Below are 57,671 nucleotides of genomic sequence, written 5' to 3' on the forward strand. Positions count from 1 at the left end.
GCGCACCAACTCCTGATCGTCGACGACCAGCACGGTGACCGTGTCCTCCGCCACGGCCGGCGTCTGCCCCGGGATCACATGCCCTCCTGACGTTTTCGTGTCATCGACGCGATGGCCTCGCGCACCGCCCGCAACGGGTCCTCCTGCCCGGTGAGCAGGCAGACCAGACCGGATCGGGGGGTGTCGATCGGGATGTGCGCGCGCACCCACCAGCGGTCGTCCTCCGGTCCGGCGGACAGCGTGCCGCCGATCACCGCGGCGCGGTGCGACATTCCCGAGATGCCCATGCCCCGGCCCCGCCGCGCGGGCAGACCCTCGGGCAGGGTGTTGGACACCGTCACCCGCGCGTCGCCCGGGGTGATCTCGATCCGCAGCGTCACCTCGGCGCCGGGCGCGTGCTTGGCGACATTGGCCAGCGATTCCTGCACGATCCGGAACAACGCCAAACCCGTTGTCGCCGAGATGGTTTCGGTGTCACCGGTGAGCCGGAAGTCGATCGCCAGCCCGGCGCGCACGAAATCGTCCACCAGATCGGCGAAGTCGCCCAACCCCGGTTCCGGCCGAATGTTGGCGGGCCCCTGATCGAGCAGCCCGACCGTGCGCCGGATATCGGCCATGGCCTGCCGCCCGAGCCGCTCGGCGTCGCTGAGCGCGTCCACGGCCTCGTCGACGTCGCGGTCGGTCTGCAAGGCGTGCCGCGCGGCGGTCAGATGCAGCAGTGTGATGCTCAGCGAATGCGCGATGACGTCGTGCACCTCGCGCGCGATCCGGCGGCGCTCCTCGCTGGCGGCCTGCGTCGCGCGGATCTCCTGGTTCTCCCGCTCCTGGTACAGCGACCGGCGCTGCTGCTGCAACATCAGCCCCGCCATCCAGCCGAGCACGATGGCCGTGAGGTACATCGGCAGCCCGCGGTCGACGTCGCCGATGAGGTTGAACACCAACACCTCTCCGAGGCAGACCAGCGTGTACCCGAAACTCACCAGCCGGCGCGGAATGATCGCCGCCAGCTCGCCCGCCGACACCGTCAACACCAGCGACGAACAGTCGGGATACACCGGCTGCGCGAGGAACAGACCCGTCCCCGCGAGTGCGACCGTCGCGAAGATGGCCGGGGTCGGCTTCACGTCGAACAGGAAGAACACCGGATACACGATCACCAGCAGCACCACCGCCAGGATCGGCAGCACCGACGGGAAGTACTCGTGCCGCAGCGCCGCCGCCGCGATCGCCGTGAACACCACCGCAATATCGGCGACCACGATGACCGAGGGCGGATAGTCGTACCCCTGTTGTTCGACCGCGCGGCGGAACGCCCCCACCGGATCGCTGAAGAACTCCGCGACGCGATCGCGAATGCGTCCGGGGCGCCCGGTCGACACGGCGCTGGTCTCCATCGCCCCAGGTTAGCCGCCGCGCCGAGCCCGCGACATCGTTCCGCGAGCGGGCGCGTCCTCCTACTCCGGTAGGAGCTCGAGTCTCGTCCCCGGCACGACGTATCCGCCCCGGGACCTCCGTAGCGTGAACGGTGACAGTGCCCGGCACCGGACCCGGGCACCCGACGGAGGAGCTGGGGCGATGTCGTGGACCGATCTGCACGCTCGAACCGAAATCCTGCACGAGGTACTCGCCCGGGCGACCGCTGATCCGGCGCATCCGGGACTGTTCCACGATCTACCCGACCGCGACCGCCTCTTCGGCGGTCCGGAGGGCGTACTGGCCGCGCTGCAATATCAGTGGGACAACCACCTGCGCGCCAAGCTCGACCAGGACATGACCGTACCCGAGGCGTACCTGGAGCTCGCCGCCGAACAACCGGTGCTGCGCGCGCTGCTCGACTCCCAGGACGTCCGGCGCTGGCAGGACAGCCGCGTGCTCGCGCGCTGACATTCGAGGAGAGGGGTGGGGACCGGGTGCTGGAACTGCGCGGCGTCGTCCGGGAGTACCGGGTCGGCGGACAACGGGTACGGGCCCTGGACGGGATCGACCTGAGCATCGAGGCGGGGGAGTTCACCGCGATCGTCGGGCCGTCCGGGTCCGGCAAGAGCACACTGCTGCATCTGCTCGGCGCGCTGGACTCGCCGGATTCGGGCTCGATCACCTTCCGGGGTGAGGAGATCGGCGGTCTCGACGACGACCGCCAATCCGAATTCCGAAGGCATCGGGTGGGTTTCGTCTTCCAGTTCTTCAATCTGCTGCCGACGCTGTCGGCGTGGGAGAACGTGGCGATCCCGAAACTGTTGGACGGCAAGAGTTTACGCGCCGCCAAACCCCGCGCGCTGGAGCTGCTGCGGCTGGTCGGGCTCGCCGAGCGCGCCGAGCACCGGCCCGCGGAGCTGTCCGGTGGGCAGATGCAGCGGGTCGCGGTCGCGCGGGCGCTGATCATGGATCCGCCGCTGATCCTGGCCGACGAACCCACCGGCAACCTCGACTCCAAGACCGGAGCGGCGATCCTCGCGCTGCTCGGGGAGATCACCGCGGCAGGCAACTCGGTCGTCATGGTCACCCACGACATGGGCGCCGCGCAATACTGCGACCGGGTGATCACATTGCGGGACGGGCGAATCGGATCGATCATCGCCGGGGAGCACGCCCGCGCGGCGGCGGTGCGCGGGTGATCGCCGCATGGGATCGGTTGCGGTTGTTCAACATCGGTGAGCTGCTGGCTCATCGCGGCCGTACGCTGTTGTCGCTGGCCGTCATGGCCGTATCGGCGGGGCTGCTGGTGTCGACGCTGAGCATCTCCGCATCCGTCACCGGTTCGGTGGACCGGCTCACCCGGGGGCTCGGCGGGAAGGCGACCCTCGAGGTCACCGGCATCACCGACGCGGGCTTCGATCAGTCTCTGCTGCAATCGATTCGGTCGGTTCCCGGCGTGGCGGCGGCGGTGCCGATGCTGCGGGTGCGCATCGGCGCGGACGCGGACCGGGCGCTGCTGGTGGGGGCGGACGCGTCGGTCTCGGCGCTGGGCGGCGTCCTGGACGGGCCGCTGCGCGACCAGGCCGCCAAGCTGCTGACCACGCCGCACGGCGTGCTGGTGGGCGCGGCCACGGGACATCATGCGGGCGAACGGTTCCGGATCGGGGCGAGCACGGTCACCGTCGCGGCGGTGCTCGACGACGCCGTGTCCGCGCGGCTGAACCAGGGGCACATCGTGATCGCGCCGCTGCCGGTGGCGCAGGAGATCGCCGGGCGCGCCGGGCAACTCGACTCGATCGAGATCGTGCCCGCCGCCGACGCCGACGCGGCGCGGTTGCGTGCGGCGCTCACCGCCGTCGTGGACGGGCGCGCCGTCGTCGCCGATCCGAGCCTGCGCACCGCGCAGGCGGGCGGCGCGGTGGAGCTGGTGCGGTATTCGACGATCATGGCCTCGGCCGCGGCGCTGATCGTGTCGGGGTTTCTGATCTACAACGCGATGAGTATGGCCGTGGCGCAACGCCGTCCGGTGCTGTCGTTGCTGCGCGCGATCGGCGGCCGCCGCCGGGCCATGGTGCGGGATCTGATCCTCGAGGCGGCGCTGCTCGGACTGCTCGGCGGGCTCGCCGGGGCGGTGGTCGGAATGCTGCTGGGGCGCAATGCGATCGGGGCGCTGCCGTCGGCGATCGTGCAGTCGGTGGACGCGCGGCCGGAATATCTCGTGCCCGGTTACGCGATTCCGGTGGCCGTGGCCGCCTGCGTCGCGGCCAGCGTGGGGGCCGCGGCCGTGGCCGCGCGGCAGGTATACCGGGTCGCGCCCATCGAAGCGCTTGCGCCCGTGGGGGTTTCGCGAGCCGACGCGGCGAGTCCGGTGCTGCGGTGGGTCGCGGTGGTGCTGGGGCTCGGGTTGACGGCGGTCTCGATCGTGTTGGCGCGGGCCGATATCGGGCGGTACTCCCTCGCGTCCATCTCGCTGTCCATCACCGCCTCGGTGCTGTTGTGCTTCGCGCTGACCACGCCCGTCGTGCGGGCGGTGGCGGCGGTGTCGCGCCGGTTCGGCGCGCCCGGCGTGTTGGGGGCCACCACGGTCGAACGCGCGCCGCGGCGAGTGTGGGCGACGACCATGACGGTCATGATCGGCATCACCGCGGTCGTCGCCATGGGCACCGCGTCGAAGAACCTCGCCGATTCCGCCGGGGCCAGCTTCGAAAACCTCGGCCGCACCGATGTTTTCGTGCGGGCGACGTCCTGGAACGAATTCCCGACCGGGCCGATCCTGCCCGCCGACGTGCGCGACCGGGTCGCCGCCGTGCCGGGCGTGGCGGGGGTGAGCGGCGCGCAGATGGCCTTCGCCACGCTCGGCGGCGGGCGGGTCTTGTTGCAGGGCTATCCCGACGAGGAGCGGGCGTATCCCGTGGCGCTGGACGCGCGGGTACGGGAGCGGCTGGTGAATGGTACGGGCGTGGTGATCTCGCGCGACATCGCCCGGGCCCGGGCCGTGCGCGTGGGCGACTCACTGGAGCTGCCCACTCCCACGGGTGTTCGGAAAGTCGAAGTGCTGCAAGTCATTCCATATTTCTCGGCGATCGCCGGGGTGGTGCTGTTGAATCTCGACGTCATGCGGCAGTGGTACCAGCGGCCGGGGGAGACCGTGCTGTCGGTCGATCTCGCGCCCGGCGCGGACTCGGGCGCGGTGCTGGCCGCGATCCGCGCGGTCGTGCCGCCGGAGACGCACGTCGACCGGGGGAGCGACGCGGTGGCCGCGGTGTCGGGCGGCGTGCGGCAGGGCACGGCGTTGAGCGGGTCGATCCTGTGGATCGTGGTGCTGGTGTCGACCGTGGCGCTGCTCAACACCCTCATGCTGTCGGTGCTCGAACGCCGCCGCGAGCTCGGCGTGCTGCGCGCGATGGGGACCAGCAGGCGCTTCCTGTTGCGGACCGTGCTCGCCGAGGTGACCGGGATCGGCGTGGTCGGCGCGGCGCTCGGGCTCGGCGTCGGCGCGGCCGTGCACTATCTGGCGACCGTCGCGCTCGGGCACGCCACGAGCATCGACGTCGCCTACCACGCCGGACCGATGCTGCTCGGGTACGCCGCGGCCGCCCTCGTGCTGGCATTACTGGGTTCGATACCGCCCGCGCTCCGGGCCGCGCGGCTGCCGATCGTGGAGGCGATCGCCGCGGACTGACCGGAGGCGACTATCGTTCACCCATGGCCGATTTCGCGATCCGTGATCTGCCCGTGGATGTCGTCGACACCATGCGCAAGCGAGCCCGTGCCGCCGAGCTCTCGCTCGACGACTACCTCCGCCAGGAGCTGATCACCTCCTCCTACCGCAACTCCTACCTCGACGTCATCCTGGCGTTCCAGGAAGCGCAGGAACGCAATCCGGACCACGAGGTGGACAAGAAGGCGGTGGTGGAGGCGGCCCGGTTCGCGCGCGGGGACTAGGGGACCGCCTCGCCGGGCGGGACCGTGCGCCGGGACGTCGGTGCGGACTCATAGACTATCCGCTATGAGCGCGCCCACCGTGGACTTGATGGACTATGCCGATGTCGTCGACCGGTTCGAGCCGGTGCTGGGCATGGAGGTGCACGTCGAACTCGGCACGCGGACGAAGATGTTCTGCGGCTGTCCCACCGCGTTCGGCGCCGAACCCAACACCCAGGTCTGCCCGGTCTGCCTGGGCCTGCCCGGTTCGCTGCCGGTGGTGAACCGGCAGGCCGTCGAGTCGGCCGTGCGCATCGGGCTCGCGCTCAACTGCTCGATCACCCCGTGGGGCCGGTTCGCGCGCAAGAACTACTTCTACCCCGACCAGCCGAAGAACTACCAGATCAGCCAGTACGACGAGCCGATCGCCCACGACGGTCACCTCGATGTGCTGCTCGACGACGGCAGCACCTTCCGCGTCGAGATCGAGCGCGCCCACATGGAGGAGGACACGGGCAAGTCCACCCACGTCGGCGGTTCCACCGGCCGCATCCACGGCGCCAGCCACTCGCTGCTCGACTACAACCGCGCGGGCGTGCCGCTCATCGAGATCGTCACCAAACCCATCACCGGCGCGGGCGAGCGCGCCCCCGAGGTGGCCCGCGCCTACGTCACCGCCCTGCGCGATCTGCTGAAGTCCCTCGACGTCTCCGACGTCAAGATGGAACAGGGCTCGCTGCGCTGCGACGCCAACGTCTCGCTGATGCCCAAGGGCGCCAAGGAGTTCGGCACCCGCACCGAGACCAAGAACGTCAACTCCCTGCGCAGCGTCGAGGTCGCGGTCCGCTACGAGATGCGCCGCCAGGCCGCGGTCCTCGCCACCGGCGGCACCGTCGTCCAGGAGACCCGCCACTTCCACGAGTCCGACGGCAGCACCTCCCCCGGCCGCCGCAAGGAGACCGCCGAGGACTACCGCTACTTCCCCGAACCGGACCTCGAGCCCATCGCCCCCGACCCCGCCTGGGTCGACGAACTGCGCGGCACGATCCCCGAATACCCCTGGCTCCGCCGCGCCCGCATCCAAGCCGAGTGGGCCCTGTCCGACGAGGTCTTCCGCGACCTCGTCAACGCGGGCGCCCTCGACCTCATCATCGCCACGGTCGACGCGGGCACCTCGGTCGACGCCGCCCGCTCCTGGTGGGTCAACTACCTCACCGAGAAGGCAAAGGAACGCGAGGTCCCCCTCGACGAACTCCCCATCACCCCCACCCAGGTGGCCGAGGTGGTCGCCCTGGTCGACGCCAAAACCATCAACAGCAAGGTGGCCCGCCAGGTCGTCGACCACGTCCTCGCCGGCGAAGGCGACCCGGCCGAAATCGTCGAATCCAAGGGCCTCGGCATGGTCTCCGACGACTCCGCCCTCCAATCCGAGGTGGACAAGGCCCTGGCCGCCAACCCCGACATCGCCGAGAAGATCCGCTCCGGAAAGGTCCAGGCCGCAGGCAAAATCGTGGGTGATGTCATGAAAGCCACCCGCGGCCAAGCGGATGCCGCCCGGGTCCGAGAGCTGGTCCTGGCCGCCTGCAACGCCTGACTCCCGGCCCACCGCCTCCAGATAGCCGACAACCTCCAGGCAAGGCAACCCCCAGGTACGGCAACCCAGCCGCACCCTTTATTTGAATTCGCACCCTTTGTAGGGCTATGCAAGGGGTGCGGATCCGAATAAAGGGTGCGGCTGGGTCCGTTGGCCTGGGGTTGGGTTGGCGACCGAGGGCTTCGGTCTTGGATCTGGGACTGGTTGTGGCTCAGGAAGTTTCGGGGGACGGCCCCGGTGGGGATTCGCCGGGGCCGTCTGGCGGCGGCCGTTAATCCGGGCCGCCGCCCGCGCCGCCCTTCGGGGGCGGGATGCGGACCACTCGGTCGTCGAAGGGGCCCGGCTGGCCGGATTTGTTGGTGGTGCCGACCCAGACGAAGCCGTCGGGGCTGAGGGAGGCGCCGTTGAGGGCGCCGTACTTGTCCTGGACGGCCATTGCGGGGTTGGTGGTGACCGCGTGGGTGTTGGGGTCGGCGTCGGCGAAGGCGAGGGCCTTGGCGTTGTTCATGGCGATGGCCACGCCGTCGACGGCGGCCGCGCAGCCCGCGACGCCGGGGTGGTCGGGCCAGGTCCAGGCGGTGGTCACGGTGCCGTCGGCGGCCACGCGTTGTAGGCGGTCCTCGGTGGCCGTGCGGTCGGTGAACCAGATGCTGTCCTTGTGGTCGGGGCAGACCCCGCCCGCCGTGCCGACTCCGGTCGCGAGCACCTGCGGGTTCGCGTTGCCCGGGGCCGGATTATCGATGCGGAGCAGCTTGCCCGCCAGGGAACCGCGGTCCGCCGCCGAGCCAGGATTCCCGGCGTCACCGGTCAGCACGACCATCTGGGTCGGCGAGACGAATTCGATCGCGCCGTGATTTCCGTTGGGGCCCTTGGGAATTCCGGTGAGGATCGGCTTCGGCGCACCGCCCTGTCCGATCCGCACCACCCGGTTGTCGCTGGGCGTGGTGAGGTAGGCGTAGATCAGCCCGTCCTCCTGATACGTCGGCGACAGCACGACATCGCTGAGCCCGCCGTCGCCCGACGCGTCCACGTCCACCCGGGCCACCTCGACCGGTTCCGGCGGCGCCTGATCGGGGGGCACGACCGTCACCTTGAGGATGCGGCCCGTCACGCGCTCGGTGACCAGACCCTGCTGACCGTCCGGCAACACCGTCAGCCCGCCCGTCGTGTCCAGGCACGAGACCACCACGGCCGGATCGGGATCGATGCACGGCCCCTCGGGCCGTTTGGCCGTCGGCGGCGGGGTCTTCGGCGCGCTGGTCGGGCCCATGCCCTCGGGATGCACGGTCGGCGCGGGACTGAACGGCTTGGACGGGGAGTCGTCCAAGCGAGCACAGCCGGTGAGCAGCCCACCGGTGACGGCCACGACCGACGCGATACGGCCCGCGACAACCCAACTCATGGCTCAGACGTTACCGCCCGCGCCGACCGCCGTGGACACGCCGCCGCTTCGGGGCGCGATCCCGCCCGCCGCGCCCTACGCTGACCTCGTGACCGACAAGCCGAACGAAACACCGGAATCGACACCGGCTCACCCTGCCGCCAGCTCCGGTCAGACGGCCGCCAGCCCCTATGACAACCCCACCGGCGAACTGCCGATCCAGGGCCAGCGGACCGAGCACCACGTGCCGCGCACCGACGACGAACTCGGCCTCGATCCGCAGGTGCCGCCCGCGGGCCAACCACGGCCCGAGTCCGGGACCGCACCGAACTACGCCTTCGCCACCATTCCGCCCGCACCCCCGGCCGGAGCCGAGACCACCCGGCTGCGCCGCCGCGGCGAATATAAGCGCGGCACACTGGATCTCGGCCTGCTGGGCCTGCGGCTGGTGCTCGGTCTCACGTTCCTCTACCACGGCATGCAGAAGCTGACGGGCTGGTTCCACGGCCCCGGCCTGGATGGCACCCGCTCGATGCTCGAGCACGGCGGCTGGAAGTACATCGACCTGTCCGCGGCCATGCTGACCGTCTCCGAGGTCGGCGGCGGCGCGCTCATCGTCCTCGGCCTGGCCACCCCGTTGGCCGCCGGCGCGGTCCTCGCCTCGATCCTCGACGCCTGGCTCTGGAAACAGAGCATGGCCCCCGGATTCCAGTACAAGACGGTCGAACTGGAGTCCATCCTCGTCGGCCTCGCCGCCGTCCTGATCCTCACCGGCCCCGGCCGCCTCTCCCTCGACCGAGCCCGAGGCTGGGCCACCCGCCCCGCCTGGGGCTCCTTCGCCATCCTCATCCTCGCCGTCCTGGCCGCCGCGGGCGCCTACGCAGTCCTCCACGGCGGCAACCCCTTCCAGTGACCGGCAACCCAGCCGCACCCCTTATCCAAATCCGCACCCATTGCAAGGCCCTGCAAAGGGTGCGGATCCCAATAAAGGGTGCGGCTGGGTTGCCGAGCCTGGGGGTTGGCGGCCACCTCTGGGGTAGTACACCTCAAAGCCGAAGCAGCCCAGCCGCACTCCTTATTGGGATCCGCACCCCTTGTGGAGCCCTGCAAGGGGTGCGGATTCGAATAAAGGGTGCGGCTGGGTTGGTGTACCTGGGGGTTGTGGGGCATGGAAACCGCGGAGGCCGGAACTCGACGAGTTCCGGCCTCTGGGGGGTCAGGGGACCCGGCGGACGGCTCCCTTGTCGGCGGAGGTGGCCAATGCCGCGTACGCGCGCAATGCCGTGGTCACCGGACGATCCCGATGCGCGGGCTGCCACGGACGCTCCGAAGCCTCCATCTTGGCTCGGCGCTCGGCCAGCACCTCGTCGGGGACCAGCAGTTCCAAAGCGCGGGTGTGCACATCGACGCGGATCCGGTCGCCGTTCTCGACCAGGCCGATGACACCGCCGCTGGCCGCCTCGGGGGAGATGTGACCGATCGACAGGCCGGACGTGCCGCCCGAGAACCGCCCATCGGTGATCAGCGCGCACACCTTGCCCAGACCCGCGCCCTTCAGAAATGCCGTGGGGTGCAACATCTCCTGCATACCCGGCCCGCCCGACGGGCCCTCGTACCGGACCACGATCACATCCCCGGGCTTGATCTGCTTGCCGAGGATCTTCGAGACCGCCTCCTCCTGGGACTCGACCACCACGGCCGGGCCCTCGAAGGTGAACAGATCCTCATCGATCCCCGCGGTCTTCAGGATCGCGCCGTCGGGCGCGATATTGCCGCGCAGCACGCACAGCCCGCCCTCGACGGTGTAGGCGTGCTCGAGGTCGCGGATGCAGCCGCCCGCCGCGTCGGTGTCCAGCGACGACCACCGGTTCTCCGTCGAGAACGGTTCGGTGGTGCGCACCCCGCCGGGCGCGGCGTGGAACAGCTCGAGCGCCTCCTCGGAGGCCTTGCCGGAGCGGATGTCCCAGGTGTCGAGCCACTCGTCGAAATCGCGCGTGTGCACGGTCGACACATCGCTCTCCAGCAGACCGGCGCGGCGCAACTCGCCGAGGATGGCGGGGATGCCGCCCGCCCGGTGCACGTCCTCCATGTGGTAGTCGGAGTTCGGCGACACCTTCGACAGGCACGGCACCCGACGCGAGATCTCGTCGATGGTCTCGAGGGAGAAGTCGACCTCGCCCTCCTGCGCGGCGGCGAGGGTGTGCAGCACGGTGTTGGTGGAACCGCCCATCGCCACGTCCAACGCCATCGCGTTGCGGAAGGCCTTCTCGTTGGCGATGTTTCGCGGCAGCACCGAGGCGTCGTCCTCGCGGTACCAGCGGTTGGCGATGTCGACGACCGTGCTGCCCGCCTTCTGGAACAGCGCCCGGCGCGCGGCGTGGGTGGCCAGCGTGGAGCCGTTGCCCGGCAGCGCCAGGCCCAGCGCCTCGGTGAGGCAGTTCATCGAGTTCGCGGTGAACATGCCCGAACACGACCCGCACGTCGGGCACGCGCTGCGCTCGACCTCGGTCAGGCCGTCGTCGGTGACCTCGCTCGACGCGCTCGCGGAGATCGCGGTGATCAGATCGGTCGGCGCCTGCGCGACACCGCCGACCACGACCGCCTTACCGGCCTCCATCGGGCCGCCGGAGACGAACACGGTCGGGATGTTGAGCCGCATGGCGGCGTTCAACATGCCGGGGGTGATCTTGTCGCAGTTGGAGATGCACACCAGCGCGTCGGCGGTGTGCGCGTTGACCATGTACTCCACCGAATCGGCGATGATCTCGCGGCTGGGCAGCGAGTAGAGCATGCCGCCGTGGCCCATCGCGATGCCGTCGTCGACGGCGATGGTGTGGAACTCGCGCGGCACGCCGCCCGCGGCCCGCACGGCCTCGGCCACGATCTCGCCGACGTTCTTCAGATGCACGTGCCCCGGAACGAACTGCGTATACGAATTCGCAATGGCGACAATCGGTTTGCCGAAGTCGGAGTCGGTGAGGCCGGTGGCTCGCCAGAGCGCGCGGGCGCCCGCGGCGTTGCGTCCGGCGGTCGTGGTGCGGGAACGAAGCGGTGGCATGGGTATTGGTCCTCGTGTGGTCGGCTCGGGCCGTCGGCTCGCTGCGCGTCGTCGGGGCTGTTCGGCGACCGGAACGCAGGATCGCGGCGGCTACTCAACGTTACTCCCGCTGAGAACGGCGAATGCGCCTGGTGGGCGCGGCGGGCCGGAGCGGAAGCGGACTCGCGGTGACAAGGTCAGCACCGAGACCGCCGTATTTGTTCCCGACGGGGTGCGCACTTTCGAGGCTACCGCGCGGCGTCGCCCTCCGCGGCCTCGCCTTCCCCGGCATCACCCTGCGCAACCTCGCCCCGGTCCCGCGCATCCTTCTCGTCCGCCGCGGCCTCCGCCGCCCCGAACAGATCCGGAATCCGCCCACCCGACGCCTCGATCAACGTCCGCAACCGGTCGTACCCCACCGCGGGCAGCGCCACCTCGGAGTCGTCCACCAGATGCGCCCGCACGAATCCGCGCTTGGGGATGCGGAACCCCTTGATCTGCTCCCAGTCCACGTGCCGCGACCCGAACACGGTCCGCAGATCGAGCCCGTCGGCCGACACCGTCGTGCGCGTGCGCTCGACCCAGATCGCCGCCGCGAGCGGAATCACGAACAGCACCCACAGCACCTGAGGCCATCCGAAGAACGCGAACGCGACACAGAACAGCAGGACGAACACCCCGAGATGCGCGAGCCGGGGGATCCTGATCACCCGACCCAGGTCCGATCCCGTCGCGGCGGTATGGGACGATCGAGCAGGTGGCACGGACCGATGCGGCGATGGCATACATCCATCCTCGCATCACGGTAGACAGACCAAGGTAACCGCCCCGTCTCACATGATGGGACCTGAATGTCAAAATATTTGACGAATCGGTTCACGCGCGCTTACCGTCGTCGGCGTGAATCGAATCGGGCTTCTCGTAATCGGCCGGCGCGTCCAGCGCTGAGCCTGACGACTCCAGTCGACTACGTCAAGCTCGCAGCTGCGACGCGCCACCCTCGATCAGCCACCGGCTGTCGGGGGCTTTTTTGTGTTCAGGCAAGTTCTCACGAACTGGAACGACAAGCAGTAAGGAAAAGACGGTGAGCGCACCTACCGCCCGGCCCGGGCCCTCGGCCCGCAGGCCTGCGCCTTCGGCCAACCAGCCGGCATCCCCGGCTGCCGCCGCGTCCCCGAACCGCCGCCAGGTCCCGCCCGAGCGGGTCACCGGCGCGCAGTCGGTCGTCCGGTCCCTCGAGGAGCTGGGCGTGGATACGGTCTTCGGCATTCCGGGCGGTGCGATCCTTCCCGTCTACGATCCGCTCTTCGACTCGACCAAGGTGCGTCACGTCCTCGTCCGGCACGAGCAGGGCGGCGGGCACGCCGCCACCGGCTACGCCCAGGCAACCGGCCGCGTCGGTGTGTGCATGGCCACCTCCGGCCCGGGCGCGACCAATCTGGTGACCCCGATCGCCGACGCCCAGATGGATTCGGTGCCGCTGGTGGCCATCACCGGACAGGTCGGTCGCGGCCTGATCGGCACCGACGCCTTCCAGGAGGCGGACATCTCGGGCATCACCATGCCGGTCACCAAGCACAACTTCCTGGTCAACGACGCCCTCGACATCCCACGCGTGATCGCCGAGGCGTTCCACCTGGCCGCCACCGGACGTCCGGGCGCGGTGCTGGTCGACATCCCCAAGGACGTCTTACAGGCCCAGACCACCTTCAGCTGGCCCCCGGAGCTGCGCCTGCCCGGCTACCGTCCCGTGACCAAGCCGCACGGCAAGCAGGTGCGCGAGGCCGCCCGCATGATCCTCGAATCGAAGTCGCCGGTGCTCTACGTCGGCGGCGGCGTCATCAAGGCCGAGGCGTCCGCGGAACTGCTGGAACTGGCCGAGCTGACCGGCATCCCGGTCGTCACCACCCTGATGGCCCGCGGCGCGTTCCCCGACAGCCACCCGCTCAACATGGGCATGCCTGGTATGCACGGCACCGTGGGAGCCGTTGCGGCACTGCAACGTTCGGATCTGCTGATCACCCTGGGCGCCCGGTTCGACGACCGGGTGACCGGCAAGCTGGAGTCCTTCGCCCCCAACGCCAAGGTCATCCACGCCGACATCGACCCGGCCGAGATCGGCAAGAACCGCCACGCCGACGTGCCGATCGTGGGCGACTGCCGCGAGGTCATCAGCGAGCTGACCGAGACGCTGAAGAACGACCCGGCAGCGAAAGGCACACCCCTGCTGGACCTTTCGAAGTGGTGGGCCTATCTCGAGGACGTCCGCGAGCGTTACCCGCTGGGCTGGACCCCGTCGAGCGACGGCTCGCTGTCCCCGGAGTTCGTCATCGAGAAGCTGGGCCAGCTCGCCGGACCCGACGCGATCTACTGCGCGGGCGTGGGCCAGCACCAGATGTGGGCGGCGCAGTTCATCAAGTACGAGAAGCCGCGCACCTGGCTGAACTCCGGCGGTCTGGGCACCATGGGCTACGCCGTCCCGGCGGCCATGGGCGCCAAGATGGGCGCGCCCGACAAAGAGGTGTGGGCCATCGACGGCGACGGCTGCTTCCAGATGACCAACCAGGAGCTGGCCACCTGCGCGGTGGAGGGCGTGCCGATCAAGGTCGCGCTGATCAACAACGGCAACCTCGGCATGGTCCGGCAGTGGCAGACCCTGTTCTACGAGGAGCGCTACTCCAACACCGACCTCGGCACGCACACCCTGCGCATCCCCGACTTCGTGAAACTCGCGGAAGCGTTGGGCTGCCACGGGATTCGCGTGGAGAAGGAGGAGGAGGTCGAGGCCGCGATCCGCGAGGCGCAGTCGATCACCGACCGGCCCGTGGTGATCGATTTCATCGTCGGCAAGGACGCGCAGGTGTGGCCGATGGTCGCCGCCGGCACCTCGAACGACGAGATCATGGCCGCCCGCGGCATCCGCCCGCTGTTCGACGACGACGAATCGGCCGCCGAGCCCGCGGTCATCCACGAGGCCATGGCGCACGAGCGTTCGCAGAAGGGGATCGACGCAGAATGAGCACCACCCACACCCTGAGCGTGCTCGTGGAGGACAAGCCCGGCGTGCTCGCGCGCGTGGCGAGCCTGTTCTCCCGGCGGGGCTTCAACATCGAATCGCTCGCGGTCGGCGGCACCGAGGTCAAGGACATCTCCCGCATGACCATCGTCGTGACCGTCGAGGACCTGCCGCTCGAGCAGGTCACCAAGCAGCTGAACAAGCTGGTCAACGTCATCAAGATCGTCGAGCAGGACGCCGACAGCTCGGTGGCCCGCGAACTGATCCTGGTGAAGGTGCGCGCCGACGCCAGCGTGCGCACCCAGGTGATCGAAACGGTGAACCTGTTCCGGGCCAAGGTCATCGACGTCTCGCCCGACGCGCTCACCATCGAGGCGACCGGCACCCGGTCCAAGCTCGACGCGCTGCTGCGGATGCTGGAGCCCTACGGGATCCGGGAGATCGTGCAGTCGGGTGTCGTGGCCGTCGGCCGAGGCCCCAAATCGATCACGGCGACGCGATAGATTGGACGCGATCGACGGTCGGCATCGGACGCTCCCCGCTCGCGCGGGGCTCCGATGGATATCGAATTGAACCGCGCAGCAGCGCATTTCATTTCCCCGCAGCAACGGGGATGATCCTGAAGGGACACAACAACAGTGGCAGTCGAGATGTTCTACGACGACGACGCCGACCTGTCGATCATCCAAGGTCGCAAGGTCGCCGTCATCGGGTACGGCTCCCAGGGGCACGCGCACTCGCTGAGCCTGCGTGACTCGGGCGTCGAGGTCCGCATCGGCCTCAAGGAGGGCTCGAAGTCGCGGGAGAAGGCCGAGGAGGCCGGTCTGACCGTGGGCACCCCGGCCGAGGTCTCGGCCTGGGCCGACGTCATCATGCTGCTCGCGCCCGACACCGCGCAGGCCGGGATCTTCACCGCCGACATCGAGCCCAACCTCTCCGACGGCGACGCGCTGTTCTTCGGCCACGGCCTCAACATCCACTTCGGCCTGATCAAGCCCCCCGCCAACGTCACCATCGGCATGGTCGCCCCCAAGGGCCCCGGCCACCTGGTGCGCCGCCAGTTCGTCGACGGCAAGGGCGTTCCCGCGCTCATCGCCGTCGAGCAGGACCCCAAGGGCGAGGGCCAGGCCCTGGCGCTGTCCTACGCCAAGGGCATCGGCGGCACCCGCGCGGGCGTCATCAAGACCACGTTCAAGGAGGAGACCGAGACCGACCTGTTCGGCGAGCAGGCCGTCCTCTGCGGCGGCACCGAGGAACTGGTCAAGACCGGTTTCGAGGTCATGGTCGAGGCGGGCTACGCCCCCGAGATGGCCTACTTCGAGGTCCTGCACGAGCTCAAGCTCATCGTCGACCTCATGTACGAGGGCGGCATCGCCCGCATGAACTACTCGGTCTCCGACACCGCCGAATTCGGCGGCTACCTCTCCGGCCCTCGAGTCATCGACGCCGACACCAAGAAGCGCATGCAGGACATCCTCCGCGACATCCAGGACGGCACCTTCGTCAAGCGCCTCGTCGCCAACGTCGAGGGCGGCAACAAGGAACTGGAATCGCTGCGCAAGCAGAACGCGGAGCATCCGATCGAGGTTACGGGGAAGAAGCTGCGTGGGTTGATGAGCTGGGTGGATCGGCCCATCACCGAGACGGCGTAAACCCCTGCGTCCCAAGGACGTTGACGGCCCGGCATCCTCTGGACGCCGGGCCGTCCCGCTCATTGAGACGATTTGATCTCATTCCTTTCTTCCACCCGGGCATATGACCAGTTGTGCGTTTAAGCTACGGCGCATGATCCGCAAGTCTCTCGCTATCGCGGCGTTGGCCGGGGCCGCCGTGGTGCCCGGAACCGCGCACGCCGACGTCTCGCCCGCCGAATCCGCCGCGCGCGCCTACATCGACGCGCTGTTGTCGCACAACTCGTCCAACGTTCCGTTCGCGCCCTTCACTCGGCGGGTGGAGAACGGTGTGCCTACCGGTTTCACCGCCCTGGATCTACACCTTCAGCTGGATTACGGCCCGCAGTATCGGATCATCACGGCCATCCGCGACCTCACCGTCACCGCGAACGGCGACCATGTCGACGCGCACTACAACCTGGACACCGGCCTGTTCGGCGTGCCGCTGACGTCGGTGCACGTGGACGAGAGCTTCGAGGTCCCCAACGGGCAGATCACCGAGATCAACGCCAACTTCGGCTGATTCCGGACAGCACGACGGCCCGATGCCGGCTCGGTGGCATCGGGCCGTCGTGCTGTCCGGAATCGGCACTGATGCCGCTGCAAGCATTTCGCGCGCGGAGAGGGGGTGGTGCACGCGAGCCGGAATCATCGAATCCCCGAAACACACGGGTGCGGCCGAGCGATAGGGCCGGCATAGACGGAATGCATGTAGAGCGAGGCGAAGGCCGAGACTGACCGGTTCGATACGAGGCGGCGTGCGCCTCTTTTCTCGTTCTGTCCGCGTTTGACATGATTGTGTGTAGCTTCGGCTGAAGCTGTGGGATTTGGGGAGTTTTTCCTGATCTCGGATCTTGCCGAGATGGGGACTCAGGAGGACAGATGGACGATCGGGCTGACAACGCGTACGAGACCTTCGAGATGCTGCTGAATCGTGACACGCCCGAGGGAGCGATCAAGCGACTGCAGCAACTCGGCGTATCGGACGCTATCGTCCAGGGTGTTCGGAAACGACACGAGGATCGATTGCTGGCCATCCGTGAGATGGAGGAGCCGCAGTCGGTCGTGCTGGGTAATCGGTACACCTGGTACACCGGTCCGCAGGACGGCGACAAGTTCTGGCCTGCCCTCGCGCGTATTCTTGCACGTCAGGGCTTGTCGACGAGTTCGATTGAGGATTTGGATCGGTCGTCTACGCGCATCGTGTCGCTGCTCAATCATCCTCTCGAAGCGCGGTTTTCGGCGCGCGGTTTGGTGGTCGGCTACGTGCAGTCCGGCAAGACGACAAATTTTACCGCTGTCGCGGCGAAGGCGGCCGACCGTGGTTACAAACTCTTCATCGTTCTAGCCGGCATTCACAACGGCCTACGGCGACAAACCCAGGCCCGTCTCGTTCAGCAGCTGGTGCAGCCGAACTCGTCTTCCTGGATGCAGATCACCAATCTTGATCACGACTTCGTTCCGCCCGCGAACCCGGCGGGTTTCTTCGGATCCGCGAATCGGACTCAGCTCCTGTGCGTCGTCAAGAAGAACGCGACGGTGCTTCGGAAGCTTGTGCAGTGGCTGCGGGCTGCCCGGGAGTATCTGGGGGACACCCCCACTCTCATCATCGATGACGAGGCAGATCAGGCGACCGTAGCCACCAACACGATCAATCCCCTCATTCTGGATATGCTTGGCACGCTGCCGAAAGCGGCGTATATCGGCTATACGGCATCCCCGTTCGCCAACCTGCTTATCAACCCGGCCGATGACAATGACCTCTACCCGCGCGATTTCATCGTGAATCTGCCGAAACCGGCCGATCACTTCGGGACGGAGGTGCTTTTCGGTCGGCTCGTCCTCGACGGTGAGGATCCCACCGAAGTCTTCGACGGTTACAACATGATTCGTACAGTGCCCGACGAGGACGTTTCATTGGTTCGGCCGAAGACCAGGGCCGAGGCGGAGGACTTCGTACCTGTGCTTACCGACTCGCTGCGGCGAGCGGTCCGCTACTTCTGGATGGCCACGGCTGCGAGACGGGTTCGCGGTACCGGAAAACCGCATTCGACGATGCTCGTGCACACCAGCGTGCGGACCTCCGTACACAACAGCTTTCGAGCCCCGCTCGAAGCGTTCCGCGAGCGAACCGTGCGGGGTTTGAGCGATGCCAAGGTTCGGTCGGAGATGCGGGCGATTTGGGAGGAGGAGACAGCATGCGTGTCGGCTGCGGAGTTCGGTGAGGGCAAGGTCGACTTCGACGAACTCGCTGCGCATCTGCCCGGAGTACTCGAAGATTGCCGAATCATTATGGACAACTCGAGCAGCGTCGACCGACTGGATTACGAGAACGGGCCGGTGGTTGCAATCGCCGTGGGTGGCAACACCTTGTCCCGCGGTCTTACCCTGGAAGGACTGATCGTCAGTTATTTCGTCCGCGCTGTTACGGTGTACGACACGTTGCTCCAGATGGGCCGCTGGTTCGGATATCGGCACGGTTACGAGGATCTCCCGCGGATCTGGATGACCAAGGAGCTCCAGGATTGGTTTCGGCATTTGGCAACGGTCGAGGCCGAAATGCGACGTGACATCGATATCTATATGACCGAGACCAAGGACCCGATGACCTTCGCCGTCCGCCTTCGAACGCATCCTGCCCTGCGTGTGACAGCGGCCGCCAAGATGCAGGATGCGGTGACCGCGTCCGCTGGGTACGGTGGCCAGCGGGTCCAAACCCGGTACTTTCGTAAGGATCGAGAGTGGTTGCTCGGCAACCAGGAAGCGGCGCGCAAGCTGATTACAGCGGCTGCGTCGGCCCGGATCTCGATGGAACGGTCTTCGGAAGAGGGTCGCTTCATTTTCCGTGGTGTTCCGAGCGACTACGTATTGGAGTTCTTGCAGAACTATCGTTTCCATGAACGTTCGGAGGAGTGCAATGGCACAATGATGTCGCAGTACATCAAGGCGCGGATCCGTAACGGCAGTGCGTTGGGTCGATGGAACATCGTTGTCGCGGGCAATCCAGTGAAGGGCGATAATGTCTTCGAGTTCGCCGAGGGTGTAGCTGTCGGACGAGTCGTTCGGTCCGCGATTACGAGTGAACCCGATTTTATCGATATCAAAACGTTGATGAGCCGCAAGGATGCAGCTCTCGATCTCTCCGGACCCATTCAGACATGGTCGGAAAAGGAGATCCGAAAGCAGCGGGTGGCGCAACTCCCCGACGTCGGTCTGCTGGTCCTGTATCCCATTGATTCCGTGTCGAATCCGACTCGGAACCAGGCTGATCGCAAGCCCTTGAATGCTTTCGAGCATGTCATAGGTGTGGGCCTCGTGTTTCCGGAGCCTCGAAACTCCGACTCGACCGTGCCGTGGGAAGCGAACTACATCTCGGCTGATCTGTCCGCCGTTCCGGGTGGCGCCGAGATCGAAGACGAGGACCTCAGCGCGTTGGTCGACGAGGACCTGGCATGAAATCCGACTATAGGCAGACCATCGAAGATCAGTGGATGATGCTCTCCTCCACCCCCTTGCGCTCCCCGTCGGCGATGCGCGTTTCGGATCTCCCGGTGAAAACCAGCAATGGTCGCGTAGCGGCATGCGTCGACCCGAATAATTTTCGTCATCTGCTCGTCCCGATCAAGTCTCACCAGGTGATCCGGGAGGGCATCGATGGTCCGGTCCTGAACCTGTCGCGCCGACCGCTCGAGACCGAAAGCACCTATCAGGTGTATGCGGACCTTGCTTGTTTGGCACCCGATTTCAATGGTATTTTCGCCACCTTCTGCGCAGCCGCTCTGGAGGAGATCGAAGTATTCGAGCACTCACCGCTCAAAGGCTTGTACCGTGCCTTGGACAAGTGGCGAATGCTCTTTCAACGTTCGGGCGCTCCGCTCGGTCCGGAGCAGGTGGCGGGTCTGTTCGGAGAACTTTCGGTTCTCTGCTTCCTATTGGAAACAAATCCGAGCGCCCACCACTGGTGGCGCGGCCCATTGGGAAATTGCCACGATTTCTCGACCGGCGGCTCGGCGATCGAGGTCAAGACCTCCTTGGTGCCGAAGGGTCGTCGAGTGCGGATTCACGGCCTCGATCAATTGGATCCGCCGGCGGGTGGTGAGCTCCTGTTGACCAGCCTGCGGGTGGAACCGGCCGTCGACGGCCCCTCTCTCGAAACGATGATCGATCGGGCACTCGAACGCGCCGACGACGAGAGCGCTGTGCTCGGCCTGCTGGCGCTGGCCGGTTACCACCGTGCCGACGCGGACCACTACAGAGACAAGCGATTTCGAGTGGTCGAGCAGCGTTGGTACCGGGTCGAGGGCACGTTTCCCCGTCTGACCGAGACCATGCTCGAAGCGGCGTCGATTCCTGTCGTGGTCCATGACGTCGAATACACGATCGATCTGTCCGGGGAGACCCCCGCACCCTTGGAAGACGACGAAGTGGCCCGGTACGTGCATCGGATGGCGGAGGAGCCGGAGTGACTACCCCGATGTGGTACTCGCAGCCCTTCCCGCCCGAAGGGGCCAGCGCAGCGGAAGGCATCCGGAACCAGCTGGGTAAACCAGAACTCGACTATTTGACCATCCTGGTTCGCGAGTCGGCGCAAAATAGCTGGGACGCCCGCGCCGAGGAGGATGGCACGGTCCGCTTTCGCATGGACTTGCAAACGGTGGGTGCCGCGAACGCCCCGGCCTGGCGACAACATCTGCTTCGTGGGGCGCCGTCGGATGCGCACCTGCCGGTGCGAAAGGCATTGCAGCAGCCGCTGATTCGTGTCCTGTCGATATCGGATCGCGGCACGCAGGGACTGGGTGGACCAACCCGTGCAGACGATGTGGGCGATGACTGCGATCGCGACTTCGTTTCCTTTCTTCGGAACATCGGAGAACCCAGAGACAAGATGCTGGGGGGTGGAACCTACGGGTTCGGCAAGGGAATCCTCTATCTGGTGTCCAAGCCAGGTGTTGTCCTGGTTCACACCCGGTGCCGCTACGAAGGGCGCTACGAGACTCGGCTCATGGGCGCGGCGCTGTGGAAGAGCTACATCGGTTCGACTCCCGAGGGGGAGCGGCGTTTTACCGGAAGACATTGGTGGGGCGACACTTCGAAAGACGTGATCGAGCCGCTCGTAGGGTCCGACGCCGAACGCATCGCCCAGCAACTCGGCTTGGCCACGTTCGAAGAACACGAGACCGGCACGACGATCACAATCCTCGATCCCGATCTCGACGACCGCGAACCTTCCGAAGCGGCCGCATACCTGGCCGAAACCATTGCCTGGCAGTTGTGGCCGAAGATGTTGCCCCGCAAGGAGGTTGCTGGGTCGGCACCCATGGACTTCGTTGTCACCTGTGACGGCATCGACTATCCAGTTCCGGCGCCCGGGGGACGGGGTCACCCGCTGCGGTTATTCGTGTCCGCGTACCAGGAGATGGCCGGGACCGAAGGGCGGGAGTTGCGGTCTCGGCGTCCGAAGAAGTTGCTGGGTCGGTTCGGGATCGACAGGCGGGTGGCCCCGCCTTTCGAAGTAACGGCGGCCGCCGCGGCCGCCGGTATGGACGGCCATCTGCACCACGTATGTTTGATGCGGCCTGCCGAACTGGTGGTGACCTACTGGGCAGGGCCGACGCCGCCGAGCGAAATGGTCTGTTACGCAGGTGTTTTTCGCGTTGATCCCGCGATGGATGCGGTCTTCGCGGCGGCCGAACCGCCTACGCACGATGGATGGAATTTCCAGACGCTCGAGGATCGTGACCATCGGACCTTTGTCCGGACCACCTTCGCACGCCTGAAGGAGGAGACCGAAGCCATCCTTGGTATGCCGGTGGGTGATCGCACCGCGATCGCTGACGTCTCGTTGGGCGCCGCGAGCAATCGGTTCTCGCCGTTGATCGGCGGCGTTTGGGGTGTGGGCGGGGCAACTGATTATGGACGACCGGGCGAAACCCAGTTTCCGATCGGCAACCCGAGCGAGATCGATGAGTTCGAAGATGAGTTCGTCGACGCCGGGAACCGCCCAGGGGCGAGCGCTGACGGGATCGCGTCGAACCGGCAGCCGTCGCGGGATGGCGGCTCGTCAGAAGGGGGAATCAATCCGTCGCGACCAGGCGTATCGCGACGGGCCCGGGTCGAGTACGTGGGTCGGCCCTATGTGGACGAGCATGATGGAATCGTCGTGGTCGTCCAGGAATTTCGCCTTCCGGCACCGTTGCATCATCGCGTGACGGCCGAGCTTGCCGTTGCGCTGACTACCGACGGCGGCCGAGAAACCGAGCCGCCCGCGGGCGCCGCGCAACCCGCCCTGATCGGTTGGCAGGACGACAGCGGTGTGTTGCGCCAAGAGCCGCGCTTCGCGGTGACAGGCGGCGACGGCCGAATCTGGAAGGCCATCGTCAAACCGGCCCCTGACACCATGACTGAGATCAGGATTCGAGTCTCCGGGGTGGGTGTCTGATGCGGATCCTGCCCTACCGAGTTCCGACGGAGACGGTGGTCGCGCCCGAACCGTGGAGGTTGGTCCTCGAAGGAGAAGAATTCCCGCTGCCAGAGGCATACCCGGACTGGGATTACCAGACCGCTGTGACGCTTCGGCGTACGGTGACAATTGATCTGGAGACGACCCGACGTGAGTCGGGGCTCACGACCGACACTCCTCTGGCATTGGCGGTCGTGTGGACCTCGACGGGATCGAAGCTCAGAGGAACGGCCGCGCGACACATGCTGTCGGAAACGGGCCCGGTCGATCTGCACGTGCAGTTGCCAGGTACCGATCTCGGCGGAGTGCTTTTGCTCGACACTGCCCTGATCCTCGCCCGGCGCAGGACGGGTGACGAGAGGCCCACGGCCGCGCGACGCGGTGGCTCCGTACTCTGGAGCGATCGAAGTGAATTGCGATTGCAGGGCGATGCGCCCCAATTTCCCATGGCTGTCATCGATTTCGAAAAGACTATCTATCCTGTGTCTGCCGCCTGGCATCTGGAACTCGACTCACTCGAGACGGCCACTATGGGTTCGCTGCTGCTGCTCGTCAACGAGAAGAAATCGGTGGTTGCCGACGCGCTGACGAATGCGGCTCGGCCGCGACCACAGGATCGTATTGTTCTCGCCATTCTGTACGCGGACATCGCCAGGACAATGGTCGAACACGCCTTGCACAACAGCGATTTCGATGACGATTCGACCTATGCCGACGGTTCCTTGGGTGCCACTATCCAGTCGCTCTTCCATCGTCTCTTCCCGCAACGGTCGGTACGTGATGTTCGGGCGCAGGTCCAGCGTTCGCCCAGTTGGTTGTCCACCGAGGTGCAAGCCTCGCTGAATCTGTTCGAGGGAATCGCGTGAGCCTGTTGTACCCGCGACTCCTGCGGGCGCGGGCGAAGGAGTTGGCCGAGGAGTACCGAACTCTCGACCTGGCGAGTCTCACAGCGCGGTGGTCGGCGTACGACGACTCGGCCGTCTACGTGGCGACCGGTGGGGCGCGAGTTCAACCGGACCAATTGACCGAATTGCGGCAGACCGTCCTGGACCTGGCCGAGCGCTCGGGTTATCCGAATCCGCCCACACAGGACCAGAAGACGACCTTCGACCTGACTCTGGCCGAGACTCTGCATCGCAACATGCAGCTGGCTCCGGCCGAGGCGGCTGCGGGCGATGTTTGGGCATTTCTGGCGTTGATTCTCCTGCCCGACGTCGCGCACTGGCGTTATCCGAAGCCGCCGGGTGATCGAGTCCGTGGTAGTGACCTCACCAGGCATGTCTTCGGACGATTGTGGTGGCGTGCCCAGTTGGTCCACGCACCCGAAGACGCGAGCCCCTACGGGGCCCTGAAGGTCCTGGGAGAGTCGGCGTTCGATCAGATCTATGCCCGGCGTTCCGCTCTGGGCGGCAGTTCGCATCTCATCAAATCCATTCTGCGCGTGTGGAACAACCTCGACTTGGCTGGATTGACCGAGCGCAACGTTCTCCGTGAGTTCCTCAAACGCCTTCTGCGACTTGCACCCTTCGTGTTGTTCGACGGGTTGGACGACGACGCACTCGACGAAGAACTCACCGCGGTCGCGTACGAGACGATCGCCGGAATCCTGAGCAATGCGGGAGCCACCGACCGCGAGGCCGCCGAACGGGCGCGAAAGGCGACTGCTCGCTGCGCCCCGGGCTCTTTGTCGACGCCGGCGGAGCCCGCTGGCTCGGCATTCGGTGAATGGCTTGTCGACGCATTGATCCGCACCGGGGTAACGCGGGAACGTCTGGCCACCAAGCTGGGTGTCACGCCCGCGGCCGTCTCGGCGTGGCTCAACGGTCGCTCGAACCCTCGGGAGCCGTTGAAGCGGGATATCGCCGTGGTGCTCGGAATGGCTCCGCCGAGCGAAAGTCGTTCAGAATAGGCGCAGTTTCGGTGACAGACCGTCCACGCCGTTCATAGTGGCGAACCAGCTCCCGTTGACGGCGTCGTCGAGCGCTGCCGAGTCCACCGGGGAGTCCAACGCTGCCGCGAGAACGTGCACGGCCAAGCGTGGCGGGATTGCGTTGCCGATCTGCTGCGCGGTGTTGCGGTCGGACCAGGGGTAGTCTCGTGGAAAGGTTTGCAGTTGACCAGCCTCGGCGTTCGTGAACCGCGGGAGGTCTTGCCCAGTGATGGTGCTCTGAAGGCGGTTCCGGGAAATCTTTCCTGTCACCGTGGCCGACGGCTCATCCCAGTTGCGGTTTCCGCGAGCCTTCGGGTCGCCACCTGTTCCGTAATTCGAAATCACTTTGAAGTCGCGGCGATCGAGTGCGTCACCCATGGACTTCCACGGCAGCAGAACCATTCCACAATCGTGCTGTTTCATGCCTTTTCGGTAACGCTCGTGAGTTGGGGACGGCATGCGTGGACGACTCGTGCGGCGCGCCATGAGAATTGCGCGCCGCCGCGTCTGGGGCACACCGTACTCCTCTGCGTGGAGTACGCCCGCTTCGGCGAAATAGCCGATCTTCTCGAGCGCATGGGCGATCCTTTTCCATACGGGTAGGACGGCGGGGACCTGTTCGAGGACGATGACGTCGTAGGCCTCCCCTTCTTTGTAAGCCTCGAGCGCCCAGCGCAACGGCTCGAGCACCAAGCCGGTACGCTCATCTCCGGTCTGCTTGTGCAGCTCTTGGAGAGCTTCCGTGACATTTTCGCCGTCGATCATGAGGTCGATCATCTCGATAACGTGATTCAGGGCCTGCCGACCTGCACCGTTACCCGCGACGGTGTAGGTCTGGCATGGCGGCCCACCGGCCAGGATGGTCATGTCAGGTCTGGAGCCCGGTGCCGCCTGATCACCGGCCCGGTCCCGGCGGAAGTTTCGCGGTTCGAAGCGACGGACGTCCCCCAGCTCTGTCCGCAGCTTCGCCTGTTCCCGAGTCGCCACCGCGTCGGGATCCCACTCGATCCCATGTGCCTCGATACCCAGCCAATGTGCCGCGACATCGAGACCGCCGGGTCCGGCAAAGAGATCGACCATGTGGATCGATGAACTGCTCGCTGGTGGTTGTTCGGCCGGCACGGTTGCGAATCCTATAGCCCGACAAGCATTCAGCGGGCATCCGAAGTCTGAGTGAGCGCGTCACGGATGGAGTTCCCGAGTGCGCGGCCCACCGGAGGTGGTGTCGCATGCCCGATCTGGCGGTACTGCGAGGTCTTTCGGCCCGCGAACTGCCAGCTCGTCGGAAAGCTCTGCAGGAGCGCCGTCTGTGGGACCGTGAGGCGAACCATCCCCGCGCGGCCGCGAGTGGGATCCCAGTGGAATTCCTCCGTTGGTGGTTCGTTCGCAAGGCTCCCCCCGAAGACGCCCATGCGGGCCCAGGCGCGCTTCGTACCCGATGGACCGAGGTCGGGACCGCCGCGATCCATGGAACCGCCAACCAGGGTAGGAGCGAGCTGGTCGGCTTGGTCGGCCCACGCCGCTGCGCCACGCCAGCCACGCGAGGCCATTGACGGATACAGAACTCGTCCGACTGTCGTTCGTTCTTCGGGCGGGACGGGATTCGGGATTCGAAATCGAGTGATGCCGTCGCCCTGGAAGGCGACCAAGATGCCCTGCTTGCGTTCCTGTGGGACCCCGAAGTCAGCGGCATCGATCACGAACCACTGATGCCCGTAGCCCAGGTGGTCGAGTTCCTCTTCCATGTACGACCGGATGGATTCGTAAGTCGGCTTCGTGACGAGATCTGCGAGATTCTCGACAAGCAGACATCTCGGTCGGATGGCGTGCACGAGCAGGACCGTCGCTTGGAGCAACTGCAGTTCCGCATCGCTACCGCGGACGCGGCCGACGGTTGCGCTGGCCTTCACGCGAGGCAGACCCGCCGACAGCAGGTCGACATCGTAGGTGTCAGTGTAGTCAGCCGGATCGAATGTGAGTAGATCGTCCTTCAGGACTTTCCAGTTCGGACGATTGAGACGCAAGGTATCGCACGCAAGATCCCACCGGTCGAGCAGGAGGATCGGCCGGAATCCGGCCTGTTCCAAGCCGAGAGCGAGACCCCCGGCACCGGAGCAAACGTCGACCAGCGTCAACGCCGAATTCTCCTGTGTGGCAGTCGGCATCCGTATCTCCCCGGTCTCTGCGTTGTCAGACGGCCGACGGTACGCGGTCGCTTACGTTACGTAGTCAACCTATCGTCTGCGGCCGGAAGAATCGCCAGACGTCGGTGGGGCCGGTTTCACCATGTTCGGATTTCGTGAGAACGCCAACTTCGGCTGATTCCGGACAGCACGACGGCCCGATGCCGGCTCGGAGGCATCGGGCCGTCGGCGTTTCGCCGGTTCAGCTGCTGCCGAACCAGCCCGGCGGGACCACGCGATGCCACCCCAGACCCGGATGGTGGTGGCGGCGATCGGACGGATCGCACTCGTCGTCCCAACGGTTGTCGCGGTTCCAGTCCCAGAGTCCTGAGTGATCCCAGGGGTTGTTGTGGTTCGGGCGCGCGACCTCGGTGGTCGCCGGGGGCTCCTCGGCGTGAGCCGAAACCGCAAGTCCCGCAACGGGAGCCGCCGCGACCGCCCCGGTCACCGCCAACCGCAACACCGTCCGTCTGGTATTCGAGAACACGGTTCGTCCTTCCAACGTGGTTCCGCTGTAGTCACTCTCGCCGATCGGAGCGCCGCGGTCACGGGTGCGGGCACGAGTTGGGGGTGCGATTCATCCTTGAGGATGACTGGGCTGGGGGAGGTCCCCTACCCGACGTCCCGGATGCCGCCGTCCGGGTCCGCGGGATCGATATGCCAGCTCCGCACACGCCGCGGGCGAATCCGAATCACCTGATCGCAGAACCAGTCCGGCGCGACGGGCGGCACCTCGATGGTCACGACCTCGGCGACCCCCCGAATCTCCACGCCGCGCCCCCATCCGGGCTTCACCTCGCTCGGGTCGTCGGGGGTCATGTCATCGATCACGAGACTCACATTGGGGTTGGCGCGCACGTTGCGGTAGCGGGCAGCGGTGGGGGTGGGGCCGCCGATATCGATGGTGCCGTCGTCGTTGAGCTGGAAGCCGACGGGCACGACCTGGGGCTTGCCGGACGGGCTGACGGTCGCGAGGCGGGCCAGGTTCTGCGTGGCGAGGTAGGCGTGTTCGGCGGGCGTATAGGTCATGACCAGAGCCTAGAACCTCGAGGGAGGTTGAGATCAAGGCGAAGAGGTTGTCAGTCCGGTATCTCGGCCGAACCCACCGCTCGACGTTCCCGGCGCGAGACCTCGCACGCCTCGGCGATCCGGAACGCCGCCAGCGCGTCACGGGGTGTGCACGGGCTTTCGGTCGCGCCGGCGACCACGTCGAGAAAGGCGATCAGTTCCTCGGTGTACGCGCCGCGGAAGCGTTCCATGAACCCGGCGTACGCGGCGCTCGCCGAGACCGGATATCCCGGTTCGACCGAACGAAGGGGAGCCCGATCATCCAGTCCCACAACGGCATTCCCGCGCGACCCCAATACCTCCAGCCGCACATCGTACCCCGCCCCGTTGTACCGCCCGAGCGAAACCGTAGCCAGCGCACCGTCATCCATCCGCAACACCACCGCCGCGGTGTCCACGTCGTCCGCGTCGGCGAAGAACCGCTCCCCGCGATTCGCCCCCAACACGAACACCTCCGTCACCTCTCGCCCGGTCACCCACCGAAGGATGTCGAAGTCGTGCACACCGCAGTCGCGGAACAACCCGCCCGAGCGTGAAATGTATTGCGCCGGAGGGGGAAACGGATCCAAGGTCGTCGCACGCAGCGTGTGCAACCAACCCAACTCCCCGGACGCGACCGCCTCGCGCGCCGCCCGGTACCCGGCATCGAACCGTCGCTGAAACCCGATCTGCACCGGCACCCCGGCCCGTTCGACGTGCCGAACCACCGCCAACGTGCCCGCGAGATCGGCCGCGACCGGCTTCTCGCAGAACACCGGAATCCCGCGGTCCACGGCCGCCGTGATGAGCGACGGATGCGAATCCGTGGCCGTGGCGATCACCAGCCCGGCGATGCCCGAGGCAAGCAAAGTCTCGATGTCCGAGGCGAATTCGACGCCCAGCTTCGCCGCCGTCGTGCGCGCCCGGTCGCGGTCGGCGTCGGCGATCACGACGCGATCCACCCCGGGCAGTCCCGCGAGCGTCTCCGCGTGCGCGGCGCCGATGCGGCCGACCCCGACCAACCCCAGTCCGACCGTCATATGCGAAACTCCTGTCCGGTTATCGTGCGGGTTCGGCGGTCGTCGCGCGGACGACCAGGGCGGGTGGCACGCGGCGGCGTACGGGTTCGGTACGGCCCGAGCGCAAGCGCTCGACCAGTGCCGCCACCGCCAGTCGGCCGATCTCGGTGCGGGGCTGATCGATTGTGGTCAGGGCGATGTGGTGCAGCGCGGCGAGGGAGGAGTTGTCGTAGCCGATCACCGAAACATCTTGTGGCACACGCAATCCCGCGTCCGCAAGCGCGGACATCGCGCCCACGGCGTTGAAGTCGTTGCCGCACACCAGCGCCGAGGGGAAGTTCGCCGGGGAGAACAGTGCCAGCAGCGTGCGCACCGCCGCCATGCCCGCGGCGTCGGTGTGCTCGCTGGGCACCACCATCGGCTCGAGACCATGCCGCCGCATCGCGCTCTCGTAGCCGCGTCGGCGCGGCGCGGCGGTGAAGGCGCCGCCGCCGTCCAGGTGCACGATGCGCCGATGTCCCAGTGCCACAAGGTGATCCACGGCCAGACCGACCCCGGTCTCCCCGTCGTCGTTGACGGTGTCGACCGCGCCGATCGTCGAGCCGCGCGACACCAGCACCAGCGGGCACTGCCGGGCGGCGGCGCGGATGTCGGCGGTGGGCAGCACCGGTGACAGCAGGACGACTCCGGCGGGCCGGAAGGCCAGCAGACCGGACAGCGCGGCGCGCTCGCGGGACGCGCTGCGGCGGCCGGTGTTGAGGATGAGTTCGAGCCCCGCGTCCTGCGCCGCGGCGTCCATACCCTCGATCACGTCGGCGAAGTAGGCGTTGCTGAGATCCGACACCATGACCCCGACGATCGTGGAGGTGCGGCTGGCCAGCGACCGGGCCATGGCGTGTGGCTGATAGCCCAGGTCGCGCGCCGCCTCGAGCACCGCGCGGCGGCGGCGCTCGCTCACCTTGGGCGAGCCGCGCATGACGAGGGAGACCAGCGCCCGGGAGACACCGGCCCGCGCGGCGACGTCGTCCATCGTCGGTCGCGTCATGGCGGGGGCCTTCCGAGATCCCGGAAATCGGCTGTCGCGTCGAAGGTTACAGCGCGCCGGGACGGCGCACAATAGAGCGCTCCAATCGGACGAGCCGGTCGCCGCGAACTCGGGCCGTCGATCGATCCTGCGAGGTAGACATGACATTCGTGGACGCGACCATCCTTGACAGCACCGTGACCCAGGTTACATAGTTGGAGCGCTCCAATAGGAGCGCCCCACCGACAGCGGGAGCATCCGATGTCCGTACCGTCGTATCCGCTGCGCGTCGCCGCCGCACCGATCTCCTGGGGCGTGTGCGAGGTCCCCGGCTGGGGTCACGTCCTGGACGCGCCGACGGTCCTGTCCGAGATGACCGCCCTCGGGCTCACCGCCACCGAGTTCGGCCCGCCCGGCTATCTGCCCGCCGAACCCCGCGACTTGCGAAACATGTTGCGTCCCTATGGAATTGCCGCGATCGGCGGCTTCCTCGCCCTGCCCCTGCGCACCGCGCCCGACGCCGCCCTGCGCGCCGCACGCCGCAGCGCCGCCCTGTTCGCCGCCGCGGGTTCAGAGGTGCTCGTGCTGGCCGCCGCCACCGGACTCGACGGCTACGACTCCCGCCCCGACCTCGACGACGCCGGGTGGCGCACACTGATCGACACCGCCGCGGCCGTGCGCGACATCGCCGCCGAGTACGGGTTGCGTACGGTTCTGCACCCACACGTCGGCACGCATGTGGAGACCGCGGCCGAGGTGGAACGGTTCCTCGCCCGATCCGATCTTGACATCTGCCTCGATACGGGACACCTACTGATCGGTGGCACCGATCCCGTCGATCTCGCCCGCCGCCATCCCACCCGCATCGGTCACATTCATCTCAAGGATGTGCGAAACGCCCTCGCCGACGAGATGCGCGGCGGCAGAATGGAATACCGCCAGGCCGTGCGGCGGGGCCTGTTCGCCCCGCTGGGGGAGGGGGATGTCGACATCGAAGCCCTGGTCCGGTGCGTGCGGGCGGCAGGATACCGGGGTTGGTATGTGATCGAACAGGATACGGCGCTCGCACCGGGCGATTCGGCCGCCGGACCCAGCCGGGACGCCGAACGCAGCCTGCGCTATCTGGCGGGCCTCGGCACCCCCGCCCGGATCTAGGTAGGAAATATATGACGACGACGTCGAAACCGCGCCCTGGTCGGGGAGTCGGTTCGAATGGGGAGAACCGGGGCGATGGCCGCGGGTCGCCAGATGGGCAACAGACGACACCGAAATCGCGTCAGCGGAACGGCACTGGTCCGGGTGACGAGGACCGGAGCGAGGGCCGCGGGTCGCCGGGTGGGCAACAGCAGAAGTCGGCATGGAAACCGCATCAGCGTAAGGGAACTGGCCCGGGTGGCGGGAATTGGACCGAGGGCCGCGGAACGCCGAAACGGCACCGCCGCGCAGGAGTGGGAGGCAATGCGCGTCGACAAGCCCGATGGCGCGTGCTGCCCTGGTTGGCGGCCGGGGCGGCGCTGCTGGCCGCGTGCAGCGGCCCCGGCGCGGACGTGCCCGCCTCACAGACCCACAGCCCGGTCGCGGCGGGCACCTTGAACTCGGTCGCCGTCGTCACGCACGGCACCCCCGGTGACGCCTTCTGGAACGTCGTCAAGAACGGCGCCGAGGCGGCCGGGAAGGACCTCGGCGTCCCCGTCACCTACAACTCCGCGGGCGATCCCGGCGAACAGGCCAAACTCATCGACAACGCCGTCGCGCAAGGCGTCGGCGGCCTGGTGGTCTCGATGGCGAATCCGGAGGCGCTGCGGCCTTCGGTGGAACGCGCTGTGGCAGCGGGCATTCCGGTGGTCACCATCAACTCCGGCGAGGCCGACAGTGCCCGGTTCGGCGCGATCGCCCACGTCGGTCAGAGCGAGCGTTCGGCCGGGCAGGCGGCGGGCAAGCGGCTGAAGGACGCCGGAAAGTCCAAGCTGCTCTGCGTGATTCACGAGGCGGGCAATATCGGCGCGAACGAGCGCTGCGCGGGCGCCACCCAGGGTTTCGGCAACGCCACCACTTTGCAGGTCGACATCAACAATCCCACCGACGCCCAGTCGCGCATCAAGGGCGCGCTCGAGGCCGATCACGCCATCGACGCTGTGCTGACGCTCAATTCGCAGATCGCCGCCCGCGCGGTGGCCGCGGTCGGGGAATCGCATGCGACGGCCGGGGTCGCCACCTTCGACCTGAATCCCGATGTGGTGCAAGCGATTCGGGCGGGCAGCCTGCTGTTCGCGGTGGATCAGCAGCAGTACGAGCAGGGCTATCTGCCGGTGGTGCTGCTGCGTGCCTACCGGACGAATCTGAACACCGTCGGCGGCGGCGCGCCCGTGCAGACGGGCCCGGCGTTCGTGGACAAGGGCAATGTCGAGGCCATCGCCCAACTCGTGGCGCAGGGCACCCGGTGAGGTCAGGAGTGGACGAGTGCTGAACCGGATGATCGTGCGGCCCGAGATCGGGGCCGCGCTCGGCGCGCTGGTGGTGTTCCTGTTCTTCTCGATCATCACCGACAAATTCCTCACCCCGCTCGGCGTGGCGACCTGGCTGGACGACGCGTCGACGCTGGGCATCATGGCGGTCGCGGTGGCGATGCTGATGATCGGCGGCGAGTTCGACCTGTCGGCGGGGGTGATGACCGCCTCGACGGCCCTGGTCACCGCGCTGCTCGCGGTGCACGCGGGCTGGAACGTGTGGCTGGCGCTGCTGGTGTCGTTGCTGTTCGCGCTCGCGGTCGGCGCGCTCAACGGCTGGGTGGTGATGCGGACCGGGCTGCCGAGTTTCATCGTCACGCTCGGGACCTTCCTCGCCCTCCAGGGGCTCAACCTCGGGGTGACGCGGCTGGTCACCGGGACCGTGCAGGTGTCGGGGATCCGGTCGGCGCCCGGATACGCCTCCGCCGGTTGGGTTTTCGCGTCCACCACCGACCTCGGTGACGCGCGGATCCAGGCGTCGGTGGTGTGGTGGATCGTCGTCACCGCCGTCGCGACCGTGCTTCTGGTACGGACCCGGTACGGGAACTGGATCTTCGCGGTGGGGGGTTCGGCGGTCAGCGCCCGCGCGGTCGGCGTTCCGGTGACGCGGACGAAGATCCTGCTGTTCATGACGACCGCGTTCGCCGGGTGGGTGGTCGGCTCGTGCGACATCCTGCGGTTCGCCAGCGTGCAGGCCAATCAGGGGGTGGGGCTGGAGTTCCAGTACATCATCGCGGCGGTGGTCGGCGGATGCCTGCTGACCGGCGGGTTCGGTTCGGTGATCGGCGCGGCGATCGGCGCGCTGATCTTCGGCATGGCCCGGCAGGGCATCGTGTTCGCGCGCTGGGACAGCGACTGGTTCATGTTGTTCCTCGGCGTGCTGCTGCTGTCGGCGGTGCTGGTGAACAACGCCTTCAAGAAGCGGGCGGAAAGGGTACGCCGATGACGGCTCCGCTGATCGAAACCCTCGGTATCGGAAAGAGTTACGGCGGCGTGGTCGCGCTCGAGGACGTGTCCATGACCGTCCCCGCGGGCGAGGTGACCTGCGTGCTCGGCGACAACGGCGCGGGCAAATCCACCCTGATCAAGATCCTGGCGGGTGTGCACCAGCACGATACGGGCGAACTACGGGTCGAGGGGCAGGTCACGAGATTCGCCTCGCCGCGGGACGCGCTGGACCGCGGGATCGCCACGGTCTACCAGGACCTGGCCGTGGTGCCGCTGATGAGCGTGTGGCGCAACTTCGTCCTCGGCTCCGAGCCCACCCGCGGCGTCGGACCGCTGCGCCTGCTCGACCGGCGCGCGGGACAGCGGATCGCCCGAAACGCACTGGCGGACATGGGAATCGAACTGCGTGATATGGAACAGCCGGTGGGCACGCTCTCGGGCGGGCAACGCCAATGCATCGCGATCGCGCGGGCGGTCCACTACGGCGCGAAGGTGCTCATCCTCGATGAGCCGACCGCGGCGCTGGGAGTCAAACAGGCGGGCGTCGTGTTGCGCTATGTCGTCCAGGCCCGCGACCGCGGCCTCGGCGTCGTCCTGATCACCCACAACCCACACCACGCCTACCCCGTGGGCGACCACTTCCTGCTGCTGAAACGCGGTGCGGTACTGGGCTCGTACGGGAAGTCCGAAATCGACCTGCCCGAGCTGACCCGGCAGATGGCCGGGGGTGCCGAACTCGACGCGCTGGAACACGAGGTGCGGCGGGTGGTCGAATGAGTGGGCTGGTGGGGCCGATGCATGAGGTGCGGCGGGTGTCGAATGAGTGGCTTGGCGGGCTTGGAGCACGAGGTGCGGCGGGTGGTCGACTGAGTGAGGCCGGTCCGGAACACGAATTGCTGCGGGTGGTCTGATGAGCGGCCTGGGGACTTCGGAGCATGAGCCGTGGCGGGTGGGCGGGCTCGAGGCGTTGACGGTCGGGCGCGTCGGGGTGGATCTGTATCCGGAGCAGAGCGGGGTTCCGTTGGCCGAGGTGCGGACGTTCGCGAAGTCGCTGGGTGGGACGGCGACGAATGTGGCGGTGGCGGCGGCACGGCTGGGGCGGCGGAGTGCGGTGCTGACCAAGGTGGGGGCGGATGGGTTCGGGGACTATGTGCGAAACGCGTTGGGGGAGTTCGGGGTTGATGCCGGGTATGTTGGGACCGCGCCGGATCTGCACACCCCGGTGGTGTTCTGCGAGCTGAACCCGCCCGCGGATCCGCCCCTGCTGTTCTATCGCGCGCCGATCGCGCCGGACCTGACCCTCACCGAGGAGGACGTGCCCTGGGATGTCGTGGACTCCGTCCCTCTGTTGTGGGTCACCGGAACCGGCGTCAGCGCCGAACCGGCCCGCTCCACCCAGCGCCGAATCCTCCAGCGCCGCAACCGTTTAGGCAACACCGTCCTGGATCTGGACTACCGGCCGATGTTCTGGCCCGATGTGGAGACGGCGCGCCGCGAGATCACCTGGATGATCGAGCACGTCGACACGGTCGTCGGCAATCGCGCCGAAACCGAAGTCGCCCTGGGCACCTCGGACCCGAACGAGGCCGCCGACCTCCTGCTCATCCGGGGCGTCGGCACGGCCGTGATCAAACTCGGCGCGGCGGGCGTCCTGATCGCCACCGCCGCCGAACGCTGGACGGTGCCCCCGTGCCCGGTACAGGTCGTGTGCGGGTTGGGCGCGGGAGACGCCTTCGGTGGAGCGCTCATCCACGGCCTGCTCTCCAGCTGGGAGCCACAGCACATCGCCGCCTACGCCAACGCCGCCGGCGCCCTCGTCGCCGCCCGCCTGGCCTGCGCCGACGCCATGCCCACCGGGGCGGAGATCGAGGAGATGCTGTGCGGCTGAACTCGGCACTCCCGGCGACCTTCCGCCCGGTTCCATACTCGGCCGTCGACGCCGAGGATCCGGGAGTGTTTCCGTACGCAGCATTACCGGCGGCCATCCGTGCCGACGGTTCCGCAGTGCTCCCGCACGCAGCAGTACCGGCGACAGTCCGTGCGGAGGGTTCCGTACTGTTCCCGCAGGCAGCAGTACCAGCGACAGTCCGTGCGCATGGCTCCGCGGTGTTCCCGTGCGCAGCGGTCCCGGTGACAGTCCGTACGGAGAGTTCCAAAGCGCCTTCGTACTCGGCCGTATCGACCGCCGTCGGAGCGAAGAGTCCCGCAGTGTTTCCGTACCCAGCAATCGCAGCGATCATCCGCACGGGTGGCCTCGGAACGCTTCTGCGGTGGACAGAACGCAAAGGCAGCGGAGGCCGACTGTGCATCTGACCGATGAGCGCTGGCACGCTCTGCTGCATAGGCGGGCGGCGGACCCGGCAGCCGTGCAGCGGGCGTACGCCGACCGGCGGCGGCGAACCAGTCTGCTCTCCCCGCGCGGGACGCTGTTCCTGGTGGCCGCCGACCATCCGGCGCGCGGGGCGTTGGGGGTGGGCGCGGATCGCACGGCGATGGCGGATCGGCGAATGTTGTTGGAGCGCTTGCTGATCGCGCTGGACAATCCGGCGGTGGACGGGGTGCTCGGGTCGCCGGATATCGTCGAGGAGTTGCTGCTGCTCGACGCGTTGCACGACAAGGTCGTGATCGGGTCGATGAATCGGGGCGGGCTGGCCGGGGCGGACTGGGAGATCGACGACCGCTTCACCGGGTACGACGCCGAATCGCTGGTGAAGTTCCGGCTCGACGGCGGGAAAATGCTGCTGCGCCTGGTGGATTCGGATCCGGGCACCATTCCGACGCTGCACGCGTGCGCCCGCGCCGTCTCGGATCTGGCGATACACGGCCTGACCGCCATGGTGGAACCCCTGCCCTACCACCGAGATTCATCGGGCGCGCTGGTCATGCGCAAGGACTCCGCCTCCCTGCAACGGGCCATCACCATCGCCTCCGGCCTCGGCATCACCTCCGCCCACACCTGGCTGAAAATCCCCGCGCCAGAGGACATCTCGGTCCTGGATGCCACCACCCTCCCGGTCGTCGTCCTCGGCGGAGCACCCTCCGGCGACGTCCACGCCGACCTCACCTCCTGGGGCAGCGCCCTCCGCCACGACGTCACCCGCGGCCTGGTCGTCGGCCGCAGCCTCCTGTATCCGAGAAACGGCGACGTCGCCGGTGCCGTCGCCGCCGCGGCCCGCGTAGTACGGGAGGCACGATGACCGCACTGCCCCCTCCGACATCCCCGCTCATCGCGCCGCTGAAACTGACGAACCCGCCTCGCTCGATGCCTCCGTCCCCGCCTACCGCAAGGACGAGGTGCGAAAAGGAAAACCGAGCGACGTCACACCCCCGCACCCTCGCGACAAAGTTACGGGAGGCCGGACGATGAGCGGCCTCCATCGCCCCGACGGCACTCTGCGCGACGCGGATGATCCGGTCCTGCTCACCGCCGCCGCGGCGGGCTGGACCTACACCGGGTTGCGCGTGCTGCGGTTGCGGGCCGGGCGGCCGCGCGTCGTGCAGACCGGGGAGTACGAGGCGTTCATACTGCCGCTGTCGGGCTCGTGTGTCGTGCGCGTCGACGGCGAGCGGTTCGAATTGAGCGGCCGTGCAACGGTTTTCACCCGGGTCACGGACTTCGCCTACGTCCCGCGCGATGCCGAGGTGGAGCTGCTCGCACCCGTGGACGCCGAGATCGCCCTGCCCATGGCGCGCTGTACCCGGCACCTCGCGCCGAAATACGGTCCGGCAGAACAGGTTCCGGTGGAGGTGCGGGGCGCGGGGAACGCCACCCGGCAGGTCACCAATTTCGGCGTGCCCGGGGTGTGGGAGCACGCGGACAAGCTCAACGCCTGCGAACTGATCACCCCGGACGGCAACTGGTCGTCCTATCCGCCGCACAAGCACGATCGGGCCGGGGAGTGCGAGGTCGTCAACGAGGAGATCTACTACTTCCGCATCGCCGGGAGCGACGCGATCACACCGTCCCGCAAGGGATTCGGCGTGCATCGCACCTACACCGCGGACGGGTCGCTCGACGAGACCGTGACCGTCCGCGACGGTGACGTCTTCCTCATCCCGCGCGGCTACCACGGACCCTGCGTCGCCGCGCCCGGCTACCCGATGTACTACCTCAATGTCCTCGCCGGGCCCGCGCCCGAACGCTCCATGGCCTTCTGTGACGATCCCGCGCACGCTTGGGTGCGCGACAGCTGGACGGGCGCCGGGACCGATCCGCGCTGCCCGGTCACCGATCACCGCGGGCGCACCACCCGCTGAACGAGGGGCGACAGCCATGAAACTCACCACCGCGCGGGCACTCGTCGCCTGGCTCATCGCTCAGCACTCCGAAACCCTCGACGGCCGTGAGGTGCCGCTGTTCCCGGCCGTGTTCGCGATCTTCGGGCACGGCAACGTCCTCGGCCTGGGCACCGCGCTCGAGGAACGCCGCGACGTGCTCCCGGTCTGGCGCGGGCACACCGAACAGGGTATGGCCCTGGCCGCGGTGGGTCTGGCCAAGGCCACGCATCGCCGACAGGTCGGGGTGGCGACCTCCTCGATCGGGCCCGGCGCGCTGAACATGGTGACCGCCGCGGGCGTCGCGCACGCGAATCGTCTTCCGCTGCTGCTGCTTCCGGGCGACACCTTCGTCGGCCGCGCCCCCGATCCGGTGCTGCAACAGGTGGAGCACTTCGACGATCCCACCGCCACCGCCAACGACGCCTTCCGCGCCGTGAGCCGTTACTTCGACCGCATCGCCCGGCCCGAACAGCTGATCTCGACGCTGCCGCAGGTGGCGCGCGTGCTCACCGACGCCGCCGACGCCGGACCGGTGACGCTGGCGCTGCCCCAGGACGTGCAGGCCGAGACCTTCGACTTCCCGGAGAGCCTGTTCGAACCCGTCGTGCACACCGTGCGGCGGCCGCGCCCGGATCGCGACACGATCGCCGCGGCGTCGCGCGCGGTGACGAATTCGGAGCGGCCGCTGCTGATTCTTGGTGGCGGCGTGCGCTATTCGGGCGCGGGGGAGCAAGCGCTGGAATTCGCTCGGCGACACGGCATTCCGATCGCCGAGACCACCGCGGGCCGCACCCTCGTGCCGCACGAGGAGCCGCTCTACGCGGGGCCGCTCGGCATCACCGGTTCGTCGTCGGCCAATTCGCTTGCGGCACAGGCCGATCTGGTGTTCGCGCTCGGTACCCGCTTGCAGGACTTCACCACCGCCTCCTGGACGGTCTTCGCGCCGGACGCACGGCTCGTCAGCGTCAACGCGGCGGGCTTCGACGCGGTCAAGCACGGCGGCCTGGCCGTCGTCGCGGATGTCGCTGCGGCACTGGAGGATCTGGTGCCGCACCTCGCCGGGTGGCGGGTGGATCCGGAGTGGAGCCGTCGCGCCGCGACCGCGCGCGGCGACTGGGATCGCTACATCGACACACTGCGCGCGCCCAGCGCCGGGCCGCCGAGTTATGCCCAGATCGTCGGCGCCGTCAACGATCTCAGCGAACCGTCCGACTACGTGATGACCGCCTCGGGCGGACTGCCCGGCGAACTCGTCGGCGGCTGGCGCGCGGTCGGCGGCGAGCCCACGATGGACGTCGAATACGGATTCTCCTGCATGGGTTACGAATTGGCGGGCGCGTGGGGCGCGGCCATGGCGCATCGGCGCGGACTGGTCACCACGCTGCTGGGGGACGGGTCGTATCTGATGCTCAACTCCGAGCTGTTCTCGGCGGCGTTCGCCGGACACCCGTTCGTCGCCGTCGTCTGCGACAACGACGGGTACGCCGTCATCGCGCGCTTGCAGGAGGGGCAGGGCGGGGGCGCGTTCAACAACTTCTATCCCGACTGCCGCACCAACCACACCCGCCCGCCCCGGGTCGACTTCGCCGCGCACGCCCACGCCCTCGGCTGCCTCGTCTTCACCGCCGACGACCTGGACGGCTTCGTCCACGCCTACGCCCGCGCCCGCGCCGCCGCCGGGCAGCGGACCCGTCCGGCCGTCGTGGTCGTGCGCACCCAGCCCGCGGCGTGGACCGAGGCCGGGGCATGGTGGGAAGTCGGTGTGCCCGAACATCTTTCGGGCCGGGCGGAGCATGACGCCGGGAAGGCCACTCAGATCCGCCGACTGCGCCCCTGACCGCTGGGGCCGCCTACCCGCCCGCACCGCCGGGGCCACGGTGGCATACCGGTAAGCTGGTTGCAGAGCGCAATCGGTTCGGAAGTGGAGGTGCGCGGTGGAGGGCAGATCGGGATGTCCCATCAACGCCGCGATCGAGGTGATCGGCGACCGCTGGACGATGCTGGTGCTGCGCGATGTGATGTTCGGCAATCACCGGCACTTTCGCGAGCTGCTGGCCGGATCGGAGGAGGGCATCGCGTCCAACATCCTCTCCGATCGGCTCAAGCGGCTCGTCGCCGCCGGACTGCTGACCCGCGCGGACGCCCGGCCCGGTCAGAAGGCGGAGTACCGGCTCACCGAGGCGGCCATCCAACTCGTCCCGGTGATGGCACACTTGGGCAGCTGGGGTCTGCGGCATCGGCCGACCACCGTGCGGCTGCGCGTGCGCGCGGAGCTGCTCGAGGAGGGCGGTCCGGCGCTGTGGGACGAGTTCATGGACGAACTGCGCGAACTGCATTTGGGTATCGCGCGTCCCCAAGGCGATGGTCCACCTCCCTCGCAGCGTTTGCGCGCGGCCTACGAGCGCGCGCTGGCCGAGGATCGGACCGATGGGATCGATGGCTCGGACGGGTGAAGGACAGCGAGATGGCACGGGGCACCGTGAAGTGGTTCGACAGTAAGAAGGGCTTCGGCTTCATCGTCGCGGACGAGGGCGGGCCGGACGTGTTCGTCGACTACACCGAACTCGAGGGAGTGGGCTTCCGCTCGCTGACCGAGGGACAGCGGGTGGAGTTCGAGGTTCGGCGCGTCAAGGCCGGACCGGAGGCGCGCGAAGTCCGCGTTCTGCGGGAGTGATCACATTTCGCCGATTCGTGTTGTGCAGCTCACTCCCTGCAAATAAGTGTTAACGGGTTTCTTGATCTTCTCGATATGCGGTTGTCAGCCAGTTCGACTGGGACTCGACAATAGGAGAGGTATTTATGATCCCCGTTATCATCGACACCGGTAGCGCCGCCCTGAACGGTCTGTTCACCACCCTGGGCGCCGCCCTCCACGGCCTCGTGGACACCCTGTGGACGGGTTCTTTCGGCGGCTGAGCTGCTGTATCGGTCGCCTAGGCGACCTATAGGCCGGGCCCGGGCACCTCGCGTGCCCGGGCCCGGCCTATTTCGTGGCAGGCGCGCCGGTCCGGCCGGTATGCCGCCTATCACGGTACGATCACTGCCGCGAAAACCGGTGCCCCGAATTTCGTGGGCAGCGGCCACGCAACTCATGAGCTACGGCTTTGTGCGCGGGCGTCTGCAAATAACTTTCCGAGCGTCCGTCGCCGCCGCGCCCGTCCCGACCGGGCGTGCGCGCCGATCAGCCCGCCGACGGGGACGAGCCGACCTTGCAGCCCGCGTCGTAGGGGAACGGCAGGTCGGTGAGCCGGGTGGCGGCGGGATCGAGGGGGCGGCCGATCACAGGGGTGTCCGGCGGGATGGCGTGCGGATCGCCGGAACCCCCGGCGCGCAACGACTTTCCGTCGAGTTCGGGTACGGGAGCGATACCGAACAGGTCCAGGACCGTCGGGGTGATGTCGATCAGCGAGTAGCCATTGTGGGTGCGGCCCGCCGGGAAGTCCGGACCCCACGCGATCACGAAACTGGCCACCTCGTAAGGACTTTGGCCGCCGTGACCGCCCTCGGGCCGGTGGCCGTGGTCGGTGGTGACCAGGATGGTCCAGCGTTCCTCGGGATGGGTGCGGGCGCGCTGGTCGACCGCCGCGCGGATGCGGCCGACGAGGACGTCGACGCGGCTGATGGCGTCGCGGTACGCCTGCGGATTACTCGCGCGCAGCCGATGTCCGGCGATGTCGACCTGATCGAAGTGGGTGAAGACGAGATCGGCGCCGTCGGCGATCGCCGCGACCGTGGCCGCGGCGGTGCCGGTGTCGATCTCGGCCTCGCACCCGTAGGTGCCGAAGGCGTTGGCGCCCGCGGTGACGATCAGATCGGCGTGCGGTTCGCCCGCGGCGGCGATGCGGGAGATGGTGTCCCAGGTCGCGATCGAGGCCGTCTTCCGTTGTGGCGCGGCGGTTTTCACGCGATTGAAGACGGTGGGGAAGCGCCCGAGATGCTCGGGGGTGCAGGTGGCGTCGTTGTCGCAGATGCCGGTGCGGGTGTCCCATACGCCGGTCAGCACCGCCGACCACGACGGGCAGGAGACGGTCGTGTGCGGGGCGATCGAGTAGCGGCTGAGCGTCCCCTCGGCGGCGAGGCGGCGCAGATTCGGGGTGACCGCGGCGAGCACTTCGCTGTAGAGACAGCCATCGATACCGATGACGGCCACCTTGTTCGTGGCCGATGCGGCATTCGCGCGGGGCGCGACGAGCGCGAACAGGCCGGTCGCCAACAGGACCGTACAGCTACGCCGGGTCAGGGCCATGATCTCACGGTGACGGGTGTGCAGGCCGCTGGCCAGGCACGACGCGTTTCTTCGCCGAGGTTTCGCCGGGTCGGCACGGGAGCGATGGGCGGGGTTCACGGTGTTCACCCGGTGGTGTCCGGCTCGCAATGAAGTATGGGGTGTGGCCCGTCCCGTGCCTGCCCGATTGATGGTCGGGCGCCGCCATCGAGGAGGAGCGAGGGTTCTCGGTCTGCGGGCCTGGATGATCGAGGCGGGCATGCGTGGGGCGCGGTCGGTGAACGGGAGCCGTGCGGGTTCGGGATCGCGGGCCGGGGAAGTAGGTGAACGGCCGAGGGCGCGGGGGTGCGGTGCGCGAGCGGGAACGGTGCGAGCGGTCGAACGGACTGAGGGCGGGCGACTACTAGGGGGTAGGCGGGGCGGGATCGTGGACCATTAAGCTGACGGCGGTAATTTCCGAACCCTTCCCCAGGAGTGCCCCACAGTGAGCCAGAATGGCCGTCCTGTAGTTCTGATCGCCGACAAGCTCGCCCAGTCGACCGTCGACGCGCTCGGTGACGGTGTCGAGGTTCGCTGGGTCGACGGCCCGAATCGACCCGAGCTGCTGGCCGCCGTGCCCGAGGCGGACGCGCTGCTGGTGCGTTCGGCCACGACCGTGGACGCCGAGGTGCTCCAGGCCGGTAAGAACCTCAAGATCGTCGCCCGCGCCGGTGTCGGCCTCGACAACGTCGACGTGCCCGCGGCCACCGAGCGCGGCGTCATGGTCGTCAACGCGCCGACCTCCAATATCCACACCGCCGCCGAGCACGCGGTCACGCTGCTGCTGGCGGCCGCGCGGCAGATCCCGGCCGCCGACGCCACGCTGCGCGAACACACCTGGCAGCGCGGCAAATTCAACGGTGTCGAAATCTTCGGCAAGACCGTCGGCGTCGTCGGGCTCGGCCGGATCGGTCAGCTGTTCGCGGCGCGGCTGGCGGCGTTCGAGACCAAGATCGTCGCCTACGACCCCTACGTCTCGCCCGCGCGCGCCGCGCAGCTGGGCATCGAACTGCTGACGTTGGACGAACTGCTCGCGCGCGCCGACTTCATCTCGGTCCACCTGCCCAAGACGCCGGAGACCAAGGGCCTGCTCAGCAAGGAGAAGCTGGCGCTCACCAAGAAGGGCGTCATCATCGTCAACGCCGCGCGCGGCGGGCTGATCGACGAGGCCGCGCTGGCCGAGGCCATCAAGTCCGGGCACGTGCGGGCCGCGGGCATCGACGTGTTCGAGACCGAGCCGTGCACCGACAGCCCGCTGTTCGAGCTGCCGCAGGTCGTGGTGACCCCGCATCTGGGCGCCTCCACCGCCGAGGCGCAGGATCGCGCGGGCACCGATGTCGCCAAGTCCGTATTGCTCGCGCTCGCAGGCGAATTCGTGCCCGGCGCGGTGAACGTGACCGGCGGCGCGGTGGGCGAGGAGGTCGCGCCCTGGCTCGAGATCGTGCGCAAGCAGGGCGCGCTGCTGGGCGCGCTCGCCAGCGAGCTGCCGGTCAGCCTCGAGGTGCAGGTGCGCGGCGAGCTGTCGTCGGAAGACGTTGCGGTGCTGGAACTTTCGGCCCTGCGCGGCATCTTCTCGGCCCTGATCGAGGAGTCGGTCACCTTCGTCAACGCCCCCGCGCTGGCCAAGGAGCGCGGCATCGAGGCCACCGTCACCACCGTGTCGGAGAGCCCCTCGCACCGCAGCCTGGTCGACCTGCGCGCCGTCTTCGGCGACGGTCGCACCCTCAATGTCTCGGGCGCGCTCACCGAGCCCGAGCAGGTCCAGAAGATCGTCAACATCAACGGCCGCAACTACGACATGCGCGCCGAGGGCCTCAACCTCGCCGTCCTCAACTACGACGACCGCCCCGGCGCCCTCGGCAAGATCGGCACCATCCTCGGCGAGGCCGACATCGACATCCAGGCCGCCCAGCTCAGCCAGGACGTCGACCAGGAGGGCGCCACGGTCATCCTCCGCGTCGCCAAGGAGGTCCCGGCCGATGTCCAGCAGTCCATCGCCGAAGCCGTCGGCGCCGCCAGGGTCGCCGTCGTCGACTTGAGCTGAGCGCGTAGCGATCTCGCTCGTCCCTGTTGTTCCGGCATCGGGGCCGGAACAACAGGGAACGTGGGGTACCGCCCCGCTGAGCGGATCCAGAGGAAGCTCCGTCGGGAACGACCCACCCCAGGTCTACCAACCCAGGTGCACCACCCCAGGCGCACCAACCCAGCCGCACCCTTTATTCGGATCCGCACCCGTTGTAGGGCCCTGCAAGGGGTGCGGATCCGAATAAAGGGTGCGGCTGTACTGCCGTACCTGGGGGTGGTGGTCCTCGTGGGGCGCGGGAGGGTTGACCTGGGGGGAGGTGGGGGAGGGGGAACCGTTATCGTGGCCGGGTTGTTGTCGGGCCTTGGTGGTTGTGGAATGGAGCGTGAGATGAAGCTTGCTGTCATCCCGGGGGATGGGATCGGGCCCGAGGTGATCGGGGAGGCGCTCAAGGTGCTCGATGTGGTGGTGCCGGGGGTGGAGCGGACCCAGTACGATCTGGGGGCGAAGCGGTATCACGCTACGGGAGAGGTACTGCCGGAATCGGTGTTGCCGGAGTTGCGGCAGCACGACGCGATTCTGTTGGGGGCCATCGGGGATCCGTCGGTGCCGAGCGGGGTGCTCGAGCGGGGGTTGTTGCTGCGGACGCGGTTCGCGCTCGATCATCATGTGAATCTGCGGCCATCCAAGTTGTATCCGGGCGTGACGAGTCCGCTCGCGGGGACGCCGGACATCGACTTCGTCGTGGTGCGCGAGGGGACCGAGGGGCCGTACACCGGGACCGGCGGCGCGATTCGCGTGGAGACGCCGCACGAGGTGGCGACCGAGGTGAGCACCAATACGCGCTTCGGGATCGAGCGTGTCGTGCGGTACGCGTTCGAGAAGGCGCGCGCGCGGCGCAAGCATCTGACGCTGGTGCACAAGACCAACGTGCTCTCGTTCGCCGGATCGCTGTGGCAGCGGACGGTGACCGAGGTCGGCGCGGAGTACCCGGATGTCGAGACCGCCTACCAGCACATCGACGCCGCCACCATCCACATGGTCAACGACCCGGGCCGCTTCGACGTCATCGTCACCGACAACCTGTTCGGCGACATCATCACCGACCTGGCCGCGGCCGTCTCCGGCGGTATCGGCCTGGCCGCCTCGGGCAATATCGATGCCTCCGGCACGAATCCGAGCATGTTCGAACCGGTGCACGGCAGCGCCCCCGATATCGCGGGACAGTCCAAGGCCGACCCGACCGCCGCGATCCTGTCCGTCGCCCTGCTGCTGACCCACCTCGGCCGCACCGACGAGGCCGCGCGCATCGAGGCCGCCGTGGCCAAGGATCTCGCCTCCCGATCCGGCGCCGCCTCCACCGTCGAGATCGGCGATCGGATCGCCGCCGCCGTCTGATCCTCCGGCACCGACACGGCCCCGTGTCCGAATTTCCTTCGGACACGGGGCCGTTCGCCGTACCGCGCGGGATGGATTGCCCCCGAGTCAGTTTCGAAGCGCATCCGCTTCACTGTGAAAAAGCTTGCCTCCCTTGCGGTGCCAGCAACCTTCCGGGCCCTCCCAGCAACCCACGCTCCCGGTTTGCCCGAACCATCCGGATCAGTTCTTCAGCACCCCTTGATGTTCCGGCGCCGCCCGCCCGGACCGGCCGAGCGGAACCAGCGGCACCGCGGCCACCGCGATCACCGCGGCGACGAGATAGGCGGCCGGGAAGCCCGCCGCCGTGATGACCGCGCCGAAGAGGGGCGCGATCGCCGCCGAGGCGAGGTTCTGGCCGGTGTTCTGAATCCCCAAACCCCTTCCGCTCCAATAGGGCCCTGCTATCTCGGCCACCGCCGTGAACGCCAAACCGTTGTCCGCCACGGTGATCACCGAGGCGATCACCAGGATCGGGATCGCGGCCCACCACCAGCCCACCCACGCCGTCAGGGCCAGTCCCGCCATCGACACCACGGCCGCCACCGCCACCGTCCGCAGCGGCCGCATCCGGCTGCCCACCCGATCCGACCAGACGCCCGCGCCGATCCGCCCCGCCGCCCCCAGCAGCTGCGTCGCCGTGACCAGCGCACCCGCCGCCCCCAGCGACAACCCGACGTCGCGATGCAGCCACAACAACGCGAAGGTCCACACCGTCGCCTGCGGCACGACCAGCAGCACCGACACCCCGTGAATGCGCCACAGGGTCGCGTCCCCGCGATACGGATTGACCGGCTTGGCCGCACCCGCCCCGCCCGGCCGCGGCGGATCCACGATCCCGACCGCGCACGCCGCCGCGGCCAGCCCGGCCATCACCGCCGGAACCAGGATCGCCACGGAAAACCCATGCGCCGCAGCCACAACCGGGATCGTCAACGCCCCGATGCCGACGCCCAGCGGTTGTGCAGTTTGCCGAATTCCCATGGCCAGCCCGCGCCGTTCGGGCGGGAACCAGCCCACGATGACCCGGCCGCTGGCGCCGTTGGTGCTGGCCGCGCCCATCCCCGCCACGAACAACAACGCCCCCAGCGCAACGTAATTGGTGACCGTGGCCGCCGCCGCGCCCGCCACGCAGATCACCAGCGGCCCGGCGACCAGCACCGCGCGCTCGCCGATCCGGTCGACCGCGTACCCCCAGGCGATGAGCATGCAACACAGTCCGACTGTCGGCATGGCCACCAGCAGACCCGCAGTGGCCAAAGGCATTCCGCGCTCGGTCAGGGCGGGCAGCAGGAACGGCGTGCCGTGCACGATGACCGCGCTCGAACCCTGCGCGAACACCCCGAGGGCGAGCATGAGCCACCGGCGTGCCGTGCCGACGGAACGATCGGCCTTCGCGATCTCGCTCATCCACCTCACCTGAATCTCATATATTGGGAACAGTGTCCTGTATTGTGGACACGCCCTCACGGTACACCCACCGCGCGAGTCGAGATCGCGCAGGTCGTTAGACTCCGCACATGCGTCTAGGTCGAGTTGCCAGCCCCGACGGGGTCGCTTTCGTCAGCATCGAGGGTTCCGAACCGGATGCCACGGTCCGCGAGATCGCCGAACATCCGTTCGGTACACCCACATTCACCGGCCGCAGCTGGCCGCTGGCCGACGTGCGCCTGCTCGCGCCGATCCTCGCGAGCAAGGTGGTGTGCGTCGGCAAGAACTACGCCGCGCACGCCGCGGAGATGGGCGGGGACGCGCCCGCCGACCCGGTGATCTTCCTCAAGCCCAACACCTCGATCATCGGCCCGAACGCCCCGATCCTCTTGCCGCCCAGTTCGTCTCGGTGCGACTACGAGGGCGAGCTGGCGGTGGTGATCGGGCGCCCCTGCAAGGACGTGCCCGCCGCCCGCGCCCGCGATGTCGTCCTGGGTTACACCGTCGCCAACGACGTCACCGCGCGCGATCAGCAGCAGCACGACGGGCAGTGGACCCGCGGCAAGGGTTACGACACGTTCTGCCCGCTGGGCCCGTGGATCGAGACCGAGCTCGATCCCGCCGATCTGGAGATCCGCACCGAGCTCGACGGCGAGGTCCGCCAGCGTAGCCGGACTTCGCTTCTGCTGCACGACATTCCGAAGTTGATCGAGTGGATCACCACCGTGATGACCCTGCTGCCCGGCGACGTCATCCTCACCGGCACGCCGGAAGGTGTAGGACCGGTCGCGGATGGGCAAACTGTCTCCGTGACGGTCGAGGGCATCGGCACCCTGGTCAATCCCGTTGCCGCCAAACGTTGATCGAGAGAAGGAACATGACTGACGTACGGGTCCGATTCTGCCCGTCACCGACCGGCACGCCCCATGTCGGCCTGATCCGGACCGCGCTGTTCAACTGGGCGTTCGCCCGACACCACGGCGGCACCTTCGTGTTTCGCATCGAGGACACCGACGCCGCCCGCGACTCCGAGGAGTCCTACCACGCGCTGCTCGACGCGCTGCGCTGGCTCGGACTCACCTGGGACGAGGGTCCGGAGGTCGGCGGGCCGTACGGGCCGTACCGGCAGTCGCTGCGGCGCGAACAGCATCTCGACGTCGTGCGGCGGTTGCTGGCCGCGGGCGAGGCCTACGAATCCTTCTCCACCCCAGACGAAGTCGAGGCCCGCCATCGCGCGGCCGGACGCGATCCGAAGCTGGGCTACGACAACTTCGATCGCGACCTGACGCCCGAGCAGATCGCCGCCTACAAGGCCGAGGGCCGGGGCGCGGTGATCCGATTGCGAATGCCCGACCGGGACATCACCTGGACCGACCTCGTGCGCGGCGAGACCACCTTCCGCGCCGGGTCGGTGCCGGACTTCGCGCTCACCCGCGGCACCGGCGAGCCGCTGTACACGCTGGTCAATCCGGTCGACGACGCGCTGATGAAGATCACCCACGTGTTGCGCGGCGAGGATCTGCTCTCCTCGACCCCGCGGCAGATCGCGCTGTACGAGGCTTTGGCGCGGATCGGGGTCACCGACTTCACCCCCGAGTTCGGGCATCTTCCCTTCGTGATGGGACAGGGCAACAAGAAGTTGTCCAAACGTGATCCCGAGTCGAATCTGTTCGTCCACCGGGACCGGGGATTCATTCCCGAGGGTTTGCTGAATTACCTGGCGCTGCTCGGCTGGAGCCTCGCCGAGGATCGCGATGTCTTCACGATGGCGGAGATGGTTGCGGCCTTCGACATATCGAAAGTGAATTCGAATCCGGCCCGGTTCGATCAGAAGAAGGCCGACGCGCTCAACGCCGAGCACATTCGTTTGCTCGATTCGGGCGATTTCGCGCGCCGGCTGCGGGAGTACCTGACCGACCACGGGCACATCGGGGCCGAAGTCGACGAGGCGGTTTTCGCGACCGCCGCCGAGCTGGTGCAAACCCGGATCGTGGTGCTCGGCGACGCCTGGGATCTGCTGAAGTTCCTGTTCGTCCCGGCCGAGCGCTTCGCCATCGACCCGGCCGCGGCCCAGAAGAACCTCGGGTCCGACGCCGAGCCGGTGCTGCGGGCGGCCGTGCGGGCGCTGGAGGGTGTTGCGGACTGGACGGCCGCCACGCTGGAGGAGGCGCTGAAAACGGCCCTCGTGGACGAGCTGGGCCTCAAGCCGCGCAAGGCGTTCGGGCCGGTGCGGGTCGCGGTCACCGGATCGCACATCAGCCCGCCGCTGTACGAGTCGCTGGAACTGCTCGGGCGCGAGATCACGCTGGACCGGTTGCAGGCCGCCCTGAAGCAGCCCGCCTGAGCCTCGCTACGGCCGAAAACAGCGGTTCTACCAGGCGATTTGCAGGTTTCCGGGCCGGGTTTGGTAATCTTCTTCCCGGCCCGGAAAGCGGTCCCCGCCCCACGAGGGCGCGGCCGAAAGCCCAGGTCATTGGGGTATGGTGTAATTGGCAACACAGCTGATTCTGGTTCAGCCATTCTAGGTTCGAGTCCTGGTACCCCAGCGGGAGGCGTCAGCCTCCAGGCGATTTGGTCGCCGAGGTCCCGGCCGGTTAAGCTGACCGGGCCTCCGATCCGGAGCGCCGATCCTGGTCCCGTCGTCTAGCGGCCTAGGACGCCGCCCTCTCAAGGCGGTAGCGCGGGTTCAAATCCCGTCGGGACTACAGAGAAGCCCCAGCTCACTGAGCTGGGGCTTTTTGGTGTCCCGGCCTGCGGCCGGGAACAAGGGGGGTCGAGCCGGGATCAAGGGGGTTGAGGTGGGGACAAGGGGGGTTGAGCCGGGAACAAGGGGGTCGAGCTGGGGAAGGGGGGTGAGGCGGGGGCGGTCTAGTCCCGCAACGGCCAGGTCGACCCGCCCGGGGGCGTCTCCGGCATGCCGAGCTTGCGGTGGTCCCAGCTGCGGGTGCGTTCGGGGATGAGGCGGACGGCGACGCGCTTGTTGAGCATGGCCTCGACGAAGGGGCGGGCCTCCTCGGTGTAGGGGGCGGTGTAGCGCTCCCAGACGCTGACGCCGACGCGGAACAGGGCCTCGGGGTCGTCGACGATCTCGGCGCGGCCCTCGATCGAGACACCGCGCAGCTGGTCGTAGCTGTCGCCCGCCTCGACCAGGACGGTGACGCGGGGGTCCCGGCGGAGGTTGACCGCCTTCTGCGACTTGGCCTTCGTCTCGAACCAGATCTCGCCGTCGACCAGGCCGTACCACATGGCCGCCAGATGCGGCAGGCCCGTCTTGCCCAGGGTCGCGAGCGTCATGATGCGGCTGCGCTCGAGGAAACCGGCGATCTCCTCGTCGGACATCACGATCTGCGCGCGTTGATTCACTCCCATGGGTCGACTGTAATTTACGCCGTATGGCCGCGCTCACAGCTCGGCCCGATCAGAGCCGTTTGTGCAGCGCCTCGGCGGCGGCGACCAGGTCGGCGGCCCAGCGCGCGCCCGGCCGACGGCCCATCCGATCGATCGGCCCCGACACCGACACCGCGGCCACCACCGCCCCGCCCGAATCCCGCACCGGCGCCGACACACTCGCCACCCCCGCCGCCCGCTCGCCCGCGCTCTGCGCCCACCCGCGCCGCCGCACCTCGGCCAGCGCCCGCTCCCCGAACACCGCCTCCATCAGCACCCCGCGCTGCAACTCCGGATCCGCCCAGGCCAGCAGCACTTTCGCCGCCGACCCCGCGGTGAGCGGCAGCCGCGCCCCGACCGGAACCGTGTCCCGCAACCCCGCCGCCGGTTCCAGCGCCGCCACACACACCCGCGCGTGCCCGTCCAAGCGGTACAGCTGCACACTCTCCCCGGTGATCTCCCGCAGCCGCGGCAGAATGGTCGCCGCCGCGTCGAGCAGCGGGTCGTCGGCCGAGGTCGCCAGCTCCGACAGCGCCGGACCCGGCCGCCACAACCCGTTGTTGTCCCGGGCCAGCATGCGATGCACCTCGAGCCCCACGGCCAGCCGATGCGCGGTCGCCCGGGGCAACCCCGTCCGCGTGCACAGCTCGTTCAGCCCGCACGGCTGCTCGGCCACCGCGTAGAGCACCGCCATGGCTTTGTCGAGCACCCCGATACCGCTATGCTGTCTCATACAACGATACTAACGTCTCGCATACTGAGATACGAAAACATGTCGCATCATCTCCACAGGTAGCGAGCGGGAGTCTCGAAGGCCCGAGAAGAAGGCCCGACCCAATGGGTTCGTGGCCGTCTCGCCGTTCGGCGGTCGAAGCGCATGCGCGAAGCGCGAGTCTCGACCGCCGAACGGCGAGACTCAGGGCCACGAACCCCGCCGCGACGAAGGAGCGGCCGAAATGAAGGAGCACTCGATGGCCGATCGGCCACGCACTCTGGCGGAGAAGGTCTGGGAGCAGCACGTCGTCGCCCGCGGCGCGGGGGAGGGCGAGGCTCGCGAACCCGATCTCATCTACATCGACCTGCATCTCGTCCACGAGGTGACCAGTCCGCAGGCGTTCGACGGGCTGCGCGCGGCCGGGCGCCCGGTCCGCCGCCCGGACCTCACCATCGCGACCGAGGACCACAACGTCCCGACGATCGACATCGATCAGCCGATCGCCGACCCGGTTTCGCGCACGCAGGTGGAGACGCTGCGGCGCAATTGCGAGGAATTCGGGGTACGGCTCCACCCCATGGGCGATATCGAGCAGGGCATCGTGCACGTGGTCGGCCCGCAGCTCGGCCTGACCCAGCCGGGAATGACCGTGGTCTGCGGTGATTCGCACACGTCCACGCACGGCGCGTTCGGCGCGATCGCGATGGGCATCGGCACCAGCGAGGTCGAGCACGTGCTCGCCACTCAGACGCTGTCGCTGCGCCCGTTCAAGACCATGGCCATCAACATCGATGGCCAACTGCCCCCGGGCGTCACGAGCAAGGACGTCATCCTGGCCGTCATCGCGAAGATCGGCACCGGCGGCGGCCAGGGCTACGTGCTCGAATACCGCGGCGAGGCCGTGCGGTCCATGTCGATGGAGGCGCGGATGACCATGTGCAACATGTCGATCGAGGCCGGGGCGCGCGCGGGCATGATCGCTCCCGACGAGGTCACCTACGAATTCCTGAAGGGCCGCCCGCACGCCCCGAAGGGCGCCGACTGGGACGCGGCCGTCGCCGCGTGGGAGGCGCTGAAGACCGACGAGGGCGCGGAATTCGACGCCGAGGTGCACATCGACGCCTCCGCGCTGACCCCGTTCGTCACCTGGGGTACCAACCCCGGACAGGGCGCGCCGCTGGGCGACACCGTGCCGGATCCCGCCGACATCAGCGACGAGACCGCGCGCGAGTCGGCCGAGAAGGCGCTGCGCTACATGGATTTGCGGCCGGGCACGCCGCTGCGCGAGGTGCCGGTCGACGCCGTGTTCGTGGGCTCGTGCACCAACGGCCGTATCGAGGACCTGCGGGCCGTGGCCGAGATCCTGCGGGACCGCAAGGTGGCCGACGGCGTGCGGATGCTGATCGTGCCGGGTTCGATGCGGGTGCGCGCGCAGGCCGAATCCGAGGGTCTGGGCGAGATTTTCACCGCCGCGGGCGCCGAGTGGCGGCAGGCGGGCTGCTCGATGTGCCTGGGCATGAACCCCGATCAGCTTTCCCCCGGTCAGCGCTGTGCTTCGACCTCCAACCGCAACTTCGAGGGGCGGCAGGGCAAAGGTGGCCGCACACATCTGGTTTCGCCGCTGGTCGCCGCCGCCACCGCGGTGCGCGGAACCCTGTCCTCACCTGCGGATCTGAACTGACCCGCCCCGACTTTCGAGGAGAACTCATGGAACCGTTCAAGGTGCACAAGGGGATCGGCGTCCCGCTGCGGCACTCCAACGTCGACACCGACCAGATCATCCCGGCCGTCTACCTCAAGCGGGTGACGCGAACCGGCTTCGAGGACGGGCTGTTCGCGGCCTGGCGTTCGGATCCGGGCTTCATTCTGAACACCGAGCCCTACAACCGGGGTTCGGTCCTGGTCGCCGGTCCGGATTTCGGCACCGGATCCTCTCGCGAGCACGCCGTCTGGGCCCTGCTGGACTACGGCTTCCGCGTGGTCATCTCGTCCCGCTTCGCGGACATCTTCCGGGGCAACGCGGGCAAGGGCGGCCTGGTGGCGGCCCGAATGTCACAACATGATGTCGAATTGCTCTGGAAGTTGCTCGAGGAACAGCCCGGTCTGGAATTGATCGTGGACCTCGAGGCCCGCACGGTGACCGCCGCAACGACCGTGTTGCCCTTCGATATTGACGACTACACCCGCTGGCGGCTGCTCGAGGGCTTGGACGACATCGGCCTGACACTGCGCCAGGAAGCCGCCATCGACCGGTTCGAAAAGGCAAGGCCGGCATGGAAACCGACCACCATTCCGAGCCCTATTTCGCAGACGTAAACAGTCCCGGGTGTTAGCTGAGAGCTACCAATCGAGATTGCTGCACGTGTGCCACGCCACATGAAATTTGGCGTGGCACATAGACTCTTGCCCATTGAGGGTTTACCGTGGTACCTAGTCGGTCCGACGACGGGCCATTAGTCTGCGGAGGATTCAATGAACAAGGCGGAACTGATCGACGTTCTGACCGAGAAGTTGGGCACTGACAGGCGCACGGCCACTGCGGCAGTCGAGCAGATTGTCGACACGATCGTGCGCGCGGTGAACAAGGGTCAGAGTGTCACCATCACCGGATTCGGTGTCTTCGAACAGCGCAAGCGCGCGGCCCGCGTGGCGCGCAACCCCCGCACCGGCGAAACCGTGAAGGTGAAGCCGACTTCGGTGCCGGCCTTCCGGCCGGGTGCGCAGTTCAAGGCGATCATCGCCGGCAAGCAGAAGATCGCGGCGGCCGGTCCCGCCGTGAAACGTGGTGTGGCAGCGCCGGTGTCGGGTGCGGCCAAGAAGACCACCGCCAAGAAGACCACGGCGAAGAAGACGGCGGCCAAGAAGACCACGTCGACCGCGGCCAAGAAGGCGACGGCCAAGAAGACGGCCACCAAGGCCCCGGCCAAGAAGACCGCGGCGGCGAAGAAGACCACCACCGCGGCGAAGAAGGCCCCGGCCAAGAAGACCGCGGCCAAGGCCACCGCCACCAAGAAGGCCACGGCCGCCAAGAAGACCCCGGCGAAGAAGACCTCGACGGCCAAGAAGACCACGGCCAAGCGGACCGCCACCAAGCGGACCGCGCGCCGCTGACCTCTCGGCACAGATCGGCCCCGGCCTGAAAAGGGCAGCCGGGGCCGTTTCTGTGTGCGAGGGCCGCCGGGGCCGTTTCCTGTGTACCTCAGCGGCTCTTGAGGGCCTTGTCGAGATGGTCGGCGGCGACCAACCGCCCGTCGGCGAACGACAGCACCCACACGCTGCCCTTGCGGTTGCGCGCGGGAGGCAGTGTGAGACCGTCGATTTCGGCCCAGTCGTCGAGCAGGTGCGGAATCACCTTGCCCTGACTACAGATAACGCGCACGGTGTCGGCCGACACAAGCGCACGCGCCCGGTCCAGCGCCGCCTGAGGCGCTGCGGCATAACCACTTTCGGACAGCAGCGGCTCCGGCGCGATCTCGACGCCGAGCGCGTCCGCCAGCGGCCCGACCGTCTGCCGGCAGCGCAGCGGCGGCGCGGAGAAGATCTCCTCCGGCCCGAACGCGAGCAGATTCGGCACCAGCGCCTCGGCCTGGTGCCGCCCGGCCTTCTCCAGCGGCCGTTCCTCGTCCGGCCCGGTGAACCGATCCCGCCGACCGGCCTTGGCGTGCCGCACGATCAGCAGTGTCGCCGTCTCCGCGGGCAGCCGCAGGAAATTGCGCACGATCCGCCGATCCATCGGATACGACAGCTCGTCCATCACCCGGTCGACGCGATGCCAGCGCAACTCGTCGACCTCGTCGTTGGGTTCGAAGTCCCCGCCCAGCACCGCGGCGGCCCAGTAGTCGACCCGTTTCACCTTGCGGTGCCCCGTGATCGGATAGGTCACGTACCCGAGGTAGCGCCCGAGACGGCAGCGCAGCCCGGTCTCCTCGGCGACCTCGCGCACGGCGGCGACGATCGGAGTCTCACCCGGATCGAGCTTGCCTTTGGGCAGCGTCCAGTCGTCGTATTTGGGCCGGTGCACGAGGGCGATCTCGAGGCCGCCGTCCGCGCCCCGGCGCCACAGCAGCGCGCCGGACGCCTTCACGTTCGGGGATATCCGCGGGTCGGAGAACGCCAGTTCATCGTTGAGATCCTCTGCCAGCGAACGGTTCACTGCTGATCCGGTCGCCGCAGCCGCATCAGGAACTCCTGATGATCACGCACCTCCACCGGTCCGTCGGCGTCGGGATCCGGTTGCGCCTGCCAACTTCCGTCGGCCTCGAGCACCCAGCAGCGGGTGCCCGGATCCAGCGCGGAGTCGAAGACGACCTCGAGCTGCTCGCACAGCCTCGGATCCTTCACCTGCGCCATGACTTCCACGCGCCGATCCAGATTGCGGTGCATCATGTCCGCGCTGCCGATCCACCACTCGTCCTGGGCCTGGAAGTGCAGCACCCGCGAATGTTCCAGGAAGCGACCGAGAATCGAGCGCACGGTGATGTTGTCGCTCATGCCCGCCACACCCGGCCGCAGCCCGCAGATGCCGCGCACCACGATCTCCACCGGCACCCCGGCCTGCGAGGCGCGGTACAGCGCGTCGATGATCTGCTCGTCCACGATCGCGTTGCACTTCAACCGGATCCGCGCGGGCAGCCCCTGCCCGGCGAGTTCGATCTCGCGCCGGATCCGCTCGACGATGCCCGACCGCACGCTGCTCGGGGCCACCAACAGGTTGCGGTAGTGGGCCTTTCGCGAGTATCCGGTCAGCGAGTTGAACAGGTCGGTGAGGTCCGCGCCGATTTCCGGTGCGGCGGTGAGCAATCCGACGTCCTCGTAGAGCCGGGCGGTCTTCGGGTTGTAGTTGCCGGTGCCGATGTGGCAGTAGCGGCGGATGGTGGAGCCCTCGCGCCGCACCACCAGGCAGGTCTTGCAGTGCGTCTTCAACCCGATCAGACCGTAGACCACGTGCACGCCCGCCTGTTCCAGCTGCCGCGCCCATTTGATGTTGGCCTGCTCGTCGAAGCGCGCCTTGATCTCCACCAGCGCCACCACCTGCTTACCGGCCTCGGCGGCGTCGATGAGCGCGTTGACGATCGGGGAGTCGCCGGAGGTGCGGTAGAGCGTCTGCTTGATCGCCAGCACCTGCGGATCGGCGGCGGCCTGCTCGATGAACCGCTGCACGCTGGTGGAGAACGAGTCGTACGGGTGGTGCACGAGCACATCGCCCTCGCGCAGCGCGGCGAAAACGTTTCGGGGCGTTTCCCTCTCGCCGAACGCGGGCGGGGTCGCCGGAACGTAGGGTGCGTCCTTGAGCGCGGGCCGGTCCACGCCGTACACCTGCCACAGGCACGACAGATCCAGCAGGCCCGGCACCTGGATGACGTCGGCGGGGTCGACGTCGAGTTCGCGCAACAGCAGTTCGAGCATGTGCTCGGTCATGTCGTCGGACACTTCCAGCCGCACCGGCGAGCCGAACCGCCGCCGCGCCAACTCCCGTTCGAGCGCCTGGAGCAGATCCTCGTCGCGGTCCTCGTCCACCTCGAAATCGGCGTTGCGGGTGATCCGGAACGAGTGGTGCTCCACGACGTCCATGCCCGGGAACAGCTGTTCGAGATGGGCCGCGATCAGATCCTCCATGGGAAGGAAGGCGATCAGCGCGCGCTGTCCCTCCTGCACCTCACGGGTGACCCGGACGAAGCGATTGACGTTGTCGGGCACCTTGACCCGCGCGAAGTGCTCGCCGCCGGTCTCGCGATCCTTCACGGTCACGGCCAGATTCAGGCTCAGGCCGCTGATGTAGGGGAAGGGGTGGGCCGGGTCGACGGCCAGCGGGGTGAGGACCGGGAAGACCTGATCCTGGAAGTGCTTGGACAGCCGGGTGCGCTCGTCGTCGTCGAGATCGGACCAGCCGAAGATCGCGATGCCCTCCGCGGCGAGCGCGGGCCGCACCTGATCGAGGAAGACCCGGGCGTGACGCACGGCGAGATCCTGGGTGCGCTTGGCGATCAGGCCGAGTTGTTCCGTGGGCGTGAGCCCGTCGGCGGAGCGGACCGCGAGCCCAGCGTCGGCGCGCCGCTTGAGTCCGGCCACCCGGACCATGTAGAACTCGTCGAGGTTCGAGGCGAAGATGGCGAGGAACTTGGCCCGCTCGAGCAACGGCTCGGAGGTGTCCTCCGCCAGGGCCATCACCCGGGCGTTGAAGTCGAGCCAGCTCAGTTCGCGATTGAGATAGCGATCCTGGGGCAACTTCGTCGCCTCGGCGGTCGCGGGCGGGGGAGTGGCCGCGGGCGGCGCCGCCGGTAGTCGGGCCTGCGTTAGGTCGGTATCGCTCACGGTCACGATCATTCCTTACCTCGGGCGATGCCTCGCGTGACACCGCCGATCGACACCTGGTCGCCCATCCGGCGATCATCTAGCACACATGTGACCCGGCCGTGCACCTCCGCGTGAGATCTGTGTGAACAGGGCGCGGCCAGCCGATGTCGTCGAGCACGGCCGCGGTGGCCGGGCCGACGCCGAGCGCGGCGGCGTCGTCGAGGTCGGCGGCGGTGTCCACGTCCAGCCGCAATCCGGGCCAGTGCCCGCCGAGATCCTTTGCGCCCGAATCGATGTGGCGGCGCGCCGAGCCGGGGCCGAAACGCGGTGCCAGCGGGGCGGTTTCGTCGCGCACCAGCAGCGCGGCGGTGCCGTGACCGGTGTGGTCGGCGACCAGCGACCGGCCCGTCGGCGGCGCGGTCGCCAACATGTCGCACAGTTCGTCGGCGCGCAGGGCGGGCAGATCCGCTTGCAGCGCAAGCAGTTCCACGGGTCCGAACGCGCGGCGCACGGCGTCGGCCGCGTCGGTCAGGGCGGCGTTGAGGCCGTCGTCGGCGGCGGCCGGATCGGGATGCACCCGCGCCCCGAGCGCGCGTACGGCCGCGGCCACCTCGGCGTCGGGGGTCACCACGGTCACCGAGGCCAGTCCGGCGGCGGTGGCCGCGCCGACGGTGTCCGACAGCATGGCCAGCACCAGCCGCGAG

Annotated in this window: 50 protein-coding genes and 2 tRNA genes (2 of these 52 cut by a window edge); 34 read left to right on the forward strand and 18 right to left on the reverse strand. The window is 68.0% G+C overall.

The annotated features are described in order from the left end of the window. Both ACFYTQ_RS00290 and ACFYTQ_RS00295 read right to left on the reverse strand, forming a co-directional pair. Positions 1–33, reverse strand: partial view of a response regulator gene (locus tag ACFYTQ_RS00290; RefSeq protein WP_387356942.1) — the start only. It extends 621 nt beyond the left edge of the window; only the first 33 of its 654 coding nucleotides appear in the window; the start codon lies at positions 31–33; its stop codon lies off the left edge, out of view. Positions 34–74: 41 nt separating this feature from the next. Next, positions 75–1,394 (reverse strand): sensor histidine kinase, encoded by a 1,320-nt coding sequence (locus tag ACFYTQ_RS00295; protein WP_387355734.1) that lies wholly within the window; start codon positions 1,392–1,394, stop codon positions 75–77. A gap of 181 nt (positions 1,395–1,575) precedes the next feature. On the opposite strand from ACFYTQ_RS00295, the gene ACFYTQ_RS00300 reads away from it, so the two are divergent. The 5 genes from ACFYTQ_RS00300 (at position 1,576) to gatB (ending at position 6,934) form a co-directional block, all read left to right on the forward strand. After that, positions 1,576–1,884, forward strand: a complete 309-nt coding sequence (locus tag ACFYTQ_RS00300; protein WP_387355736.1) for a hypothetical protein — start codon at positions 1,576–1,578, stop codon at positions 1,882–1,884. Positions 1,885–1,910: 26 nt separating this feature from the next. Continuing rightward, a complete protein-coding gene (locus ACFYTQ_RS00305) occupies positions 1,911–2,615 on the forward strand; it encodes an ABC transporter ATP-binding protein (protein ID WP_387355738.1) in 705 nt (234 codons plus the stop codon). Beyond that, on the forward strand, positions 2,612–5,098 hold the full coding sequence (locus ACFYTQ_RS00310) for an FtsX-like permease family protein (RefSeq protein WP_387355740.1): 2,487 nt from the start codon (positions 2,612–2,614) through the stop codon (positions 5,096–5,098). The genes ACFYTQ_RS00305 and ACFYTQ_RS00310 overlap by 4 nt, the downstream gene beginning before the upstream one ends. Positions 5,099–5,121: 23 nt before the next feature. Next, a complete protein-coding gene (locus tag ACFYTQ_RS00315) occupies positions 5,122–5,361 on the forward strand; it encodes a hypothetical protein (RefSeq protein ID WP_387355742.1) in 240 nt (79 codons plus the stop codon). Between the two features lie 64 nt (positions 5,362–5,425). Next, positions 5,426–6,934 carry an Asp-tRNA(Asn)/Glu-tRNA(Gln) amidotransferase subunit GatB gene (gene gatB, locus ACFYTQ_RS00320; RefSeq protein WP_387355744.1) on the forward strand — a complete coding sequence of 503 codons (1,509 nt, stop codon included), beginning with the start codon at positions 5,426–5,428 and terminating at the stop codon, positions 6,932–6,934. A gap of 271 nt (positions 6,935–7,205) precedes the next feature. Here gatB and ACFYTQ_RS00325 read toward each other — a convergent pair whose 3' ends face one another. After that, positions 7,206–8,336: a PQQ-dependent sugar dehydrogenase gene (locus ACFYTQ_RS00325; RefSeq protein ID WP_387355746.1), complete on the reverse strand. Its 1,131-nt coding sequence runs from the start codon at positions 8,334–8,336 to the stop codon at positions 7,206–7,208. Between the two features lie 88 nt (positions 8,337–8,424). Between ACFYTQ_RS00325 and ACFYTQ_RS00330 the strand changes: the two genes are divergently transcribed. After that, positions 8,425–9,228, forward strand: coding sequence for a DoxX family membrane protein (locus ACFYTQ_RS00330; protein WP_387355748.1), 804 nt, complete (start codon positions 8,425–8,427; stop codon positions 9,226–9,228). Between the two features lie 303 nt (positions 9,229–9,531). Here ACFYTQ_RS00330 and ilvD read toward each other — a convergent pair whose 3' ends face one another. Together ilvD and ACFYTQ_RS00340 are read right to left on the reverse strand one after the other, a co-directional pair. Next, a complete protein-coding gene (gene ilvD / locus ACFYTQ_RS00335; RefSeq protein WP_387355750.1) occupies positions 9,532–11,373 on the reverse strand; it encodes a dihydroxy-acid dehydratase in 1,842 nt (613 codons plus the stop codon). Between the two features lie 227 nt (positions 11,374–11,600). Then, on the reverse strand, positions 11,601–12,062 hold the full coding sequence (locus ACFYTQ_RS00340; protein ID WP_387355752.1) for a PH domain-containing protein: 462 nt from the start codon (positions 12,060–12,062) through the stop codon (positions 11,601–11,603). Between the two features lie 374 nt (positions 12,063–12,436). On the opposite strand from ACFYTQ_RS00340, the gene ACFYTQ_RS00345 reads away from it, so the two are divergent. The 9 genes from ACFYTQ_RS00345 (at position 12,437) to ACFYTQ_RS00385 (ending at position 24,410) form a co-directional block, all read left to right on the forward strand. Next, a complete protein-coding gene (locus ACFYTQ_RS00345) occupies positions 12,437–14,371 on the forward strand; it encodes an acetolactate synthase large subunit (protein WP_387355754.1) in 1,935 nt (644 codons plus the stop codon). Then, a complete protein-coding gene (ilvN, locus tag ACFYTQ_RS00350; protein WP_387355756.1) occupies positions 14,368–14,871 on the forward strand; it encodes an acetolactate synthase small subunit in 504 nt (167 codons plus the stop codon). Before ACFYTQ_RS00345 ends, ilvN begins: the two co-directional genes overlap by 4 nt. 147 nt (positions 14,872–15,018) lie before the next feature. Further along, positions 15,019–16,020: a ketol-acid reductoisomerase gene (ilvC, locus tag ACFYTQ_RS00355; protein ID WP_387356944.1), complete on the forward strand. Its 1,002-nt coding sequence runs from the start codon at positions 15,019–15,021 to the stop codon at positions 16,018–16,020. A 133-nt stretch (positions 16,021–16,153) separates the two neighbouring features. Further along, the gene (locus tag ACFYTQ_RS00360) at positions 16,154–16,564 is read left to right on the forward strand and encodes a hypothetical protein (RefSeq protein ID WP_387355758.1); all 411 of its coding nucleotides are present in this window, start codon (positions 16,154–16,156) and stop codon (positions 16,562–16,564) included. A gap of 359 nt (positions 16,565–16,923) precedes the next feature. Continuing rightward, positions 16,924–19,497 carry a Z1 domain-containing protein gene (locus ACFYTQ_RS00365; RefSeq protein ID WP_387355760.1) on the forward strand — a complete coding sequence of 858 codons (2,574 nt, stop codon included), beginning with the start codon at positions 16,924–16,926 and terminating at the stop codon, positions 19,495–19,497. After that, the gene (locus ACFYTQ_RS00370) at positions 19,494–20,507 is read left to right on the forward strand and encodes a PD-(D/E)XK motif protein (protein WP_387355762.1); all 1,014 of its coding nucleotides are present in this window, start codon (positions 19,494–19,496) and stop codon (positions 20,505–20,507) included. Before ACFYTQ_RS00365 ends, ACFYTQ_RS00370 begins: the two co-directional genes overlap by 4 nt. After that, complete coding sequence (locus ACFYTQ_RS00375) at positions 20,504–22,480, forward strand: hypothetical protein (protein WP_387355764.1); 1,977 nt, start codon at positions 20,504–20,506, stop codon at positions 22,478–22,480. Before ACFYTQ_RS00370 ends, ACFYTQ_RS00375 begins: the two co-directional genes overlap by 4 nt. Beyond that, positions 22,480–23,367 (forward strand): hypothetical protein, encoded by an 888-nt coding sequence (locus ACFYTQ_RS00380; protein ID WP_387355766.1) that lies wholly within the window; start codon positions 22,480–22,482, stop codon positions 23,365–23,367. The genes ACFYTQ_RS00375 and ACFYTQ_RS00380 overlap by 1 nt, the downstream gene beginning before the upstream one ends. Further along, complete coding sequence (locus ACFYTQ_RS00385; RefSeq protein ID WP_387355768.1) at positions 23,364–24,410, forward strand: DUF6339 family protein; 1,047 nt, start codon at positions 23,364–23,366, stop codon at positions 24,408–24,410. The genes ACFYTQ_RS00380 and ACFYTQ_RS00385 overlap by 4 nt, the downstream gene beginning before the upstream one ends. Here the strand turns inward: ACFYTQ_RS00385 and ACFYTQ_RS00390 are convergent. From ACFYTQ_RS00390 to ACFYTQ_RS00415, 6 genes are all read right to left on the reverse strand, one after another. Beyond that, entirely contained in the window at positions 24,402–25,553 is a 1,152-nt protein-coding gene (locus ACFYTQ_RS00390) for a DNA cytosine methyltransferase (RefSeq protein ID WP_387355770.1), read from the reverse strand. The genes ACFYTQ_RS00385 and ACFYTQ_RS00390 overlap by 9 nt on opposite strands. Before the next feature lie 29 nt (positions 25,554–25,582). After that, the gene (locus ACFYTQ_RS00395; RefSeq protein ID WP_387355772.1) at positions 25,583–26,566 is read right to left on the reverse strand and encodes a DNA cytosine methyltransferase; all 984 of its coding nucleotides are present in this window, start codon (positions 26,564–26,566) and stop codon (positions 25,583–25,585) included. A gap of 250 nt (positions 26,567–26,816) precedes the next feature. Beyond that, positions 26,817–27,101, reverse strand: a complete 285-nt coding sequence (locus ACFYTQ_RS00400; protein WP_387355774.1) for a hypothetical protein — start codon at positions 27,099–27,101, stop codon at positions 26,817–26,819. Between the two features lie 125 nt (positions 27,102–27,226). After that, a complete protein-coding gene (locus ACFYTQ_RS00405; RefSeq protein WP_387355776.1) occupies positions 27,227–27,643 on the reverse strand; it encodes a PPOX class F420-dependent oxidoreductase in 417 nt (138 codons plus the stop codon). A gap of 50 nt (positions 27,644–27,693) precedes the next feature. Next, positions 27,694–28,701: a Gfo/Idh/MocA family oxidoreductase gene (locus ACFYTQ_RS00410; RefSeq protein WP_387355778.1), complete on the reverse strand. Its 1,008-nt coding sequence runs from the start codon at positions 28,699–28,701 to the stop codon at positions 27,694–27,696. Between the two features lie 19 nt (positions 28,702–28,720). Further along, positions 28,721–29,725, reverse strand: a complete 1,005-nt coding sequence (locus ACFYTQ_RS00415; protein WP_387355780.1) for a LacI family DNA-binding transcriptional regulator — start codon at positions 29,723–29,725, stop codon at positions 28,721–28,723. 240 nt (positions 29,726–29,965) lie between these two features. Here ACFYTQ_RS00415 and ACFYTQ_RS00420 point away from each other — a divergent pair, with 240 nt between their 5' ends. The 10 genes from ACFYTQ_RS00420 (at position 29,966) to ACFYTQ_RS00465 (ending at position 40,111) form a co-directional block, all read left to right on the forward strand. Continuing rightward, a complete protein-coding gene (locus tag ACFYTQ_RS00420) occupies positions 29,966–30,859 on the forward strand; it encodes a TIM barrel protein (RefSeq protein WP_387355782.1) in 894 nt (297 codons plus the stop codon). Positions 30,860–31,188: 329 nt separating this feature from the next. Further along, complete coding sequence (locus ACFYTQ_RS00425) at positions 31,189–32,148, forward strand: sugar ABC transporter substrate-binding protein (protein WP_387355784.1); 960 nt, start codon at positions 31,189–31,191, stop codon at positions 32,146–32,148. Between the two features lie 28 nt (positions 32,149–32,176). After that, a complete protein-coding gene (locus tag ACFYTQ_RS00430) occupies positions 32,177–33,157 on the forward strand; it encodes an ABC transporter permease (protein WP_387356946.1) in 981 nt (326 codons plus the stop codon). Further along, on the forward strand, positions 33,154–33,936 hold the full coding sequence (locus ACFYTQ_RS00435) for an ATP-binding cassette domain-containing protein (RefSeq protein ID WP_387355786.1): 783 nt from the start codon (positions 33,154–33,156) through the stop codon (positions 33,934–33,936). Before ACFYTQ_RS00430 ends, ACFYTQ_RS00435 begins: the two co-directional genes overlap by 4 nt. 133 nt (positions 33,937–34,069) lie before the next feature. Continuing rightward, positions 34,070–35,047: a 5-dehydro-2-deoxygluconokinase gene (iolC, locus tag ACFYTQ_RS00440; protein WP_387355788.1), complete on the forward strand. Its 978-nt coding sequence runs from the start codon at positions 34,070–34,072 to the stop codon at positions 35,045–35,047. Positions 35,048–35,462: 415 nt separating this feature from the next. Beyond that, complete coding sequence (locus ACFYTQ_RS00445) at positions 35,463–36,356, forward strand: aldolase (protein WP_387355790.1); 894 nt, start codon at positions 35,463–35,465, stop codon at positions 36,354–36,356. A 166-nt stretch (positions 36,357–36,522) separates the two neighbouring features. Next, complete coding sequence (iolB, locus tag ACFYTQ_RS00450) at positions 36,523–37,416, forward strand: 5-deoxy-glucuronate isomerase (protein ID WP_387355792.1); 894 nt, start codon at positions 36,523–36,525, stop codon at positions 37,414–37,416. 16 nt (positions 37,417–37,432) lie between these two features. Continuing rightward, a complete protein-coding gene (gene iolD / locus ACFYTQ_RS00455) occupies positions 37,433–39,274 on the forward strand; it encodes a 3D-(3,5/4)-trihydroxycyclohexane-1,2-dione acylhydrolase (decyclizing) (protein WP_387355794.1) in 1,842 nt (613 codons plus the stop codon). Between the two features lie 97 nt (positions 39,275–39,371). Further along, a complete protein-coding gene (locus ACFYTQ_RS00460; protein ID WP_387355796.1) occupies positions 39,372–39,890 on the forward strand; it encodes a winged helix-turn-helix transcriptional regulator in 519 nt (172 codons plus the stop codon). Positions 39,891–39,901: 11 nt separating this feature from the next. Further along, positions 39,902–40,111: a cold-shock protein gene (locus tag ACFYTQ_RS00465; protein ID WP_387355798.1), complete on the forward strand. Its 210-nt coding sequence runs from the start codon at positions 39,902–39,904 to the stop codon at positions 40,109–40,111. Positions 40,112–40,618: 507 nt separating this feature from the next. Here ACFYTQ_RS00465 and ACFYTQ_RS00470 read toward each other — a convergent pair. After that, positions 40,619–41,683 carry an alkaline phosphatase family protein gene (locus ACFYTQ_RS00470; RefSeq protein ID WP_387355799.1) on the reverse strand — a complete coding sequence of 355 codons (1,065 nt, stop codon included), beginning with the start codon at positions 41,681–41,683 and terminating at the stop codon, positions 40,619–40,621. Between the two features lie 463 nt (positions 41,684–42,146). Between ACFYTQ_RS00470 and serA the strand changes: the two genes are divergently transcribed. Together serA and ACFYTQ_RS00480 are read left to right on the forward strand one after the other, a co-directional pair. Next, positions 42,147–43,745 (forward strand): phosphoglycerate dehydrogenase, encoded by a 1,599-nt coding sequence (gene serA, locus ACFYTQ_RS00475; RefSeq protein WP_387355801.1) that lies wholly within the window; start codon positions 42,147–42,149, stop codon positions 43,743–43,745. A gap of 369 nt (positions 43,746–44,114) precedes the next feature. Then, the gene (locus ACFYTQ_RS00480) at positions 44,115–45,122 is read left to right on the forward strand and encodes a 3-isopropylmalate dehydrogenase (RefSeq protein ID WP_387355803.1); all 1,008 of its coding nucleotides are present in this window, start codon (positions 44,115–44,117) and stop codon (positions 45,120–45,122) included. 201 nt (positions 45,123–45,323) lie between these two features. On the opposite strand, the gene ACFYTQ_RS00485 is transcribed toward ACFYTQ_RS00480, so the two are convergent. Then, a complete protein-coding gene (locus ACFYTQ_RS00485; RefSeq protein WP_387355805.1) occupies positions 45,324–46,550 on the reverse strand; it encodes an MFS transporter in 1,227 nt (408 codons plus the stop codon). A gap of 110 nt (positions 46,551–46,660) precedes the next feature. On the opposite strand from ACFYTQ_RS00485, the gene ACFYTQ_RS00490 reads away from it, so the two are divergent. The 4 genes from ACFYTQ_RS00490 to ACFYTQ_RS00505 all read left to right on the forward strand — a co-directional run bounded on the left by ACFYTQ_RS00490 (position 46,661) and on the right by ACFYTQ_RS00505 (position 49,276). Next, positions 46,661–47,434: a fumarylacetoacetate hydrolase family protein gene (locus ACFYTQ_RS00490; protein ID WP_387355807.1), complete on the forward strand. Its 774-nt coding sequence runs from the start codon at positions 46,661–46,663 to the stop codon at positions 47,432–47,434. 14 nt (positions 47,435–47,448) lie between these two features. Continuing rightward, on the forward strand, positions 47,449–48,915 hold the full coding sequence (gene gltX, locus ACFYTQ_RS00495) for a glutamate--tRNA ligase (RefSeq protein WP_387355809.1): 1,467 nt from the start codon (positions 47,449–47,451) through the stop codon (positions 48,913–48,915). A 130-nt stretch (positions 48,916–49,045) separates the two neighbouring features. Next, positions 49,046–49,117, forward strand: a tRNA-Gln gene (locus tag ACFYTQ_RS00500). Between the two features lie 86 nt (positions 49,118–49,203). Beyond that, positions 49,204–49,276 (forward strand) — tRNA-Glu (locus ACFYTQ_RS00505). A gap of 163 nt (positions 49,277–49,439) precedes the next feature. On the opposite strand, the gene ACFYTQ_RS00510 is transcribed toward ACFYTQ_RS00505, so the two are convergent. Continuing rightward, positions 49,440–49,940 carry a pyridoxamine 5'-phosphate oxidase family protein gene (locus ACFYTQ_RS00510; RefSeq protein WP_387355811.1) on the reverse strand — a complete coding sequence of 167 codons (501 nt, stop codon included), beginning with the start codon at positions 49,938–49,940 and terminating at the stop codon, positions 49,440–49,442. A gap of 49 nt (positions 49,941–49,989) precedes the next feature. Beyond that, the gene (locus tag ACFYTQ_RS00515; RefSeq protein ID WP_387355813.1) at positions 49,990–50,691 is read right to left on the reverse strand and encodes an IclR family transcriptional regulator; all 702 of its coding nucleotides are present in this window, start codon (positions 50,689–50,691) and stop codon (positions 49,990–49,992) included. Positions 50,692–50,929: 238 nt separating this feature from the next. Between ACFYTQ_RS00515 and leuC the strand changes: the two genes are divergently transcribed. The 3 genes from leuC (at position 50,930) to ACFYTQ_RS00530 (ending at position 53,784) form a co-directional block, all read left to right on the forward strand. Further along, positions 50,930–52,354, forward strand: a complete 1,425-nt coding sequence (gene leuC / locus ACFYTQ_RS00520) for a 3-isopropylmalate dehydratase large subunit (RefSeq protein WP_387355815.1) — start codon at positions 50,930–50,932, stop codon at positions 52,352–52,354. Between the two features lie 26 nt (positions 52,355–52,380). Beyond that, positions 52,381–52,989 (forward strand): 3-isopropylmalate dehydratase small subunit, encoded by a 609-nt coding sequence (gene leuD / locus ACFYTQ_RS00525; RefSeq protein WP_387355817.1) that lies wholly within the window; start codon positions 52,381–52,383, stop codon positions 52,987–52,989. A gap of 156 nt (positions 52,990–53,145) precedes the next feature. Then, entirely contained in the window at positions 53,146–53,784 is a 639-nt protein-coding gene (locus tag ACFYTQ_RS00530; RefSeq protein ID WP_387355819.1) for an HU family DNA-binding protein, read from the forward strand. Between the two features lie 88 nt (positions 53,785–53,872). Here ACFYTQ_RS00530 and ACFYTQ_RS00535 read toward each other — a convergent pair whose 3' ends face one another. The 3 genes from ACFYTQ_RS00535 to cofC form a co-directional block, all read right to left on the reverse strand. Next, positions 53,873–54,826 (reverse strand): NUDIX domain-containing protein, encoded by a 954-nt coding sequence (locus ACFYTQ_RS00535; protein WP_387355821.1) that lies wholly within the window; start codon positions 54,824–54,826, stop codon positions 53,873–53,875. After that, positions 54,823–56,997, reverse strand: coding sequence for an RNA degradosome polyphosphate kinase (locus ACFYTQ_RS00540; RefSeq protein ID WP_387355822.1), 2,175 nt, complete (start codon positions 56,995–56,997; stop codon positions 54,823–54,825). The genes ACFYTQ_RS00535 and ACFYTQ_RS00540 overlap by 4 nt, the downstream gene beginning before the upstream one ends. 67 nt (positions 56,998–57,064) lie before the next feature. Then, positions 57,065–57,671, reverse strand: partial view of a 2-phospho-L-lactate guanylyltransferase gene (cofC, locus tag ACFYTQ_RS00545; RefSeq protein ID WP_387355824.1) — the 3' portion only. Its footprint extends 92 nt past the window's final position; the window shows 607 of its 699 coding nt (coding positions 93–699); the start codon falls outside the window, past its right edge; it ends in the stop codon at positions 57,065–57,067.

The sequence above is a fragment of the Nocardia sp. NPDC004068 genome (assembly GCF_042874315.1).
Taxonomy (GTDB): Bacteria; Actinomycetota; Actinomycetes; order Mycobacteriales; family Mycobacteriaceae; genus Nocardia.

What these genes read in the sequence shown, in the direction of transcription:
- ACFYTQ_RS00295 (WP_387355734.1), bottom strand. Translation starts at nt 1,394, where the DNA reads ATGGAGACCAGCGCCGTGTCGACCGGGCGCCCCGGACGCATTCGCGAT.
- ACFYTQ_RS00300 (WP_387355736.1), top strand. Translation starts at nt 1,576, where the DNA reads ATGTCGTGGACCGATCTGCACGCTCGAACCGAAATCCTGCACGAGGTA.
- ACFYTQ_RS00315 (WP_387355742.1), top strand. Translation starts at nt 5,122, where the DNA reads ATGGCCGATTTCGCGATCCGTGATCTGCCCGTGGATGTCGTCGACACC.
- gatB (WP_387355744.1), top strand. Translation starts at nt 5,426, where the DNA reads ATGAGCGCGCCCACCGTGGACTTGATGGACTATGCCGATGTCGTCGAC.
- ACFYTQ_RS00325 (WP_387355746.1), bottom strand. Translation starts at nt 8,336, where the DNA reads ATGAGTTGGGTTGTCGCGGGCCGTATCGCGTCGGTCGTGGCCGTCACC.
- ilvD (WP_387355750.1), bottom strand. Translation starts at nt 11,373, where the DNA reads ATGCCACCGCTTCGTTCCCGCACCACGACCGCCGGACGCAACGCCGCG.
- ilvN (WP_387355756.1), top strand. Translation starts at nt 14,368, where the DNA reads ATGAGCACCACCCACACCCTGAGCGTGCTCGTGGAGGACAAGCCCGGC.
- ilvC (WP_387356944.1), top strand. Translation starts at nt 15,019, where the DNA reads ATGTTCTACGACGACGACGCCGACCTGTCGATCATCCAAGGTCGCAAG.
- ACFYTQ_RS00360 (WP_387355758.1), top strand. Translation starts at nt 16,154, where the DNA reads ATGATCCGCAAGTCTCTCGCTATCGCGGCGTTGGCCGGGGCCGCCGTG.
- ACFYTQ_RS00365 (WP_387355760.1), top strand. Translation starts at nt 16,924, where the DNA reads ATGGACGATCGGGCTGACAACGCGTACGAGACCTTCGAGATGCTGCTG.
- ACFYTQ_RS00370 (WP_387355762.1), top strand. Translation starts at nt 19,494, where the DNA reads ATGAAATCCGACTATAGGCAGACCATCGAAGATCAGTGGATGATGCTC.
- ACFYTQ_RS00380 (WP_387355766.1), top strand. Translation starts at nt 22,480, where the DNA reads ATGCGGATCCTGCCCTACCGAGTTCCGACGGAGACGGTGGTCGCGCCC.
- ACFYTQ_RS00405 (WP_387355776.1), bottom strand. Translation starts at nt 27,643, where the DNA reads ATGACCTATACGCCCGCCGAACACGCCTACCTCGCCACGCAGAACCTG.
- ACFYTQ_RS00410 (WP_387355778.1), bottom strand. Translation starts at nt 28,701, where the DNA reads ATGACGGTCGGACTGGGGTTGGTCGGGGTCGGCCGCATCGGCGCCGCG.
- ACFYTQ_RS00415 (WP_387355780.1), bottom strand. Translation starts at nt 29,725, where the DNA reads ATGACGCGACCGACGATGGACGACGTCGCCGCGCGGGCCGGTGTCTCC.
- ACFYTQ_RS00420 (WP_387355782.1), top strand. Translation starts at nt 29,966, where the DNA reads ATGTCCGTACCGTCGTATCCGCTGCGCGTCGCCGCCGCACCGATCTCC.
- ACFYTQ_RS00430 (WP_387356946.1), top strand. Translation starts at nt 32,177, where the DNA reads ATGATCGTGCGGCCCGAGATCGGGGCCGCGCTCGGCGCGCTGGTGGTG.
- ACFYTQ_RS00435 (WP_387355786.1), top strand. Translation starts at nt 33,154, where the DNA reads ATGACGGCTCCGCTGATCGAAACCCTCGGTATCGGAAAGAGTTACGGC.
- iolC (WP_387355788.1), top strand. Translation starts at nt 34,070, where the DNA reads ATGAGCGGCCTGGGGACTTCGGAGCATGAGCCGTGGCGGGTGGGCGGG.
- iolB (WP_387355792.1), top strand. Translation starts at nt 36,523, where the DNA reads ATGAGCGGCCTCCATCGCCCCGACGGCACTCTGCGCGACGCGGATGAT.
- iolD (WP_387355794.1), top strand. Translation starts at nt 37,433, where the DNA reads ATGAAACTCACCACCGCGCGGGCACTCGTCGCCTGGCTCATCGCTCAG.
- ACFYTQ_RS00465 (WP_387355798.1), top strand. Translation starts at nt 39,902, where the DNA reads ATGGCACGGGGCACCGTGAAGTGGTTCGACAGTAAGAAGGGCTTCGGC.
- ACFYTQ_RS00470 (WP_387355799.1), bottom strand. Translation starts at nt 41,683, where the DNA reads ATGGCCCTGACCCGGCGTAGCTGTACGGTCCTGTTGGCGACCGGCCTG.
- ACFYTQ_RS00480 (WP_387355803.1), top strand. Translation starts at nt 44,115, where the DNA reads ATGAAGCTTGCTGTCATCCCGGGGGATGGGATCGGGCCCGAGGTGATC.
- ACFYTQ_RS00485 (WP_387355805.1), bottom strand. Translation starts at nt 46,550, where the DNA reads ATGAGCGAGATCGCGAAGGCCGATCGTTCCGTCGGCACGGCACGCCGG.
- ACFYTQ_RS00490 (WP_387355807.1), top strand. Translation starts at nt 46,661, where the DNA reads ATGCGTCTAGGTCGAGTTGCCAGCCCCGACGGGGTCGCTTTCGTCAGC.
- gltX (WP_387355809.1), top strand. Translation starts at nt 47,449, where the DNA reads ATGACTGACGTACGGGTCCGATTCTGCCCGTCACCGACCGGCACGCCC.
- ACFYTQ_RS00510 (WP_387355811.1), bottom strand. Translation starts at nt 49,940, where the DNA reads ATGGGAGTGAATCAACGCGCGCAGATCGTGATGTCCGACGAGGAGATC.
- ACFYTQ_RS00515 (WP_387355813.1), bottom strand. Translation starts at nt 50,691, where the DNA reads ATGAGACAGCATAGCGGTATCGGGGTGCTCGACAAAGCCATGGCGGTG.
- leuC (WP_387355815.1), top strand. Translation starts at nt 50,930, where the DNA reads ATGGCCGATCGGCCACGCACTCTGGCGGAGAAGGTCTGGGAGCAGCAC.
- leuD (WP_387355817.1), top strand. Translation starts at nt 52,381, where the DNA reads ATGGAACCGTTCAAGGTGCACAAGGGGATCGGCGTCCCGCTGCGGCAC.
- ACFYTQ_RS00530 (WP_387355819.1), top strand. Translation starts at nt 53,146, where the DNA reads ATGAACAAGGCGGAACTGATCGACGTTCTGACCGAGAAGTTGGGCACT.
- ACFYTQ_RS00540 (WP_387355822.1), bottom strand. Translation starts at nt 56,997, where the DNA reads ATGATCGTGACCGTGAGCGATACCGACCTAACGCAGGCCCGACTACCG.